Raw genomic sequence first — 56,476 nt, 5'->3', positions numbered from 1 at the left:
AACGGCCTCGCCCACCTGCCCGGCGTCCATGACATGGCCGGTCAGCCGATCGACGGCGGCCGGGGCCATCGCGTCAAGCTCCAGGTGGACACCGACCAGCTCGACGCCGTGCTGCGCTCGCTCAGCGCCTCCGGCCTGCGCAGCCTGACCAGTTCCCCGCCCACCCTGGAAGAACTCTTCCTGCGCCACTACCAGGACGAGCACCCGGCCGAGGTCTCCGGCGCGGGCGTACGCGGCGAGGAGGCGAGCGCGCGATGACCGCCGTCGCCGCCGCGGCCGACCTCGCCCCGGCCCGCGGCTCCCGCCATCTGGCCGGCACCGGCGCCCTGTTGCGCCTCGCGCTGCGCCGGGACCGGGTGATGATCCCGGCCTGGGTGCTGACCCTCGGACTGACCGTCGCCGGCATGGGCTCGTCCTACGAGGCGCTGTACGGCACCGCCGCCCGGCGCGCCGAACTGGCCACGTCGATGAACGCCAATGCCTCGCTGCGCGCCCTGTACGGCCCGGTCTTCAGCGACTCCATCGGCGGTCTGATCGCCTGGCGCATGGCCGGCTTCGGCGCGGTCCTCGCCGGGGTGATGAGCCTGCTGATCGTCGTCCGGCACACCCGCGAGGAGGAGGAGACGGGGCGTCAGGAGCTGCTGTCCGCGGCGATGGTGGGGCGCCGTGCGCCGCTGACGGCGGCCCTGCTCACCGCCCTGATGGCGAACGCCGCGCTCGCCGCCCTGATCGCGGGCGGGATGGCCGCGTCGGGCCGGCCGACCGGTGCGCCGGCTCTCGGGCTCGCCATCGGCGGCGCGGGCATGGTCTTCGCGGGTCTGGCCGCCATCGCCGCCCAGCTCACCGAGAGCGCCCGGCTGGCCAAGGGCCTGACCGGCGCGGTCCTCGGCCTCGCCTTTGCGCTGCGCGCCGCGGGCGACGCCGCCACCACCGGGGCGTCCTCACCGCTCATCTGGAGCTCGCCGGTCGGCTGGGCGGAGAACGTCCGCGCCTACGCCGACGAACGCTGGTGGGTCGTCCTCCTCTTCGCCGGCGCGACGGCCCTGACCGTCGCCGTCGCCTACGCCCTGACCGCCCGTCGCGACATCGGGATGAGCTTTCTGCCGGCCCGCCCCGGCCCGGCCCGCGCGCCCCGCTCGCTGAGCGGCCCGTTCGGCCTGGCCTGGCGCCTTCAACGCACCACCCTGCTGGGCTGGACGCTCGGCTTCGTGTGCGCCGGCGCCCTCTTCGGCGGTATCGCCAAGGGCGCCTCCGACCTGGTCGGGGACAATCAGCAGACGCTGGAGATCTTCAAGAGGATGGGCGGCCAACAGGGCCTGACCGACGCCTTCCTGGCCACGATGGTCGGCATGCTGGGCATGGTCGCCTCGGTCCACGCGGCCGGTTCGGTGCTCCGGCTGCGCAGCGAGGAGACCGGCGACCGCGCCGAACCGGTCCTGGCCGGCGCCGTCGGGCGGCTGCGCTGGGCCTGCGGCCATCTGGCCATCGCCTACCTCGGCACCGTCGTGATCCTCTCCGCCGGCGGGCTGGCCCTGGGCATCGGCTACGGCCTCACCGCCCATGACGTCGCCGGACGGCTCGGCCCGGTGCTCGGCGCCGCGCTCGCCCAGGTCCCCGCCGTCTGGACGCTCACCGGCGTGGCCGTCCTCGTCCACGGCCTGCTCCCGAAGGCCTCCACCGCCGTCTGGGCCGTGGTGGGCGGCTGTCTCGCGATCGGCTGGATCGGCCCGGCCCTGAACATCCCGCAGTGGGCGATGGACCTGTCCCCCTTCAGCCACCTGCCCAAGCTCCCGGGCGGCGAGGCCGTGGCGGCCCCGTTCGTCTGGCTGACGGCGCTCTCGGTCCTCTTGACGGCCGGGGGTCTGGCGGGCCTCCGCCGGCGGGACATCGGCTGACCTCGGGCCACCCCCAAGGCGCGCGCCGCCGGAGCCGTAGCGGACTCCGGCGGCGCACTGCGCTCTCGCGCTCCACAGCCTGTGGACAAAGATGCGTATCGCCCCGGCCGGACTCGTCCCCCGGGCCGGGCGCCGCCCCGAGCAGCCGTCAGCCCCCCGGCGTGACCAGCCGGGCCTCGTACGCGAACACCGCCGCCTGCGTCCGGTCGCGCAGCCCCAGCTTCACCAGGATCCGGCTCACGTGCGTTTTCACCGTGGATTCCGCGACGACCAGACGCTCGGCGATCTCGCCGTTCGACAGCCCCTGGGCGACCAGTACCAGGACCTCCGTCTCGCGTTCCGTCAGATCGCCGATGCGGTCCTGGGTGGGCGCGCGCGGCGTGCCCAGGCGGGAGAACTCGGAGATCAGGCGCTTGGTGACGGTGGGGGCGAGCAGCGCCTCGCCGGAGGCGACGATGCGGACGCCCTCGGCGAGCTGGCCGGCCGAGGCGTCCTTGAGGAGGAAGCCGCTGGCTCCGGAGCGCAGCGCTTGGTAGACGTATTCGTCCAGGTCGAAGGTGGTCAGCACCAGGACCTTGGCGTCCGCGTCGGCGGCCACGATCTCGCGGGTCGCCTCCAGGCCGTTCATCTCCGGCATCCGGATGTCCATCAGGACGACGTCCGGTGTGAGCTCGGCGACCTTCGCCACCGCCTGGCGCCCGTCGACGGCCTCGCCGACGACCTCGATGTCCGGCATGGCGTTGAGCAGGACGGAGAAACCCTCGCGGACCATCACCTGGTCGTCGACGATCAGTACGCGGATCATGCCGTGGTCTCCCCCGCCGTGTTCGTCGCCGTGTGCGCCACGGGAATGAACGCCGCGACCTCGAAGCCGCCGTCCTCGGTGCGGTCGGCCGTCATCTCGCCGCCCAGCATCTGCACCCGCTCGCGCATCCCCAGCACACCATGCCCGGCGCCCGGGGACGGCTTGGCCAGCCGGCTCGGGGCACCGTTGACGATCCGCAGGCCGATCCCGCCCAGGACGTAGGAGATCTCCACCCGGGCGTCGGCGCCCGGCGAGTGCCGCAGGGCGTTGCTCAGCGCCTCCTGCACGATCCGGTAGGCGGACAGCTCGACGCCCTGCGGCAGCGGCCTGGGCGCGCCGGTGATCACGGCCTCGACGGTCAGCCCGGCGCCGCGGACGCTGTCCAGCAGCGAGTCGAGGCTGGCCAGGGTCGGCTGCGGGGCCTCCGGGGCATTCTCGGCGAACGCGTCCGGGTCCTCGGAGCGGACCACGCCCAGGATGCGGCGCAGCTCGGTGAGCGCCGCCACGGCGTTCTCGCGGATCGTGGCGAAGGAGGTGGCCAGCTCGGGCGGGGTGTTCTCGACGCGGTACGGAGCGGCCTCGGCCTGGATGGCGATGACGGACATATGGTGCGCGACAACATCGTGCAGCTCGCGGGCGATGGTGGCGCGCTCCTCCAGGAGCGTGCGCCGGGAACGTTCCTCGGCCGTGGCGGTCTGTGTCTCGACGACCTGCCGGCGCTCCTCGCGCCAGGCCCGCACCGCGGCCGCGGCGGTCAGCACCAGCCCGGAGAAGACCGCCACCGGCGGCAGATCGCCCGCATTGGCGCTGACGACGGACGTCAGCACGGCCGCCACCGCGAAGGTGACCAGCCACATCTCCAGCGCCAGCCGTGCCCGGGTGCGCAGCACCACCAAAGTCATCACGGCGAGGTGGGTGAGATAGGCGATGGGCGAGGAGAGGCCGGACCCGCCCATCGCCAGGACGAACCCGATCATCGACAGCCAGAAGGCGCCCACCGGGCGGAAGAGGGTGACCACCGCCGGGACCGCCAGCAGCACGCAGACGACCACGCTGAACATGCCGTGCAACGGGCCCATCGTGTAACGCTCGGAGAAGGTCCCCAGGAAGACGCAGACGGCGAAGAACCCGACGATGGAGTGCGGCAGCCAGCGCGCCCAGCGCCGTAGCCGCTCCGGCATCCAGGGCACCCATCGGGCCACCTTGGCGTCCTCCAGCGGCGGCATCGGGTGGAAGGCAAAGGCATCGACGAACAGGTCCTGGCGCAGTCGATGCAGCGCGCCATGGGCTATCCGGGCCTCTGAGCCCAGAGTGTTCTGCGTCCGGGACCCCTGGGTCCGCTGGTTCGTCTGGTTCACACACACAACGGTAAGCAAAGCCCGCCTGCCGGGCGTCCGCTCCGGCGCGTATCTTCCCCGTCCCCCGCAGGTACTACGTCGATGCGGACGACGAGCGTGGGTCCACAAGGGCAAGGAGGTCCCGGCAGGCCGCGGCGCCCGGGGTGACCGGGGCGTAGTGGCCGATGCCGGGCAGTTCACGCAGGTCGGTCGCGGTCCGGGAGGCGGCGTAGCGGCGGGAGATCTCCAGCGGGACGTCCGGGTCGGCGGTGCCGTGCAGGATGGTGACGGGGATGTCGGCGGGCGGCTGACGGAGCGGGTCGGCGGCGGCGAGCCGTTGTGTGAAGCCGGGCCCTTCACCGCCGAGGAGCTCGGCGACCGCACCGCCGCTGAGGCCCAGCTCATGGGCGCGGGCGAGATCGGCGACCGGCGAGACCGCGAGGACGCGGGTGACCGGGGTGCCGGGGCGGGCGGCGGCGAGCAGGGCGAGATGGCCGCCCGCGGAGTGCCCGATCAGGACGAGGCCGCGGCCGGCATCGCCGGATGCGGCCGCACCGGCCCGCGAGCCGCCCACGCCCGCCTCGTGCGCCACCGCCTCGACCGCCGCCGCCACGTCCTCGAAGGTCTGCGGCGCGCCCCCGCCCGCCCCCACCCTGCGGTACTCCGCCAGCGCGACCGGCAGCCCCCGCCCGGCCAGCTCGGCGGCGAGCGGCGAAAGATGACGGCGGTCGTACGCGGCGCGCCAGAAGCCGCCGTGCAGCAGCACGACCGGCGGGCCGGAGCCCGCGCCCCACGGCCCGTACAGGTCCACCACCTGGTCCGGATGCGGCCCGTAGGCCACCGTCCGGTCCGGCGCCACCGGGGCGAGCCCCAGCAGCGCCGACTCCTCGTCCGGAGTGCTCACCTGCCGGCCCCGGCCACCGCCGGCTCCTCGGGCAGCGCCCGCAGCACCTCGCCCAGCACCCACGCCGCCCGCTCCGCATCCGCGAAGGAGGTGTAGAGCGGGGTGAATCCGAAGCGCAGCACATCGGGGTGACGGAAGTCGCCGACCACTCCGCGCCGTATCAGTTCGGCCATCACCTCGGCGGCGATGGGGGTACCGCCCCGCTCGACGGAGCCCGCGCGCATCGGGGAGCACGCCAGCGACACCTGGCTGCCGCGCCGGCCGTGGTCCTGCGGCGTGACGGACCGGACCCGGCCCGGCGGCACGTAGGCGGCGACGCAGTCGAGGAAGAAGTCGGTCAGGGCGAGGCTCTTGGTGCGGACGTCCTCGATCGAGACGCCGTCCCAGACGTCCAGCGCCGCCTCCAGGGCGAGCAGCGACAGGATGTCGGGGGTGCCGACCCGGCCGCGGACGATGCCGTCGGCGGGGGCGTAGTCGGGGGTCATCCCGAACGGCTCGGCGTGCGAGTTCCAGCCGGGCAGCGGCGAGTCGAAGCGCTCCTGGAGGCTCTCGCGCACATAGAGGTACGAGGGCGAACCGGGCCCGCCGTTGAGGTACTTGTAGGTGCAGCCGACGGCGAGATCGACGTGGTGCGCGTCCACCCCGACCGGCAGCGCACCGGCGCTGTGGCACAGGTCCCAGACGGCGAGCGCGCCGGCGGAGTGCAGCGCCGTCGTGATGCCGGGCAGGTCGTTGAGCTGCCCGGTGCGGTAGTCGACGTGGTTGACCAGCGCGAGCGCGGTCCGCTCGGTGACCTCGTCGGCGATCCGCGCGGGCTCGACCGGGCGCACCGCGAGACCGGTCATCCGGGCCGCTGACCTGGCGATATAGCCGTCGGTCGGGAAGGTCGTGGCGTCGACGAGGATCTCCGTGCAGCCCTTCCCGGCCATCCGGATGCCGCCGACCACGGCCTTGAAGACGTTGATGCTGGTGGAGTCGCCGACCACGACCCGGCCCGGCGCCGCCCCGATGAGCGGTGCGATCTTGTCGCCGATCCGCTCGGGCGCGGTCCACCAGCCGGATTCGTCCCAGGAGCGGATGCGCAGCTCGCCCCATTCGCGGGTGATGACATCCGCTATCCGGTCGGGCACCGCGCGGGGCAGCGCGCCGAGCGAGTTGCCGTCGAGGTAGACCGTGTCGTCGAGGACGAAGCGGTCACGGACCGTCGCGCCGAGCGGATCGGCGGCGTCCAGCTGACCGGCCCGTGCGGCGTGTTCGCGGGCCTGGGGGGCGGTGTTCTCGGGGGTCTCAGACATGGCTGCGCGCCGTCCACAGCTCGGGGAAGACGTTCTTACGGGCCCGCTTCTCCAGCCAGGCCACCCCCGCGGAGCCGCCGGTGCCCATCTTCGAGCCCATCGCCCGCCGGGTCGCGACCAGATGGTCGTTGCGCCATCGCCAGACCAGCTCGCCGACATCGGTCAACGCCTCGCCGAGACGGACCAGTTCGTCCTCCTGCGAGCCGGCGTAGATCTCGGCCCACACGGCCTCGACGGCCGGGTCGGGCTCGTAGCGCAGTTCCGGATCCCGCCGGAGTACGGCCTCGGGGACGGCGTGGCCGCGGCGCGCGAGCAGCCGCAGCACCTCGTCCCACAGGCTGGGCTCCTGGAGCGCCTTCTCCAGCTCGGCGTACTCGCGCGGCGCGCCGCGGTGCGGCACCAGCATCGATGCGGACTTCTCGCCCAGCAGGAACTCCATCCGCCGGTACATCGCGGACTGGAATCCGGAGCCCTCGCCGAGCGCGGCGCGGTAGCCGTTGAACTGCTCCGGGGTCAGCCGGGCGAGCGGCTTCCAGGCGGCGTTCAGCGCCTCCAGCTCGTAGGTGGAGCGGCGCAGCGCGTCCATCACGACCGGCAGGTCGTCGCGGCGCAGCGCCTCGGCGGCGGTGCCCCACTCGTGGACGATGACCGTGAACCACAGCTCCATGACCTGGGTGGTGACCAGGAAGGCCATCTCGCCGGGGTCGTCGGAGAGCGGGTGCTGCAGATGCGTGAGGACGCCCGCCTGGACGTAGTCCTCGTACGGGGTCGTGGTCGTGCTGCCGATGCTCAGATCGGGGGCGAACGTCGTCTGCGCCGTGGTTTCACGTGAAACAGTGCCGCCGCACAGGACGGGCGGGCCGGACGCTGCCGGAGAAATCGGAGAAGGCTGCGACATGAGGGACTCCTCAGGTGCGAACTACCGGGTAGCGGTCCGCTCCTTCCTTGTCGGCTCGGGAGCCCCGGTCCCCTCGGGCGCGGTACGAACCCCGCCCACCTGAAATCATCGGTGCTGTTCTCCGGCCGCGCAAGGGCCGACCGCGATCATGCGGCCGGCCCCTGGAGATCTCCGTCGGCCGTCGTCAGGACAGCGTGTCGGCCGCGGTCGGCGAAGAGTCGCGCAGGAACGCCGTGCAGCGCTCGTACTCCTCCTGCTCGCCGATCGTCTGCGCGGCGCGGGCGAGGGCGTGCAGCGCGCGCAGGAAGCCGCGGTTGGGCTCGTGCTCGAACGGCACCGGGCCGTGCCCCTTCCAACCGGCCCGGCGCAGCGCGTCCAGGCCGCGGTGGTAGCCGGTGCGGGCGTAGGCGTACGACTCGACGACGCGGCCTCCCTCGAACGCGTCGTCGGCGAGCTGCGCCCAGGCCAGCGAGGAGGTCGGGTACTTCGCGGCGACTTCGGAGGGCGCCGTGCCCGCGGCGAGCAGCTCACGGGGCTCGGGGTCGTCGGGCAGATGGGTCGGGGGCGGTCCCCCGAGGAGGTTCTCGTGAATGGCCATGTCTCAAGTCTGCCTGGTCCCCGGTCCGGCCCGCCCGACGGCTACCGTTCGCCCGGTCCCAGGGGCCGGGTCTCGCCCGGGTCCAGCGGCGGGGCGCTCATTCCGCAGTGGTACTGGCACTCCGGGTGACACCGCTCGGGAGCCTCGGGTTCGGCGCCGCGCAGCACATCGGTCCGTACGGTCAGCCAGGCGATCAGCGCCCCGACCAGCAGGATTCCCGCGCACAGCGGCATGGCGCGCCGGAAGGTGGCCGCGAACTCGTCCGCCGAGCGGTAGGCCTCCGGGGTCACGCCCGCGAGCAGCGGCAGCGCGGCGACCGCCAGCAGTCCCGCGGCCCGTGCCGCCGCGTTGTTGATGCCGCTGGCCAGGCCCGCCCGGTCCACATCCACCGCCGCCAGCACGGTCGAGGTCAGCGGCGCGACCAGCGTCACCATGCCGATGCCCAGCACCACCAGCGCGGGCAGCACATCGGCCGGGTACGACGCATGCTCGCCGACCCGCAGCATCAGCAGCATCCCGGCGGCGCACAGCACCGGCCCGACGGTGAGCGGGATCCGCGGCCCGATGCGCTGGCCGAGCTCCCCGGAGCGGGCCGACAGCAGCAGCATCAGCACGGTCGTGGGCAGCAGCGCCGTACCGGCCTGCAGCGCCGAGTAGCCCGCCACGACCTGGAGCTGGAGCACGGCGAGGAAGAAGAAGCCGCCGAATGCGGCGTAGACGCAGACCGTCACGGCGTTGACGGCGGTGAACTGCCGGATGGCGAAGATCTCCGGTGGCAGCATCGGGTCGGGGCGCCGCCGCTCGACGCGTACGAACACCGCCCCGAGCAGCAGACCGAGCACCCCCGGGATGATCACGCCGGGCGCGGCGCCCTGGCCCGGCGCCGCGATCAGCGCATACGTCACCCCGGCCAGCGCCAGCGCCCCCAGCACCGCGCCCGGGACATCGAACCCGTGCCGCTCGCGGGCATCCCGCTCCCGGGTCTCGGGGACGTGCCGCAGCGCCACCGGCACACAGACCGCGGCCAGCGGCACATTCAGGAAGAACACCCAGCGCCAGCCCGGCCCGTCCACCAGCCAGCCGCCGATGAACGGCCCGACCGCCGCGGCCACCCCGCCCAGCCCCGACCAGGCGCCGACCGCCCGCGCCCGGTCGTCCGGATGGAAGACGGCCTGCATCAGCGCCAGCGAACCCGGCGTGAGCAGCGCCCCGCCCACGCCCTGCAGCGCACGGGCCGCGATCAGCACCCCGGCGTTGGGCGCCAGCCCGCACAGCAGCGAGGCCGCCGCGAACCACACCACGCCGATGACGAAGACCCGCCGCCGCCCGTACAGGTCGCCCAGGGAGCCCCCCAGCAGGATCAGCGAGGCGAGGGTGAGCATGTACGCGGAGACCGTCCACTGCAGGACGCCCAGGTCGGCGTTGAGGTCGCGGCCGATGGTGGGCAGCGCGACATTGACGACCGTGCTGTCGAGCATCGCCATGCCGGATCCCAGCACGGCCGTCGTCAGCACCCATCGGCCCTGCGCCGAGGTCAGCCGGATCCCGCCGGGCACGCTCGGTTCGCTCATACCGTGAGCATGCCCGCCTCGATGCCCGCTTGCCCGGCGGAACGCAGCAGGGCCCCGCATCCGGGAGGATGCGGGGCCCTCGGACCTCGGCGGACAGCGGCCGCCGCGGCCTTACTTGATCTTGGTGCCCGTGGAGCGCAGGTTGGCGCAGGCCTCGGTCACGCGCTTGGCCATACCGGCCTCGGCCAGCTTGCCCCAGCTGCGCGGGTCGTAGGTCTTCTTGTTGCCGACCTCGCCGTCGACCTTCAGCACACCGTCGTAGTTACGGAACATGTGGTCCGCGACCGGACGCGTGAAGGCGTACTGGGTGTCGGTGTCCAGGTTCATCTTGACCACGCCGTTCTCCAGCGCGGTGGCGATCTCCTGCTCGGTGGAGCCGGAGCCGCCGTGGAAGACGAAGTCGAACGGGGCGGTCTTGCCGTACTTGGCGCCGACGCCCTGCTGGAGGTCCTTGAGCAGCTCGGGGCGGAGGACGACATTGCCCGGCTTGTACACGCCGTGGACGTTGCCGAAGGAGGCGGCGAGCAGGTAGCGGCCCTTCTCGCCCAGGCCCAGCGCCTCGGCGGTGCGCAGCGCGTCGTCGACCGTGGTGTAGAGCTCGTCGTTGATCTCGTGGGTGACGCCGTCCTCCTCGCCGCCGGTCGGGGTGATCTCGACCTCGAGGATGATCTTGGCGGCGGTGGCCTTGGCGAGCAGCTCCTGGCCGATGGCCAGGTTGTCCGCGAGGGTCTCGGCCGAGCCGTCCCACATGTGGGACTGGAAGAGCGGGTTCAGGCCCTTGGCGACGCGCTCCGCGGAGACGTCCAGGAGCGGGCGGACATAGCCGTCGAGCTTGTCCTTGGGGCAGTGGTCGGTGTGCAGCGCGACGGTGATGTCGTACTTGGCCGCCACGACGTGCGCGAACTCGGCGAGCGCCACGGCGCCCGTCACCATGTCCTTGTTGTACTGGCCGCCCAGGAACTCCGCACCACCGGTGGAGATCTGGATGATGCCGTCGCTCTCGGCCTCGGCGAAACCACGCAGCGCTGCGTGCAGAGTCTGCGTCGAGGTCACGTTGATGGCCGGGTAGGCGAACTTGCCTGCCTTCGCCCGGTCGAGCATCTCGTTGTAGACCTCAGGAGTTGCGATGGGCATCTGTCCGCTCCTTGTGTATGCGGGTGTGCGTTCTTGGCCCTGACCAGGGGGCGAGGACTTCGCCGGGGCCATCTTCCCAGACTCGGTGGGTAGCTCCACATCGCCCATCCGGCCTTCACGCGAAAGGGCGGCCGGTTTCACGTGAAACCAACCGCCCTCTATGAAAGTCGCAGATCAGAGCCCTTGGAGGGCCGTCTGGACCGCGCTCAGCCGAGGCCGAGGTCGCCGAGCTGGTACCCGGTGATGTACGGCAGGCCCGCCTCGGCGATGGCCGATGCCGCACCCCGGTCCACGATCGTTGCCACCGCAACGACCTCCGCGCCCGCCTCGCGCGCCGCCTCGACGGCGGTCAGCGGCGAGCCGCCGGTGGTGGAGGTGTCCTCGACGACCAGCACCCGGCGGCCCGTGATGTCCGGCCCCTCGATACGGCGCTGCATACCGTGCGCCTTCTGCGCCTTGCGGACGACGAAGGAGTCCAGCCGGCGGCCGCGCGCGGCGGACGCGTGCAGCATCGAGGTCGCGACCGGGTCGGCGCCCAGGGTCAGCCCGCCGACCGCGTCGTAGTCCAGGTCCGCGGTGATGTCCAGCATCAGCTGCCCGACCAGCGGCGCGGCCTCGCCGTCCAGGGTGATCCGGCGCAGGTCGATGTAGTAGTCGGCTTCCTTGCCGGAGGAAAGCGTCACCTTGCCGTGCACCACGGCCTTGTCCTTGATCTGCTGCAGCAGCTCGCCGCGCACGTCGTCACTCATGGCCATGAGCTTAGGACAGCACCCGCCAGCTCCATGTCGTGGAGATCTCCAGCGGATCGATCGGCGTGACCAGGCGGGGCAGCGTATTGAGGCCGTTCGGCGGGCCCGACTGCGGCTCCACGCAGACCGCCGCCTCCTGCTCGTCGTAGATCACGACCCACTCGGCGCGGCTGGTCACCGTCAGCCGGAGCCGCCCCAGCCAGGTCAGCGTGACGTCCACGCCCTGCGGCATCCCGAAGCAGTCGTCCCAGGGCCCCGGCTTCGGCGGGATCCGGCGCCCGGTCGGGAGGTGGTCCGCGCCCCGCTCCTCCTGCCACCCGGCCGCGAAGTCGACGGTGACGTCCTCGCCCCCGTCCCCCAGATTCCGCAGGAACCACGGGTGCCAGCCGGCCTGCGCCGGGAAGGAGTCGCCGATCGTCTCGACGCCCATGGTCAGGGTGAGCGAGGAGCCGTCCTCGGCAAGCTCGACCAGCTGGGTCACCGTTCCCGGGTACGGCCAGGGGGCGGCCGGATCGGCGAGGTCGTAGGTGAAGGCGGCCTCCGTCGCGCTCGCGCGCGCGGTCCGCCAGCGGAGGTTGCGGCCGGTGCCGTGGATGGCGTGCGGCGCGGCGTTGACCGGCATCTGATGCAGCTCACCGCCGTTGCGGAAGCGGCCGTGGTCGATCCGGCCGCACCACGGAACCATCGGGAAACTGCCGTAGTGGTCGCCCTGCCGCAGCAGTTCCAGGCCGCCGACGCGGAGACTGCCGACGCGGCAGCCGTTGTCCGGATGGACGGTCACTTCGGCGTCCCCGGCTACCAGCCGTACGCCGTCCGACCGCGTTCGCGAGGCACTCTGCGTGGTGTTGTCGGTACTCACGGCACGACCCTAGCGGTGGGCCGGTGCGCGCTGGCGATGCCCTCGCCGAGCGGCCCCGCCCCGGCCCCGCGCTCAGCGACGACGGCGCAGCACCCGGCCGACGACCACGGCCGAGGCCAGCACCACCGCCGCGGCGGGCGCCGCCCAGCGCAGCGTCGCCGAGGCCGTGTTCACCTCGGGCGGCGGCACCGGCGCATACCGCCCGCGCGGCGGTGCGTGGTCGACCTCCTCGGCGCTGCGCCCGATCATCGTCCGGCGCGCATGGGCGGCCTCGGCGGGGGTGTCGTCCTCGGCGTCGCCGGCGTAGGCATGGTCGGCGTCGAGCGCGGCATCCACGTCGTCGAGGTCATGGACGTCATCGGGTTCGCGCACCTCCCCCTGGCCCTTTGCCGCACCCCTGTCGTGGGTGCCGTCGACGTCGCTGCCGGGATCGAGCGACGGCGGCGGCACCTCGGTCCCGAAGATCCCCGGCCCGGACGGCTCGCCGGACGGCTCCTCGCGCGGGGCCTCGACCGGCCGCTGCTCCAGATCCGCCGCCAGGTTCTCCGCGAAGCGGTCGAGGAGGCGGCGACCGGCGGTCTCGGCGGACCGGTCGGTGGCCTCGGCGAGCCGGCCGTCGCTGCGCAGCGCGCCCGAGCAGACCAGGGTCGTACCGGGACCGGGCTCGGTCGCCGGGGTCAGCCGCACGGTCAGGGTCAGCGCGACCGCGCCGTCGCCGCGCGACTCCGTGCCCTTCGCCTCGAAGACCAGCGCGTCGTCGTCCGAGGCGGATCTGCCGCCCTCGTCGGCGATCGTCAGCGTGCCGCGATAGGTGATGGTGGAGCTGCCGATACGCAGCCGGAGACGGCCCTCGGGGATACGCGGGGCCGCTTCGGCGTCCAGCTGAACTCCTGGGACGCAGCGCGCCACGCGCTCCGGCTCGGTGAGCGCCTGCCGCACGGTACCGACGGGAAACGGAACGTACATCTCATGCTCCATGGCATGGGAGCCTACCCAGCGCCCCCCGGCCCCGTGCCCGCTGCCGCACAACTTTCTGCGCACCCGCGCCGGGACGGCCCGCGGCCCCGCTCTCGGGGCGTACCCTGCCCCGCCCCCGCTCCTCGTACCGCGGAGGTCCGTCAGAAGCGCCCTACGGCGTGTCCGACAGATGCTGGAGCTGGAGGTGGCGCGAGCATGGCGGTCATGGATGAACTGCTGCGCGACGAGGAAGGCGAGCCGGCGGCGGGAGCCGTGGATACGGCCGGAACCGTCGAGCCCGGGACGATGCTGAACGTGGCCGGCACCGGCGAGGAAGCCCCCGAGAAGCAGGGCGGTGGAGGCGAGGGCGACGGGGGAAAGGCCACCACCGTGCGACTCGGAAGACCTACGGGCGCGGCGGCGGACGGGGCGGGCACCTTCTTCTTCTGCGACAACAACCGGGTACGCAAGGTCACCCCGGACGGGACGATCACCACCCTCGCCGGCCTGGGCACCGGCGAACAGATGGTCCCCCGGGGCCAGGAAGCGAAGAAGTTCAACCTCGTATGCCCGGCCGCGGTGGCGCAGGGCCCGGACGGAAGCCTCTACGTTGCCGACTGGAAGGACGACCGCGTGAACAAGATCGCCGCGGACGGGACCGTCTGGCCGGTCGCCGGCAACGGGCAAAGAGCGAAGGAACAGCGCGGCAAAGCCGAGGGCGACGGCCGCAAGGCCACCGAGGCCCCCCTGCGCTGGCCCACCGACCTGGCCATGGACCGGGCGGGCAACCTGTTCATCGCGGAGGACGTACGAGTCCGCCGGGTCGCACCGGACGGCACGATCGACACAGTGGCCGGCAACGGCACCGAGACCCCCGCGAAAGACGGCTCCAGGGCCACCTTGTCGGGCTTCACCGGCATCCAGGGAATCGCTGTCAACGCGGCCGGGGACCTGTACATCGCGGAGACCAAGACGCACCGGGTGCTCAAGGTCAGCCGAGGTGTTCTCACCATCGTGGCCGGTACGGGGAAGGGCGGGTTCAACGGGGACGGCGGCAAGGCCGTCGAAGCCACGCTGTGGCGCCCGCTCGTCCTGGCCTTCGACCAGTACGGCAACCTGTACATCGGCGAGGTCCAGAACCAGCGGGTGCGCAGGGTCACCCCCGACGGCCGTATCAGCACGGTGGCGGGAAACGGCACCGAAGGCGGCAAGGGGGACGGCGGCCCGGCCACCGGAGCCCAGCTCGGCATCGTCACCGGGCTGACGGTCGACCACAACGGCAACCTGTTCATCGTCGACAGCCTGACGCATCGCGTCCGCATGGTCGTCCAGGCCGCCCGGCCTCCCCGCAAGATCCGCACCGTCAGGACCCTCTCGGGCTTCGACCGCCTCAACAACCAGCACGCCAAGCCAGGGGAGCCCTTCGGGCAGCCACTGCAGGTGGAAGCCCGCGACACCAACGGCGAGTTCGTGCCCGGTGCCCGGATCCGGTTCGAGGTGGACGCCGGCACCGGATCGACGTTCGCCGCCCAGAAGCCCGGCCGCACCGCCGAGGCGGACACCAACGACGACGGCCTCGCCACCGCGCCTGAGCTCCTCGCGGGCCCCACCCCCGGCCAGGCCACCGTCACGATCACCGCTCCCGGTCACAAAGGCCACGCCCCCACCCGCTACACCGCCCACGTCGACCCGCTGGACTGACCGGCCACCCGACCAGGACCGGCCATGACTCCGACGGAACCGCTCAGGCGGCTCCCTCGTCACATGACCCGTCGGACACTGCCTAGTACCGCGGATGCATCAGGGTCGAGGGCAGCACGGAGCGGATCCGGTCGGCGGCCGCCCCGCGCTCGTCGGCCCGCAGCCCCGCGCGGGTGACGGAGGCCAGCGGGGGCGCGTCCGGTGCCAGGTCCAGCCGGGGCGGACGCCGCGCGGCCAGCACAAAGCCCCAGAACCTGGTCCGTCCCGCCGTCGGCCCCTCGGCCTCGTCCCCCGGCCCGAGGGCCGCCGGGGGACCGCCCGGCCCGGCCAGGTCGACGGCGCGGTCCGGGTCACCGGAGAAGTCGACGCGCCGCCCCGGGACGCGGTACGGGACGGTTGCCAGGCCCACCGAGCGCATCGTCGCCTCCACCGTCCAGTACGACCGCGGCCGCTGTGACGGCGCCCCGGCGTGCACCGCCAGCCGTCCGCGGGGGGCCAGCACCCGCGCGGCCAGCCCGTAGAACTCCTGCGAATAGAGCTTGGTGCTGGCGGTGATCCCGGGATCGGGCAGGTCGGCGAGCACGACGTCGTACGGCCTCTTCCGCTCCCGGCTTCTCCCGCACTCCCGGCCCCGGCCGCACCCCCGGCTCCTCCCCTGCGCCCGCAGCCAGTCGAAGGCGTCCGCCGCCACCGTGTGCACCCGGGGATCGCTCAGCGAGTGGTGGTTGAGGTTCGAGAGACCGGGGTCCGTGCGGGCCAGCTGCAGGACGCCGGGGTCGAGTTCGACGACGGTGACCGAGCGGACCGCGCGGTAGCGCAGGATCTCGCGGACCGCCAGGCCGTCGCCGCCGCCGAGGACCAGCACCCGGCCGTGCGGGCCGCCCGCCATCGCCGGGTGCACCAGCGCCTCGTGGTAGCGGAACTCGTTGTCCGCGCTGACCCTCAGGCGGCCGTCCAGATACAGCTCGAGCGGCCGGCCGGAACCTTTCCTCCCCCGCCCCGCACGGGCTCCGTCCCCCGTCCCGCCGGTCATGACCACTTCCTGGATGCCTGTCTGCACCGCGACCCGCACCGTCGCGCCGTACACCGCGCGCCGGGCGGCCCGTTCGAAGGACGAGGCCAGCACCGCGCCCGTGGCCAGCAGCGCGAGCACCAGCACATTGGCCAGCAGCAGCAGCCAGCGCGAGCGCGTGCTCAGGTCGCGGCGGAACAGCCACAGCACCAGCGCGCCGCCCGCCGCCGCATTGACCCCGCCGGTGACCAGCGCGCCGGTCAGCTGGCCCAGCCGGGGCAGCAGCAGAAACGGAAAGGCCAGCCCGCCGACCAGCGCGCCCACATAGTCCGCGGCGAAGAGATCGGCGACCGCGCAGCCCGCGTCCTGGCGGCGCACCCGCTGGATCAGCGTCATCAGCAGCGGCACCTCGGCGCCGATCAGGACCCCGATGGCCAGGGAGAAGCCGACGAGCGCGGAGCGGGACTGGCCGAACCAGGCGAAGCAGGCGTAGAGCGCCATCGCGGAGCCGCCGCCGACCAGAGCCAGGAGCGTCTCGACCGCGCCGAAGCCGGCCGCCGCCCGGCAGCGCAGCCGCTTGGCGAGCAGCGCGCCGATACCCATCGCGAAGACCATGACGGACAGCACGACCGATGCCTGGGTGACGGAATCGCCGACCAAGTACGTGGCCAGCGCGACCAGTTCGAGCTCGTAGACCAGACCGCAGGCGGCGCAGACGAAGACGACGGCGAGGACGAGCAGACGGCCGAGCCCGGACGGCACGGGCAGCAGCGCCGGTTCCGTGGCCCCCGACGGCCCGAGGGCGCTGGGGAGGGCGGGTTCTGGCGGGTCGATCATGAAACGAACGCTACGTGACGGTTCCGTGCCTCTTTGTCACCCACACGAGTGCACTCTCCGTTCCACACGCGATCGCGCCATCCGTCTTGTTGCGCACGGGGGCATGCCGCCGACGTCGCCATGCGCAGGGCATATGTAGGCGTCGCATCCCGGACTCCGGGGCATCGCGCCCACGCCGACGGCACGCGACGAAGAGCGGCACGCCCCCTGTCGGACCCGCGTCTAGACGGCCGCGACCGCCGCCCGTACGCCCACCCGTGTGCGGGTGGCCACCAGCCGGCCCTCCTGCGGGTACGCGTGCCACGTCCGCCAGCGCACCTGGCCGTGCTGGCGCTGCGCCAGCATCGCGGTGAACGCATGCGGCGAGCCCGGGAACGTCCCCGCCAGGCCGTGCGGATGCTCGGCGACCAGTGCGAGCAACTCCTGTGCGCGCCCCGCGAAGGAGCCGCGCGACAGCGTCTCCACATGTGCGGCGAATTCGTACTCCCAGTCGCCCAGCCGTTTGGCGACGCCGAGCGGCAGCGGCGTACTGCTGCCCGGCATACAGGCGACGGTCTCGGAGCATGTGCCGCGCTCCTCCTCCAGAAGCACCTGGTGAGAAGCCCCTAGCAGCCTCAACTGCACCTGAGCGTCGTCGAGTTGGAGATCCAGGACCGCCAGGGCCGGCAGGGGTTCCCTGCCCAGGGCCCAGGCCAGGTCGGAGGCACGGGTATCGGTGTATGCCGTTTTCAGGGTGGTGAGCATGGGTCGGCTCCGCAAGCACGCAGTGGATGGTGGGCCGGCCCGCCCGAGAAGGATCAGGGATGTACGACTGCCTGCCGGCTCGTGCCCACGTGGGATGCGAGAACTGGGGGATTCTCTAGGGAGAGGGAATCATGGATGGCAGGTCGACCACAGCCGTTTTACCCATCTTCGATGGCTTTCCATCCCCTAGAGGGCTCCTCAGTTCAGTTGTTCAACACGCAGGAACCCGGCGGATGTTGACCGTCAGGTCGCGGTCCGCCGGGTGCATATGCGGTCAAGCATGAGCCGTATGCATGTGTGCAGTTCGGGACGGTCCTGCGGCCGTGGAACGGGCCGCCGCACGGACCCGGGGGAACCCCCGCAGGGGCTCCGGTACGGCCGTCGGTCGGCGCCGCACGAAGAGCAGCCGACCGACCGGCCTTCCGCCCCGCCCGGACTCAGGAACCCCCGCCGCCGCAGCCGCCACCGCCACCACCGCCGCCACCGCAGCCGCCGCCACCGCCCCCGCAGGAGGAGCCGCCACCGCAGCCGCCGTGGTGGCCACCGTGATGGCCGCCGCTCGATCCGCAGCTGCTGCCGCCACCGCCACCGGCGGCCCACCAACTGCCGCCGCTCGACCGCGAATAGCCGCCGCGCTTCCGGCCGCCACCGCCCCGCGACGCCAGGGACACCAGCCCGAAGACCACCACCACGATCGCCAGGAAGATCACAAAACCCATCACTGCCTCACACTCCTTTCGTTCCCCCGAAGCAAGGCATCGCTCCGTCCGGCGCCCCGTGCGCCGCTGACCGCCCTCGTCGGCGGTCGCCCTTGTCTGTTGTGCGGGTCTGATGCCCGGGGCCGTTCGACCCCAAAGCACAGTTGAGGAAGTCCAGAGGTTCGGCGGAGGATGGCGCGCATGGACCGACCGCTGCTCAATCGCCGCCTCGCCGAATTCGGCACCACGATCTTCGCCGAGATGTCCGCACTCGCCGTACGGACCGGCTCCATCAACCTGGGCCAGGGCTTTCCCGACACCGACGGCCCGGAGGAGGTCAGAGAGGCGGCGGTCCGCGCGCTGCGCGACGGCCGCGGCAACCAGTACCCGCCCGGCCCCGGCATCCCCGAACTGCGCACCGCCGTCGCCGCGCACCAGCAGCGCTTCTACGGCCACCTCGGCCTGTCCTACGACCCCGACACCGAGGTCCTGGTCACCGCGGGCGCGACGGAGGCCATCGCCGCCTCGCTCCTCGCACTCCTCGAACCCGGCGACGAGGTCATCGCCCTGGAGCCGTACTACGACTCCTACGCCGCCTGCATCGCCATGGCCGGCGGCCGCCGCGTCCCCGTCACCCTGCGCCCGGACCCGTCGACCGCCTCCTACCACCTGGACCTCGACGAACTGCGCGACGCCGTCACCGACGACACCCGCCTGATCCTCCTCAACACCCCCCACAACCCCACCGGCACCGTCCTCACCCACGACGAACTCGCCGCCGTCGCCGCACTGGCCGTCGAGCGCAACCTCCTCGTCATCACCGACGAGGTCTACGAGCACCTGGTCTTCGAGGGCGAGCACACGCCCCTCGCCTCGTTCCCCGGCATGCGCGACCGCACGGTCACCATCTCCTCCGCCGGCAAGACCTTCTCCTTCACCGGCTGGAAGGTCGGCTGGGTGACGGCCGCCCCCGAACTGACCGCCGCGGTCCGCTCGGCGAAGCAGTTCCTCACCTACGTCTCCGCCGGCCCCTTCCAGTACGCCGTCGCCGAGGCCCTCGCCCTCCCCGACAGCTACTACACCGGCCTCCGCGAGGGCCTCCGCGCCAAACGCGACATCCTCGCCACCGGCCTCACCGACGCCGGCTTCCAGGTCTTCCGCCCCTCCGGCACATACTTCATCACCACCGACATCCGCCCCCTCGGCACTGCGCTGTCCGAAGAGGGCGACGGCTTCGCCTTCTGCCGCGCCCTCCCCGAGCGCGCCGGCGTCGTCGCCATCCCCAACGCCGTCTTCTACGACCACAAGGACGAGGGGGCGCCGTACGTACGCTTCGCGTTCTGCAAGCGGGAGGAGATCCTGCGGGAGGCGGTCGGGCGGCTGCAGAAGCTCTGAGGTTTTCTCGGGAGGGCCGCCGGGACGTGACGTTCGGCCGCTACGTGCAGTAGCTCTCGGGCGGGGGCGCTTCCGGGCCCGGGGCCACCGGCGGCTCTTTCCGGTCACCGTAGAAAGGGTCGTAGAGGTTCTGGAGACAGGCGTGGAGGCGGCCTTCCTTCCAGAAGACGCTGGCCTTGGCGGCCCTCACACCCCAGAAGACGGGCCGCTACTGGGGGGCGACCGGCATAGCGTCGAAGTCCTCGAAGAGGTAGGCGTAGACCTGCGCGAGGTACGCCCTCAGCTCCCGCTGATCGGGGAACGGTACGTGGGTCAGGGCGAACCACTGGTCCACCGTCAGCGGCTCGTTCGCCACAAGGTGCATCAGCCCCGCGCGAATCGTGTCCCGGTAGTCGGGCCAGGCCAGGTCGAAGGTCTCCCGCAGCATGCCGAGATCGTCGACGGCCTCCACCCCGAGAATTCCGGCGCAGAAATGCACGAAACGACGGTCAACGTCGGGTACATCCAGGCCCAGGTCGGCCAGCGGGACGGTGACCGGGTCGAATTCCTCGTAGCCGCCCGGGTACGGGTACAGCGTGGTGTTCCACAGGTCGGTTTCGTTCTTCGAATCCTCCTCGCCCCCTGCCTCCGCGGCGGGACGGTATACCCCTTACAGCAGGCCGAGCGTGGAGAAATCTGCGTAGACGTAATTCACTTCGCCGCTCGGGGTGTACGGCTTCCGCGGATGGATCCCGACCGCCGTCGCCTTGCCCAGGCAGTCCTCCCCCTCCCCGTATACGGCCTCGAACGGCAGGATCGGCGCGAGATCGTGATGCTTCAGCGCCGCGGCACGAAGGGCGTCCTCGGCCTGGACCAACGCTTCCTCGGAGTCGAAGCGAGTGGCCCACGGGCCGGTGCGGGGCGGCAGCTCGTCTCGGGTCGGCATGGGGTGAGGACTCCGTCCATAACCGGATGTGGTGGGGCGAGGGATCATCTTCCGGCCGGCCCGACGGCAGCGGCCATGCTGTCCAGCATTTCTCCGCCGCAGGCGCCGCCGGATCCGGGGTCACCGGCGAGCTGGCCGCGGCGGGCAGGAGCGCGTCAGGGGCCGGGGGTGTACGGCTCTTCTTCGCGGCCTCCGTAGAAGTACTCGTAGACCTGGAGCAGGAAGCCGTACAGCTCCCCCTCCGATGAGAAGTAATAGTTGGTGATGTTCGCCCACGTGTCGACGTCGGCCGGCTGTTGTTCCAGGAGGTATTCGAGGCTGGCGCGCAGCCGCTGCGCGTACTCACTGCCGGTTATCGCATCGGGCTTCCATCCGGCGATGCCGTCGATCAGCTCGGGGTGAAAGGCGTTCTTGTAAAACTCCCGAAGCCACGCGTCATCGCGCCACCCAGGAATCCGCCAAGCCGTCCACCGCATCGAAGCCACCGTAACTCTCATCGCGGAATACCTTGCCCCGGAGAGCGATTGCTCTTGAAGGACAGCTCCGGGAACATGGTATGGAGTTTGTGTCCACCATTTCCGTCCGGGCGGAATACGGCTTTGATGTTGGCATCCCTGAAGTCGGATTCCTTGTAATTTATCTCGCCCCCCTTCAAACGACTCGTGGTCGTTGAACGCGGTGGAGTGCGCATCGCACTTGTGCCTGTTCGGCGCGCCTTTGTCCGCGTCGTAGTACAAGTCGGGGGGATTCAGCCGATTCCGCGCATCCGGACCGCGCAGAGGATCGATCTTGCCTTCCGATTGCGCATAGCCATGCCTGGCCCGCACCAGCTCCTCTACCTCTACCTTGTCGCCGTTCTTGTCCCGTACCCAGTTGCCGTCGGCACCCTTCAGCTTCTTCTTCTGGATGGTCGGGGTCCCGAGCCGGTCCTTGAGCTGCTCGTCCGTCACATTCAGATGCCGACCCACGGCGTGACCTTGCTTGTCGATCTCATCGACCCGCTCCTCGACACGGCGGCGGTAGAGATCCCGTAGCGACTTCTTGTCCGGCACGGACTGGCCGGGCCTGAGGTCGATGCCCTCTTCCTTGAGAGATCTGTGGTGCGTCTTGAAGCTGTCCTCGACTGCCTTCTCGGCATCAACCACACGAACGCGGGCCCCGGAGCCAAAAGCTCCGGGGCCCGCGCAGCCGGGAAATCGAGGGGTGAGGCTCAGGCCTCGTCGTCGCCCGGCTTCTCGTTCTGGTCGCCTTCGATCTCGGCTTCGAGGCCGAGCTGCTCGACGAGCCACTTGTCGAATTCGATCGATGCACGCACCCAGCTGACCGTGCTCGACACAAAGTGCTCGAGCGAGACGCCGGTGCCGATCAGCATCGATGCCTCACCGATCAGACGGACCGTGCCGTCGTCATGGGTGTGGGTGTAGGCCTTGGGCCACAGGGTCCGGCGGTTCCAGTCGTCGATCGCCTCCAGCAGCTTCGACTTGTCGTCGATGCCGTGGGCGCGGTCGTAGAACGTGCGGACGGAGAAGATCTCCTGCTCTTCCTCGCCGCGGAACATGAAGTACGTGCGGAACTGCTCCCACGGGGCGGCGAGGTCACCCTCCTCGTCGACTACGTACTTCAGCTCCATCTGGTCGAGAAGCTGCTTGACCAGGTCCTGGTCTGGCACGACGGGACCATCAGGCCCCGACGGCTCGGGTTCGGGCTGGCCCCCGAAATTCGGAATCGAGGACGGGTCGATGCTCACCGTGGAATTCCCTTCGTATGGTCTCTGCCATCCTCCCCCACACCCGCCCCGTCCTGGCAAGTGCAAGCCGGACGGGGCGGGCACCTGGCGGCGGCCGGCGCCCTGACCAGGGGCTCAGCCGGCGGTCCTGGCGGGGGCGACGGAGAGGCCCTCCCCGTCCTCGTCCACATCCACCCGCACCGTGTCCCCGTCCAGCACCTCACCCGCCAGGATGGCGCGCGCGAGCTGGTCGCCGATGGCGGTCTGGACCAGGCGGCGCAGCGGACGGGCGCCGTAGGACAGGTCCGGGACCGGGGCGTCGAGGACCGGCTCCTGGCCCAGCCAGGCGAGCCAGGCCAGGGCGCGGTCGGTGACGTCCAGCGTGAGGCGGCGGCCGGCCAGGCGGCGCTGGAGGTGGTCGATCTGGATCCGGGCGATGCGCTGGAGCTGGTCGGTGCCCAGGGGATGGAAGACCACCAGGTCGTCGAGGCGGTTGAGGAATTCGGGCCGGAAGGAGGTGCGGACCGTGTCCAGGACCATTTCCTTCTTCTGGTCCTCCTTGAGGAGGGGGTCCATCAGGAAGGCCGAGCCGAGGTTGGAGGTCAGGATGAGCAGGGTGTTGCGGAAGTCGACCGTGCGGCCCTGGCCGTCGGTGAGGCGGCCGTCGTCGAGCACCTGGAGGAGGACGTCGAAGACCTCGGTGTGGGCCTTTTCGACCTCGTCCAGCAGGATGACGCTGTACGGGCGGCGGCGGACGGCCTCCGTGAGCTGGCCGCCTTCCTCGTAGCCGACATAGCCGGGCGGGGCGCCGACCAGGCGGGCGACGGAGTGCTTCTCGCCGTACTCCGACATGTCGATCCGGACCATGGCCCGCTCGTCGTCGAAGAGGAAGTCCGCGAGCGCCTTGGCCAGCTCGGTCTTGCCGACACCGGTCGGGCCGAGGAAGAGGAAGGAGCCGGTGGGGCGGTCCGGGTCGGCGATGCCGGCGCGGCTGCGGCGGACCGCGTCGGAGACCGACCGTACGGCCTCGGCCTGGCCGATCAGCCGCTTGCCGATCTCGTCCTCCATGCGCAGCAGCTTCTGGGTCTCGCCCTCCAGAAGACGGCCGGCCGGAATGCCCGTCCAGGAGCCGACCACGTCCGCGATGTCGTCCGGGCCGACCTCCTCCTTGACCATGGGCTCCTTGTCGCCGGAGCCGTCCTTGGACGCCTCCTGCTCCGCCTCGGCCGCGGCGGCCTCCTCCAACTCCCGTTCCAGCGTGGGGATTTCGCCGTACAGCAGCTTGGAGGCGGTGTCGAAGTCGCCGTCCCGCTGGGCGCGCTCCGCCTGCCCGCGCAGCTCGTCCAGCTTCTCCTTCAGCTCACCGACGCGATTGAGTCCCTGCTTCTCCTTCTCCCAGCGGGCGGTCAGCCCCCGCAGCTCCTCCTCCTTGTCGGCGAGGTCCTTGCGGAGCTTCTCCAGGCGCTGGACGGAGCCGGCGTCGGTCTCGTTCTTGAGGGCGAGCTCCTCCATCTTGAGGCGGTCGACGGCGCGCTGGAGTTCGTCGATCTCCACGGGCGAGGAGTCGATCTCCATCCGGAGGCGCGAGGCGGCCTCGTCGACGAGGTCGATGGCCTTGTCGGGGAGGAAGCGGGAGGTGATGTAGCGGTCGGAGAGGGTGGCGGCGGCGACCAGCGCGGAGTCGGCGATCTGGACCTTGTGGTGGGCCTCGTAGCGGCCCTTGAGGCCGCGCAGGATGGCCACGGTGTCCTCGACCGTCGGCTCGGCGACCAGCACCTGCTGGAAGCGCCGCTCCAGCGCCGGGTCCTTCTCGATCCGCTCGCGGTACTCGTCGAGGGTGGTCGCCCCGACCATCCGCAGCTCGCCGCGGGCCAGCATCGGCTTGAGCATGTTGCCCGCGTCCATGGACGAGTCCCCGCCGGCGCCCGCGCCCACGACCGTGTGCAGCTCGTCGATGAAGGTGATGATCTGGCCGTCGCTGGACTTGATCTCGGCGAGGACGGTCTTGAGCCGCTCCTCGAATTCGCCCCGGTACTTGGCGCCGGCGACCATCGCGCCGAGGTCCAGCGCGACCAGCCGCTTGTTGCGCAGCGACTCGGGGACGTCGCCCTTGACGATGCGCTGGGCCAGGCCCTCGACGACGGCGGTCTTGCCGACGCCGGGCTCGCCGATCAGCACCGGGTTGTTCTTCGTACGGCGGGAGAGGACCTGGACGACGCGGCGGATCTCGTGGTCCCGGCCGATGACCGGGTCGAGCTTGCCCTCGCGGGCGGCCGCCGTGAAGTCCGTGCCGAACTTCTCCAGCGCCTTGTACGTGCCCTCCGGGTCGGCGTTGGTCACCCGCTGCCCGCCCCGGCTCGCCTCGAACGCGGCCAGCAGCTTCTTGGCGCCGGCGCCCTGCTGCTCCAGCAGCTCGCCGGTGCGGCCGCCCTTCGCCGCGATACCGATCAGCAGATGCTCGGTGGAGACATAGGCATCGCCGAGATCACGGGCGCGCTGCGTGGCGTCCGCGATGGCGGACAGCAGGTCGCGGTCCGGCTGCGGCGGTGCGACGGTCGAACCCTGCACGCTGGGCAGCCCGGACAGCTGGCGTTCGGCGCCGTTGCGCAGCGCCGCGGCGTCCGCCTCGACGCTCGCCAGCAGGTCCATGATGTTCTCGTTGTCCTGCCCGGCCAGCAGCGCGAGCAGCAGATGCGCGGACGTCATGTCCGCGTGCCCGGCGGTGACCGCCCGCTCATTGGCGGCGGCCAGCGCCTCCCGGCTCTTGTTGGTCAGCTCGGCGTCCACGGCCCGGTGCCCTCCTTGTGTGTCGTTCCGATGCGGTCCGATGGGTCTTGCAGGTACTAACGTGCGATAACTTGAGTCTATTCCACTCAAGGCTGCCTTTGCCGGTCCCCTGGGGGTGAACCCGGCCGCTCCGGCTTCCTCCGACCCCACGCCGTGGGCCACGGCCGTCCCTCTACCCTGACCCCCATGGCCCACGACCTCTCCGCCCTCACCCCCGAGTACCTCGCCTTCTGGGGCGAGTACCTGATGCCGACCCTCACCACGCTGCGTACGAACGGGACCCCGCACGTCGTTCCCGTAGGCGTCACCTACGACGCCGAGCAGCGGATCGCGCGGATCATCACGCGCAAGGACAGCACGAAGGTCAAGAACGTCCTCGCCGCCGGGGCCGAAGGGGCCACCGTCGCCGTCTGCCAGGTCGACCGCGGCCGCTGGGCGACGCTGGAGGGGATCGCCCGGGTGCGTACGGACGCGGAGTCGGTGGCCGACGCGGTCGCCCGGTACGCCGAGCGGTACCGCCGTACGCCGGAGCCCAATCCCGACCGCGTCATGATCGAGATCGCGGTGACCAGGGCGATGGGACGGGCCTGAGCCCCACGCGGCCTTCCCGACGACGCCCGGGCCCCGCGGCCCGGACGTGGCCGAATACGGACGCTCCGCATCCGCCGTTGCGCGCTCACCTGGTACTCAAGAAGCAGAAAACGGCGGGTTCCGAACAGTTCCGCACGCAGACGGACGTTCCCGGCCCTCCTTCGCGCACAAGACGGCAGTTGGAGGCCCGCATGGCACAGGCGTTGTGCACCGGGACGACCGATCCTCGCCCCGCGGCACCGGCCCGTCCGCATCCGCGCGCGGAGCTCTGTCCGCGGTGCGGCGGCCAGCTCGCGATCAACCAGGACGGCTGGAAGATCTGCCACGCCTGCGGCTATGCCTCGCCGCCCGGTACCGCCCCTCCACCCCGGGGCGTCTGCGGGGGTATCGTCGCCCCCACAGTCGCCACGCCCCGGAGGGCACGATGAACTCGGTCCGAGTGACGGCGATCGCCTGCCTGATGCCGCTGTCCGAGCTGGACGAGGATCCGTTTCTGGTCGACGACCGAAGCCAGCACGACATGTGCAAACAGTGGGCGGCAGCCCGTGACTACCACCTGACCTGCCGGCTCAGCCTGCACCAGCTGCGCGCCGACCACAGCGCCCTGTGGAGCGACGTCGAAGAGGGCCTGGTCGATGTGTTCGTGACGCCCAATCGCCGGGCGCTGGAGAACGCCATCGACGGGGCCGACGAATTCAGCGCACGGTGCGCGGCGGCGGGCGTACGCCTGGAGACCGCCGACCTCGACGAGCCGGTCTACACCCTGGCGATGAAGTCACATGTGCACCGCCGGCTGTCGATGCCGACGGCGGGATACAACGGCTGCTGAGCCACGGGGCGCGCACGGAAGACACGCAGGGCAGGGAAGGTACGGAAGGTACGGAAGAAGGGCCGGGGATGGCGTTCCCCGGCCCTTCTTCATGGCGTTACGGCCCTACTCCGACCGCTTCGGCCGCCACACCACCAGCGCGCTGGTCTGCTGCACATCCTGATACGGCACCAGATCGCGGCGGTAGGAGGCGTGCACCGCCGCCTCCCGCTGCTGCATCGCGCTGGCCGCGCCCTCCAGGGCGCCCTGGAGTTCGGCGACCCGCTGCTGGAGGGCCGCGACCTGGTTCTCCAGCTCGATGATGCGCTTGATGCCGGCGAGGTTGATGCCCTCGTCCTGGGACAACTGCTGCACCGTACGGAGCAGTTCGATGTCCCGGGCGGAATAGCGGCGGCCCCGCCCGGCCGTGCGGTCGGGCGAGACCAGGCCCAGCCGGTCGTACTGACGCAGGGTCTGCGGATGCAGGCCGGAGAGCTGAGCCGCGACGGAGATGACGTACACCGGCGACTCTTCGGTCAGTTCATACGGGTTACGACGCTGCCCGCCCCGGCTGTCCATCTCAAGCTCCCTTCGCGGCCTGGAACAGCTCCGCCCGCGGGTCGGATCCCGCGGTCGCCTCGCGATAGTTCTCCAGCGATTCCTTCGCCTTGTCGCTCAGGTCCCCGGGGACCTGCACCTCGATGGTGACCAGCAGGTCACCCCGGGTGCCGTCCTTACGGGCCGCGCCCTTGCCCCGGGCCCGCATGGTGCGTCCGTTGGGGGTGCCGGCCGGCAGCTTCAGCGTGACCGGCGGGCCGCCCAGCGTCGGCACCTTGATCTCACCGCCCAGCGCGGCCTCCGGGAAGGTGACCGGCACCGTGACGGTGAGGTTGTCGCCCTTGCGGCCGAAGACCGGGTGGGCGTCGACATGCACGACGACGTACAGATCGCCCGCCGGGCCGCCCTGCTCACCGGGGCCGCCCTTGCCGCGCAGCCGGATGCGCTGCCCGTCGGAGACGCCCGCGGGGATACGCACCTGCATGGTGCGGGCGCTCGTCGCGCGGCCGCTGCCCTTGCAGACGTCGCAGGCGTCCTGGGCGATCAGGCCCCGGCCCTTGCAGTCGGCGCACGGGTCGGTCAGCGAGAAGCCGCCGCCCGCGCCCCGGCTGACCTGGCCGGTGCCCACGCACGTGGGGCAGACCCGAGGCGTACCGTTTTTGTCGCCGGTGCCCGAACAGGCCTTGCACGGCGCCTGGCTGGACATCCGCAGCGGGACCGTGGCCCCGTCGACGGCCTCGGTGAAGCTCAGCGTCACCTCGGACTCGATGTCCTGACCGCGCCGCGGCTGCGTACGGGTGCCCGCGCCGCCCCGGTTGAACAGGCCGCCGAAGACGTCCCCGAGGCCGCCGCCGAAGCCGCCGCCGCCCTGACTGCCGCCCTGGGAACCCCCGAAGAGGTCGCCCAGGTCGAAGTTGAACGAACCGCCGCCGGCGCCGGGACCGGGCCGGAACCCGCCGTTGCCGAACAGCGCCCGCGCCTCGTCGTACTCCTTGCGGCGCTTGGGGTCACCCAGGACGTCATTGGCCTCGGAGATCTGCTTGAAGCGCTCTTCGGCCTTGTCGTCGCCCTTGTTGGCGTCCGGGTGGTTCTCGCGGGCGAGCTTGCGGTACGCCTTCTTGATCTCCGCTTCGGTGGCGTCCTTCGGGACGCCGAGGACCTTGTAGTAGTCCTTCTCGACGAAGTCCTTGGTACTCATCCCCGACGTCCCTCCTTCCGCGCGGTTTCCTTGTGTGTCCTCACGTCAGCCCTCTTCCGGGCCACCGCTCTCCTCGTCCGAGGCCTTGGCACCCTTGGCGTCGTCCTCGGATCCGGACTTGACGTTCTGCGCACCCGGCTGGGGCTCGGCGACGGCGACCCGCGCGGGGCGGATCGTTCGCTCACCGATGCGATACCCGGGCTGCAGGATCGCCACGCACGTGGTCTCTGTGACATCCGGTGCGTACGAATGCATCAGCGCCTCGTGGATCGTCGGGTCGAAGGGCTCGCCCTCCTTGCCGAACTGCGCGAGGCCCAGCTTGGCGACCACGGTCTCCAGCGATTCGGCCACCGACTTGAAGCCGCCGACCAGTTCGCCGTGCTCGCGGGCGCGACCGATGTCGTCGAGGGTGGGAAGGAGCTCGGTCAGGACGTTCGCCGCGGCGATCTCCTTGACCGTGACCCGGTCCCGTTCCACCCGACGGCGGTAGTTCTGGTACTCCGCCTGGAGCCGCTGGAGGTCCGCCGTACGCTCGTTGAGCGCCGAACGGGCCTGGTCCAGCTGCGCCGTCAGAGCCACGTCCTGGGTGCCTTCGGTGGCGTCCCCGGCCGGGGCCGAGCCCGCCTTGTCGGCGGACTCGGCCTCCTGCGCCGCGTCTTCGGAAGCGGCGTCAGAGGGGACGTCAGGCTTCTCGTCGAAGCCCGGGGTCTCCTCCGTCACGCGGCACCGTCCTTCTTGGGCTTCTCGTCGTCGACGATCTCGGCGTCCACCACGTCGTCGGCGGCGTCGGCCTGGCCCTGCTCGCCGGCCGGGGCACCCTCGGCGCCACCGGCGGCCTGCGCGGCCTGGGCGTCGGCGTACATGGCCTGGCCCAGCTTCTGCGAGACGGCCGCGACCTTCTCGGTGGCGGTGCGGATCTCGGCCGTGTCCTCGCCCTTGAGCTTCTCCTTCAGCTCATTGACGGCTTCCTCGACCTCGGTCTTCACCTCGGCGGGGACCTTGTCCTCGTTGTCCTTGAGGAACTTCTCCGTCTGGTAGACGAGCTGCTCGCCCTGGTTACGGGACTCGGCGGCCTCGCGGCGGCGGTGGTCCTCGTCCGCGTACTGCTCGGCCTCCTGGCGCATCCGGTCGACCTCGTCCTTCGGCAGCGAGGAGCCGCCGGTGACGGTCATCTTCTGCTCCTTGCCCGTGCCCAGGTCCTTCGCGGTCACGTGCATGATGCCGTTGGCGTCGATGTCGAAGGACACCTCGATCTGCGGGACGCCACGCGGGGCCGGCGGCAGACCGGTCAGCTCGAACATCCCGAGCTTCTTGTTGTACGCCGCGATCTCGCGCTCACCCTGGTAGACCTGGATCTGCACGGACGGCTGGTTGTCCTCGGCCGTCGTGAAGATCTCCGACCGCTTGGTCGGGATCGTGGTGTTGCGCTCGATGAGCTTGGTCATGATGCCGCCCTTGGTCTCGATACCGAGGGACAGCGGGGTGACGTCCAGCAGGAGGACGTCCTTGACGTCACCCTTGAGGACACCGGCCTGGAGGGTGGCGCCGCGGGCGACGACCTCGTCCGGGTTGACGCCCTTGTTGGCGTCCTTGCCGCCGGTCAGCTCCTTGACGAGCTCGGCGACGGCCGGCATACGGGTCGAGCCGCCGACCAGGACCACGTGGTCGATCTCGGACAGGTTGATACCCGCGTCCTTGATGACGTTGTGGAACGGGGTCTTGCAGCGCTCCAGGAGGTCCGCGGTCAGCTGCTGGAACTGGGCCCGGGTGAGCTTCTCGTCCAGGTGCAGCGGGCCCTCGGCGGAGGCGGTGATGTAGGGAAGGTTGATCGTCGTCTCGGTGGAGGACGACAGCTCGATCTTCGCCTTCTCAGCGGCCTCACGCAGACGCTGAAGGGCCATCTTGTCCTTGGACAGGTCGACGCCGTGGCCGTTGCTGAACTGCTTGACCAGGTAGTCGACGACGCGCTGGTCCCAGTCGTCACCACCGAGGTGGTTGTCACCGTTGGTGGCCTTCACCTCGACGACGCCGTCGCCGATCTCCAGCAGCGAGACGTCGAAGGTGCCGCCACCGAGGTCGAAGACCAGAATGGTCTGGTCTTCCTTCTCGAGGCCGTAGGCCAGGGCGGCCGCCGTCGGCTCGTTGACGATGCGCAGGACGTTCAGGCCCGCGATCTCGCCGGCCTCCTTGGTGGCCTGACGCTCGGAGTCGTTGAAGTACGCAGGAACGGTGATGACCGCGTCCACGACCTTCTCGCCCAGGTACGACTCGGCGTCGCGCTTGAGCTTCTGCAGGATGAAGGCGCTCATCTGCTGCGGGTTGAAGGCCTTGCCGTCGATGTCGATCTTCCAGTCGGTGCCCATGTGGCGCTTGACCGACCGGATGGTCCTGTCGACGTTGGTGACCGCCTGGCGCTTGGCCACCTCGCCGACCAGCACCTCGCCGTTCTTGGCGAAGGCGACAACGGACGGCGTGGTCCTGGCGCCCTCGGCGTTGGTGATGACGGTGGGCTCACCGCCTTCGAGAACACTGACGACGGAGTTCGTCGTGCCCAGGTCGATGCCGACCGCACGTGCCATTTCGATTCCTCCAGCTGACTTGAGTGGAACAGGCTCAAGAGTGCAACACCCGGGAAATCCTGTCAACAGAGCTGAGTCGAGGGCGCTCAAGTTTTATACGGCCCTTATTCTCACCAGGGCGTTTGTAAGGACGCGAGGACAATGGAGACGGTTGCCCGGGACGCCGGACGACGGCCCGGAGGTCCTGAGGGTTGCCTGCGCGACACAGATCACCGGCCGTGCGGCTTCATGGGGCCCCCGAACCTGGGTAACCTCAGGCCCAGACCCGAAAAGTTACCGCTTAGTAGTTCCGTAACCGTTCTCGCTCATCCGCTCAAGATTCCCGCTCTCGCAGGCCCGAGGAGCCACCCATGCAACTCGCCGCGATCATCGTGTCGCTGGTCCTAATCGCGGTCGGCGTCGCGCTGTTCGGCCGTGCCATCCTGCAGATCTTCCGCTTCATGCGGCTCGGCCAGTCCGTGCCCGCCGGCACCCGGACGCAAGACCCCACACAGCGCACCGTCACGGTGGTCAAGGAATTCCTCGGCCACACCCGCATGAACCGCTGGGGCATCGTCGGCGTGGCGCACTGGTTCGTGGCGGTGGGCTTCTTCTCGCTGCTGCTGACGATCGTCAACGCCATCGGGCAGCTCTTCAAGGCCGACTGGCTCCTGCCGATCATCGGTGAGTGGACGCCGTACAACGTCTTCGTCGAATTCGTCGGCACGATGACGGCGCTGGGCATCCTGACCCTCATCGTCATCCGGCAGCTGAACAGGCCGGACAAGCCGGGCCGCAAGTCCCGCTTCGCGGGCTCCAACATCGGCCAGGCGTACTTCGTCGAGGCCGTGATCCTCATCGTCGGCGTCTGCATCTTCATGCTGCACGCGCTCGAGGGCGCCCAGCACCACGTGGACGGCTACGAGGCCTCGTTCTTCGTCTCGTACCCGGTGGTCTCGTGGCTGGAGGGGATGGACGTCTCCACGCTCCAGAACCTCACGTACTTCTTCGCCGGCCTGAAGATCGCGACCTCCTTCATCTGGATGATCACGGTCGCCCTGAAGACGGACATGGGCGTCGCCTGGCACCGCTTCCTGGCCTTCCCCAACATCTGGTTCAAGCGCGAGGCGTCCGGTGACGTGGCCCTCGGCGCGCTGCAGCCGATGACCAGCGAGGGCAAGGCGATCGACTTCGAGGACCCGGGCGAGGACGACCAGTTCGGCGTCTCGCAGATCGAGCACTTCTCCTGGAAGGGCCTGCTCGACTTCTCCACCTGCACCGAGTGCGGCCGCTGCCAGTCGCAGTGCCCCGCCTGGAACACCGGCAAGCCGCTCTCCCCCAAGCTGCTGATCATGGCGCTGCGCGACCACGCGCACGCCAAGGCCCCCTACCTGCTGGCGGGCGGCGGCAAGGACGCGGAGGGCGAGGAGAAGGCGACGGCCGAGCAGCTCGCCGACGTCCCGGCGGCCGCCCTGGCCGAGGCCGAGCGCCCGCTGATCGGCACCCTCGAAGAGAACGGCGTCATCGACCCGGACGTGCTGTGGTCCTGCACCACCTGCGGCGCCTGCGTCGAGCAGTGCCCGGTGGACATCGAGCACGTCGACCACATCGTCGACATGCGCCGTTACCAGGTCATGATCGAGTCCAGCTTCCCCAGCGAGGCCGGCACGATGCTGAAGAACCTGGAGAAGAAGGGCAACCCCTGGGGCCTGGCCAAGAAGCAGCGCCTCGCCTGGACCAAGGAGGTCGACTTCGAGATCCCGGTCGTCGGCCAGGACGTCGAGGACCTCACCGAGGTCGAGTACCTGTACTGGGTCGGCTGCGCGGGCGCCCTGGAGGACCGGGCGAAGAAGACCACCAAGGCCTTCGCGGAGCTGCTGCACATCGCGGGCGTGAAGTTCGCGATCATGGGCGGCGACGAGAAGTGCACCGGTGACTCGCCCCGCCGCCTCGGCAACGAGTTCCTCTTCCAGCAGCTCGGCGCGGAGAACGTCGCGACGCTGAACGCGGCCTTCGGCGAGGACGACGAGGACGAGTCGACCAAGAAGCCGAAGTCGTCGAAGAAGATCGTCGCGACCTGCCCGCACTGCTTCAACACCATCGCGAACGAGTACCCCCAGCTGGGCGGCGAGTACGAGGTCATCCACCACACGCAGCTGCTCCAGCACCTCATCGACGAGGGCAAGCTCGTCCCCGTCACCCCGGTCGAGGGTCTGATCACGTACCACGACCCCTGCTACCTGGGCCGCCACAACAAGGTCTACACCCCGCCGCGCGAGATCATCGCCAAGGTGCCGGGCCTGCGGAACGAGGAGATGCACCGCCACAAGGAGCGCGGCTTCTGCTGCGGCGCCGGTGGTGCCCGGATGTGGATGGAAGAGCGCATCGGCAAGCGCATCAACAACGAGCGCGTCGACGAGGCCCTGTCGCTGAACCCCGACATCGTCTCGACGGCCTGCCCCTTCTGCCTCGTCATGCTCACCGACTCCGTCAACGGCAAGAAGAACGACGGCAAGGCGAAGGAATCCATCCAGGTCGTCGACGTCGCCCAGCTCCTGCTGGACTCCGTCAGGACCCCGGTCGACCCGTCGGGCGACACGGAGTCGGAGGACGCGCCGGAGCCCGAGCCGGTGAAGTAGCGCCGCTCGCTCTCCGCCCCACGGCCGGTCCCGCTCTCCGCGGGGCCGGCCGTGGGCGTTCCGGGGACGCCGTCCCCGCGGTAAAACCGGAACCCGCGGCGGGCCCCGGCCCTCTTGCCGTGCGTCATGCCTACGCACCACACCGCCCCGCTGCGCACCTGTCTCCTGGCCCTCCCCCTCCTGGCCACCCTCCTGACGGGCTGCGGCGCCCCGCCCCCGCCCGCCGCGGGCCGCCCCGCTCCCCTCCCCTTCGTCGGCGTCCTCACCAGCGACAACGACCACTGGTGCACGGCGAGCGTGGTCGACAGTCCCGGACGGAACCTGCTCGCCACCGCCGCCCACTGCGTCTACTTCCACAAGGAGGACGCGGCGGACGGCTACGAGCCCGGCCCGTTCAAGGGGGACCTCCGCTTCGCCCCGCAGTTCTCCGGGGCCGGGTCCGGCTCCGGGTCCGGCTCCCGGTCCGCCCGCTACCCGTACGGGACCTGGAAGGTCACCGCTCTCCACGTCAACACCCCGTGGAGGGACGACAACGACGACCAGGGCGACTACGCCTTCCTGACCGTCGCCCCCGACAAGCACGGCCGCCGTATCCAGGACGTCGTCGGCGCCGCCGCCCCCGACTGGTCCTCGTCCCCGCGGCGCCGCGTCACCGTCATCGGCTACCCCAACGAGGACCACAACCCCCGCAACCGCCCCGTCTCCTGCACCACCCGCACCCGCCGCGACCCCGACGAGCCGTACATGATCCGCATGGAATGCCCCGGCTTCTGGCCCGGCACCAGCGGCGGCCCCTGGCTCGCGGGCCACCGTGACGCGGCCCGGCCCGGCCGGCTCATCGGCGTCCTGAGCGGCGGCGACAGCGACCGCGAGTCGGTCGCGGTGCTCTTCGACCGACGGGCGCGGGCGCTGTACGAGCGGGCGGTACGGAGCTGAGGCGGGGGCAGGACGGGGCGGGGACGGGGCGGGGCGGGACGGGGGAGGCAACGTCGGGTCGCTTCCCCCGTCCGTTCCTCAGGCGTCCCCCTGCACCCGGGCGTGCTGATGCATGTCGTGCCAGCCGTCCGCGTGCAGATGCGCGCTGCGCCGCATGCCCTCCGCGGCGAAGCCGACCTTGGTGGCCACCCGGCAGGACGCCTCGTTACGGTCCGAGTGCACGAGTTCGAGCCGGTGGAACCCGACCTCGTCCAGCGCCCAGTCGGCCACGGTGGTGAGGGCGCGCGGCGCGACGCCTCTGCCGCGGGCGCTCGCCAGGACCCAGTACGCGCACTCGGCGCGCCCCTGCTGAAGATCCATCCAGCGCAGGGCCATCCGGCCGAGCACCTCGCCGCCGGCGGCCTGCGTGATCACCCAATGGGCCGCGCGCTTTTGCTCCCAGCCCCGGCGGTAGGCCGCGATCCGCTCCCGGGCCTCCGCCGGCGAGGCCACTCGCTGCATGTGCCAGCGCCGGATCAGCGGATCCTCGTATGCGCGCTGCAACACGGGGACGTCGTCATCGGCCCAGGGCCGTAACAGCAACTCACCGTCCTGCGAAGGGATCGAGGGCTGAACGGAAGCGGAGAGGCTCCCGGCGGGGACGACGGGTGTGGTGGTGAAGGTCATGGAGGGCATCATCGCCGTGCCGGTCGTGCGCTGCCGCACCCGGACGACGTCCTGACGGGGGTCCGCACCCCGGCGCGGTTTCGCCCGCCCGGCGCCCACCTGACATCATCGCGCGCATGGCTGAACGCGTGATCGCCGCATGTGACGGTGCCTCGAAGGGAAACCCCGGACCCGCGGGCTGGGCCTGGGTCGTCGGCGATGACGCGGGCACCGCGACCCGCTGGGCGGCCGGCCCGCTGGGGACCGCGACGAACAATGTCGCGGAACTCACGGCGCTGGAACGGCTGTTGACGGACCTCGATCCGGCCGTACCGGTGGAGATCCGGATGGATTCCCAGTATGCGATGAAGGCGGTCACCACGTGGCTGCCCGGCTGGAAGCGCAACGGGTGGAAGACCTCGGCGGGCAAGCCGGTCGCCAACCAGGGCCTCGTGATGCGTATCGACGAGCTGCTCGCCGGGCGCACGGTGGAATTCCGGTACGTGCCCGCCCACCAGGTGGACGGCGACCCGCTCAACGACTTCGCCGACCGCGCCGCCAGCCAGGCCGCCACCGTCCAGGAGCCCGCCGGGAGCGAGCTGGGCTCCCCGGAGCCGCCGCCCTCGCCCGACACCCCCCGCACCGGCGGCACCCGCCGTCGCACCAACGGCTCTTCCGCGAAGGCCGGAGCGTCCGCGGCACGGCGGCGCACCTCGGGGGCCTCGTCACGGACCCTGAAGGCCAAGTTCCCCGGCCGCTGCCGCTGCGGCCGCTCGTATGCGGTGGGCGAGCCCCTCGCGAAGAACGCCGACGGCTGGGGGCACCCGGCGTGCCGCGGCGCGGACGACGCGTAACCCGCCCCACCGGCCCGCCCCTTCCGGTCCCGGCCGTCCCGCCGCTCGTCCCGGTCGGCAGCCACCGCCGTAATCCGGTTGCCCCCGGCCCGCCCCGCCCCAACGATGACCGCATGGACGACGCCCCCACACCTTCCGCCCCACCCCTCCGCATCCGCCCCGCCACCCCCACCGACGCCCCGGTCATCGCCGCCGTCCATCAGGCGTCCCGCCGCGCCGCCATGCCGTACCTCCCGCCCCAGCGGCACACCGACGCCGAAGTCACCCGCTGGATCCGCGAGATCGTGCTGCCCCAGTGCCACACCCTGGTCGCGGCCCGCGGCCCGGAGCTGCTCGGCTACGCCGCCGTGCAGGGCGACCTCCTCGACCACCTCTACCTCCGCCCGGACGTCCGCCGTACCGGCATCGGCAGCCTCCTCCTCGCCGCAGCCCAACGGCTGAGCCCCGGCGGACTGACCCTCCACGTCTTCCAGCTCAACACCGACGCCCGCGCCTTCTACGCCCACCACGGCTTCACGGTCGTCGCCACCGGCGACGGCAGCGACACCATGGAAAACCTCCCCGACCTGACCCTGCGATGGACGCCCGCCCCGCCCTCTCCTCCGGGTTCTCCCTGACGCTTCCCCTAAGGGATGTCACAGCTCAGCAGCAAACCCCACCCACTCTCCGTGCTCGGCCACCCGATCCCCGGGGACCAGGTACTTTCGAAGGCGTGGCTGGATTCAGGATGGGTCGCGGACGGGATCCCCGTTCCGCACAGGACGGGCAGCAGCAGGCGCAGCAGGGGCAGCAGGCTCCGTACGGGCAGCAAGGGCCGTACGGGCAGCAGCCCCCGCCTCCGCACGGGCAGTGGCAGGCCCCGCAGCAGTACGGCGGCGGCCCCCAGGGCGGACCCCAGGGCGGACACGGCGAGCCCGAGTACTTCGGCGACGGCGGCTACGACCCCCGGCAGGCGGCGCACGCGCCGTACTCCCAGGACAACAACCCCGGCAGCACCCGCCAGTTCAGCATCGGCGAGGCCCCGGACGCGCACGGCTCGGACGGCTACGGCCCTTACCCCGACCAGTACGACAACGGCCCCGGTCACGGCTCCGACGGCCAGTACGGGGACGGCGGCACCTACCGCGCCGGCCAGACGACGGCGCCGCCGGCCGGCCCCCGGCTGCACTGGAAGCAGCTGCTGTCCGGCATCGTGCTGCGTCCCGCGCCCACGTTCTGGCAGATGCGCGACCACACGGTGTGGGGCCCGGCGCTGACCGTCACGTTGATCTACGGTCTGCTCGCGGTCTTCGGCTTCGACAAGGCCCGCGAGGATGTGCTCAACGCCACCCTCTCCAACATCATCCCCTGGGTGGGGATCACCGCCGTGATGTTCGTCATCGGCAGCCTGATCCTGGGCACGGTCACGCACACCATGGCCCGCCAGCTCGGCGGCGACGGCGCCTGGGCGCCGACCATCGGCCTGACCATGCTGATCATGACGATTTCGGACGCTCCTCGGCTGCTTTTCGCCATGTTCCTCGGCGGCGACAGCCCCCTCGTCCAGGTCCTGGGCTGGCTGACCTGGCTCGCGACCGGCTTCCTGCTCACCTCCATGGTCAGCAAGTCGCACGACCTGCCCTGGCCCAAGGCGCTCGGCTCCGCCGCCATCCAGCTCGTCGCGCTGCTGGCGCTGGTGAAGCTCGGCACGCTGTAACCCGTTCCTCCCGGCCTTACGCACGCCGAAGGGCCCGCTACGACGATCCGTAGCGGGCCCTTCGCATGCCCGGACCGTCAGGCGAACCGCTGCCCGGCCGACCCGTCGCACGCCTGCAACCGCAGCGGCTCCTTCGCCCCGCCCAGCGTCAGGCACAGCGAGGCCGCCGCGGCGGGCCGGATCTCCCCGCCATCGGCCCGTACGAACTGCTGATGGGCCGCTCCCGAGCAGTTCCACAGCACCAGCGCCGCCCCCGCGTCGTACCGCCCGCCGGGGACGTCCAGGCACCGGTCCTGCGTCAGCCCCACATGCACCGACTTCTGGCCGGGGTCGTACCACCAGTTCTGGTTCCGCTGCCCGTTGCAGTCCCAGCCACCGACCGCCGTCCCGTTACGACTCGACGCGCCGGCGGCATCCACACAGCTCCCCGTACCGGCATTCTTCAGCGGCCGGTACGCGTCGTCCCAGGCCCCGGCGTACAGCTTCGGCTGCCCGGTGCTCGCCGGATCCGCGCAGGACGCCTCCCGCAGCCCCGACGCCGCGTACAGCTGCGTCAGACACGACGCGAACGCACCGTGCCCGCGCACATTGGGGTGGAACGACTGCCGCACCGAATTCGAGTCCGGCGGGAAGGGGTTGGAGATATTGATGTACAGCCCACGGGCCCAGGCGTCCTCCATGCACACCTCGTGCCCGTGGAAGAGCCGTGAGGCATCGAGATAGACCGCCCCGGTCTCCCGCGCGGCCTTCCTGGTCCCCGCCTCGAATGCGGGTACCGCGGCATTACGCCCCCACCCCGCATCCGACGTATATCCCGTACAGCCGCCCGGCAGCTTCCCGGGGAATTTCGGATTGTCCTCCACATCCGGGCCGATGGGACTCGGATACGACATCACCACGAGCTTGTAGTCGCCGTCCGCGTATCCCGCGTCCCGCATGACGGTCCGCAGATCGTTCACCGTCTGCTCGACCTTCGGCACCAACCCGTCGACCCGCGCCTGCCATCCCGGCTGGTATTTCGGTTCACAGGTCCCCTGCAGCAGGAACCAGCGCTCGACGCAATCCGTCATCACCGGCCCGAACTGCAGATCATCGTTGGCCCCGGCGACCAGCAGCACCATCTTCAGCCGCGTATTGCGCGCCTTGATCGCCAGGCTGTCGCTCTGCACCAGCTCGTCCGGATACTGCTTGCTCCCGCCGATCCGGATATTCCCGCTGTACGCCCCCGAACAGGCGACGTTGTAGGTCACATCCGCCGCGATGCCCGTCCGGTGAATCGCGGAATCCGGCGAGCGGTGACACCAATTGCCGGGCCCGTCGGTCCCCGGCTCGTACGTCCCGACGCCCTCGCCCGAGATCTCGCTGTCGCCCAGCGAGATCAACGAGGTCTTCCGCTCCCCGACCGGCCGTTCCGCCGGGTCGCCGTACAGCTTGGTGGCCTCCTCGGCCCGGATCTTCTCCAATTCGGGCGGCAACGGCTTCCCGGCCACGGTGGCCGAATGGACCACCGGACCGGCGGTGGCCGCCGTGGCCCCACCGGTACCGCCCACCACCAGGCCCACCGCGCCGACCGCCGCCCATAGGGCCAGCCACCTGGGCCTGCTCACCCATCGCGCCCGTCTCACCCGTCCCGGCGTGCTCGCCGACCCCGGCGAACCCGACCATCCCGCACGCACCATTGGGCCTCCCCACCGGTCTGCTGTTACCGCCGGTTTCTACTCGGAGGTAGTCACCGGTGGAACACCCGGAACGGTATTGGCCGAAAGCCGCGCAGCCGGACGCGGTGGCGGGCGACCCGCCTGTCAACTCCCTGACAAAGCAACGGAGTCGGCTATCACTCAGACGTCAAGAACCTGATTCTTCGGCCGCACCACCGCCGGCTCCGCACTCCACGCGCCATGGCCCCACGCCCCGCCCCCCACTCCCCGGAGCAAGTGAACGGGATGAGGTCGGGATGAGGTAGCACCGTCCGATCCGACCGACCTCAAGCCGATCACCGGCGCCTCCCCCTCCCCCGATAACCGCCCCGATAACCGCCCTGATTTCTGCCCGGGTTTCGAATAATCCGGCAGCACGTAAAATCCGACGTGGCGGGAGCGACGACATATCCCTCACCCGAAGAACGGGCGCGAACCGAACGTGGGCGCCATAGTGGAGATCGGACGGCTCGGATAGCGGACCTTTGGGCGAGGCAATTCTGCCTACATCGCCATCGGTCGATCTACCTCTTGTTTTCCCGAAGCCGAAGATTGACCCTTGACTTATGTTCTGCGTGGGGTCGCTGATATCCAATTGCGCTCATTATTCAGAGGTGCGGCTCCAGATCAGGGGGGCGGAACCAGTACGCCTCAGCTGCTGCCGGTCCCGCCCCCCTACATCAGTGTCATGCCCTGCTCACGGCCGGCTTCTCACGATCGCACGCGGGCGAAATCGCAAGCACTGCAGCGAAAGGGGAATGCCATGAGAGGGAAACTCGCGCTGAGCTCGGCCGCGATAGTTGCGCTGGCCGGAGGTATTTCAGCTATCGGTGCCATGCCGTCCTCCGCCGCCGCCCCGGAACAGAGTTGCCGGGTCTCCGGAAATACAGTGACGGGCCAGAATTTTGCACCCAATGCGTCCTTCAGTGTTTCTCCCGGTGGGGCGGCTGCGCGTTCATCTGCTGACGGACGCATCGGACCGACCGCTGTTTCGGGCGCAGGCCCGTTCTCCGTAGGCCCCGTGTCCTGCGCCGGGGGCACGGCATCGACAGGAAGCGGAGCCGCCACCGCCGTAGCTGCCGGAACGAGCGCCGCACAAGCGGCGAAGAGCCAAGGCGCCTCCGCGCAGGCGGCGAAGGCGCAGGGCGTAGCGGCAACACAAGCCAAGGCAACAAGCCTCGGCCTGTCGCCGACGGTGATCAACCAAACCACTAATCAAACGAACGCCACTCTGAACCAGACGACCGCCACTCTGAATCAGAATGTCAATTCGCCCGGTTCGAGCATCAACACCACGGGCAAGTCGACCGGTTCCACCCCTGACAAGACCCCCACCACCCCAGGCACCCCCGGGACGACCCCCACCACCCCAGGGACAACGCCCACCACCCCGGGCACGACACCAACCACCCCCGGCACCACACCCACCACCCCCGGGACGACCCCCACCACTCCCGGCACCACACCTACGACCCCCGGGACGACCTCCACCACTCCCGGCACCACACCCGCTGGTTCCACCACAGGCACATCCGCCGCCTCCACGACGGGCACCGCGGCTGCTACCACCACCGGCACACCGCCCGCCACCACAGACACATCGACGGGCAAGTAGTTCGCTCGTCCCGCCGGCCGCCGGCTGCGCGCGTCACTGGTGGAGACCTTCCGCAGGACCCGACGGCGTCCCGGACGGCCGGCACCCTCGCGGCGGCCGGAGACAAGGCGCTTGCCGCTCTCCGCGCGGCGACGGCACAACTCCCTGAGTGTGGCGGTCGCGCGGAGACCTGGTCAGCGGGGCGACGGCACCGTACCCATCGGTCCGCACCGGCGTCCGCAGGCAGCTGATCCCTCCATGGCCACGCGCCTCATCGACAGGAGGGCAGCGGCAGGGTTCTACAAAGCGTCGCGCGACGGCGTGATCGGTGTGCCGGACTTCCGGCAGGGAGGCAGCACGGACCACGGGAAGTTGATCCACTCGTCCGTGCGCTTCCACACGTACTCGCACTTCACCAGCGAGTGCGACTTCTCATAGATCACCGCGCTACGGACCTCCGCCACCGTCCCCTGGCAGAAGTCGTGCACCAGCTTCAGCGTCTTTCCGGTGTCCGCGACATCGTCGGCGATCAGCACCTTCTTCTGCGAGAAGTCGATCGCGTTCGGCACCGGCGCCAGCATGACCGGCATCTCCAGGGTGGTCCCCACCCCGGTGTAGAACTCCACATTCACCAGGTGGATGTTCTTGCAGTCCAGTGCGTACGCCAGACCGCCCGCGACAAACACCCCGCCGCGCGCGATGGAGAGCACGATGTCGGGCTCGTACCCGTCGTCCGCGATCGTCTGCGCCAGCTCCCGGATCGCCCCGCCGAACCGCTCGTAGGTCAGGTTCTCCCGCACGTCACTCATGTATCTCTCTCAGACCTTCTGTCGTCTCTCGCGGCCGCGGCTCAGACCTGCGTCCGGTGAAAGTTCATGAACGACCGGGACGGCGTCGGGCCGCGCTGCCCCTGGTAGCGCGAGCCGTACCGCTCGCTGCCGTACGGGTGCTCGGTCGGCGAGGTCAGCCGGAACATGCACAGCTGCCCGATCTTCATGCCCGGCCACAGCTTGATCGGCAGCGTCGCGACATTGCTCAGCTCGAGGGTCACATGCCCGCTGAACCCCGGGTCGATGAACCCGGCGGTCGAATGCGTCAGCAGCCCCAACCGGCCGAGGCTGGACTTCCCCTCCAGCCGCGACGCGAGATCGTCCGGCAGCGTGATGACCTCGTACGTCGAGGCCAGCACGAACTCGCCCGGGTGCAGGATGAACGCCTCGTCCCCCTCCGGAACGACCTCCCGGGTCAGGTCGGCCTGCTCGACGGCGGGGTCGATGTGCGGGTAGCGGTGGTTCTCGAACACCCGGAAGTAACGGTCGAGGCGCACATCGATACTGGACGGCTGCACCATCGACTCGTCATAGGGGTCGATGCGCACCCGACCAGCGTCGATCTCGGCCCGGATGTCCTTGTCTGAGAGAAGCACGCAGACGAGGATACGCGCCCGCACCGCCCCCGCCGCACGGCGAGGGCCCGGCCCCCCGAGGGGGCCGGGCCCTTCCCACTTCTCTCCCGTACTGCTCGCGCTGCGTCTGCTCCGCCCGCTACCGCTTGGCGTACTCCACGGGCACCGACTGACGCAGCCGAGCGCAGCGCGGGCAACGCAGCAACCGCCCGGGACCGAGCCGGTCGGTGGTCTGCATGGGGAACGAAGCGGTGCTGAACACGTGGCCCTCGGCACAACGTACGACGGTGCGCTCCATCAAGTCCCTCTCCCAACTGCGTGGACAACAAAAGCCACATTAGGGGATGAACTGGGCGGCCTCACACGCGGCACTCCGGGCTCCAACGGTACGCCCCAACTCCCGCGCCACACAGCCGCATCCCACCCCCGCGACCGTGTCCCACGCCACCCTCCGGCGAACCCACCGGCACCGTTCCCGCGCCCCGAAAACGCCAAATGCACCGACGGTCGGCGATGGGGTAGAGTGTGCGACGATGCTTCGCTCTTCATCCGAGCGAGTCACGCGGGTGTAGTTTAATGGTAGAACATGAGCTTCCCAAGCTCAGAGCGCGGGTTCGATTCCCGTCACCCGCTCCATAGTTGAGGCCCAGGTCAGCGACCTGGGCCTTTTTCGTTGACTGAATCCCTCAGAGCCGCGTGCCATCCGCGTGCCGCAAGTGCCGCAACGGCACGTCAGATTGGCCCCTCCCCAGCCGCCGACGTCTCGGGGGTCGCGAAAATCCGGTCCAGGTGGTGATGGAGTACCGCGACGGCCGACTCCGGACTCCGCTGGCCCACGAGGATGCTGGTGCCCATGGTCGCCGTCATTGCGAGCAGACTGATCGCCTCCGTGCGCGCGTCGGCGCCGGGATCGGCCAGGCGGGACGCCTGGGCCTCTTCGAGCAGTCCGGTCAGGACGTTCTCCGCGGCGTCGGGGTTGTCGATGAAGGGCTGGGCGGCCAGCGCGTCGTCGGTCACGGACAGGATCGAGTAGGAGCTGTAGAGGAGGTGGAAGGTGCGGCTCTCCTCGTCGGTCGGGAGAGAGGCCAGCAGCAGCGCCTCGATGGTCGCGCGCGGGCCCGGGTTCGGGCCGATGGCGCGGAGGCGGGCGCCCATCCGTGCGGTGAAGCGGCTGGTCAGGAGCTGGAGCCCGTAGAAGAGCAGCTTCGCCTTGGTCTCGAAGTAGTACTGCACGAGCCGGAGTGACACGCCGGCCTCTGCGGCCACATCGCGCATGCCGACGGCGTGCAGCCCTCGACGCCCCGCGACCTGGATGAGCGCCTCGGCGATCTGGGTGCGCCGTTCCTCGTGGTCCACGTGCTTTGGCATGTGCCGGTGTCTCCGCCCCTCGGTGTCGGGTTCGCGGTCCGGCTCAACCCGGACCTCCTTTATGGTACCGCCGTATCACCATCGTGATACGGTCGTATTACGAAGAACGGATCTCCCCGGAGGTGCCCCCGTGCCCGAGAACACGACCCGTGTGCGCCGCGATGTCGGCCGCTACGTGAACGACGAGCTGCGCGACCGCTACTTCGGCGCCTGCGACGCCGTCTACGCGATGGGTGCGCCCGCCCGCTCCGAGACGGACGTCGAGACCAGCTTCGGCACCACGCACGTCTACCGGTACGGCCCCACGGATCCGGCAGCCGAGTCCCGTACGCCTGTGGTCCTGATTCACGGCGCGGGCTACTGCTCGGCGATGTGGTACCCCAACACCCCCGCGCTCAGCGCCGAACGGCCCGTCTACGCGCTCGACACCCCCGGCGACGCCGGGCGCAGCATCCACCGCGAGCCCATGTGGCAGCCGGAGCGCGCAGCCCAGTGGCTCGACGAGACGCTCGACGCCCTCGGCCTCGACCGGGTCCACCTGGTCGGCTCCTCGTACGGCGGCTGGCTGGTGCTCAACATGACCCACCGCCGGCCCGGACGGCTCGCGTCGGTCACCGCCCTCGACCCCGGCGGCCTGGAGAAGGTGGGCCTGCGCTTCTTCGCCTGGGTCTTCGTCGGTCTCTTCGCCAGCTTCGCCCCCAAGGCGCTGCGCCCGCGCCTCGCCTCCTGGCTGGAGCAACCGGTCCTCGTCGTTCCCGAGTTGCGGAGGTGGATCCAGGCGGGCGCCCGCGCCTTCCGGATCCGCCGCCCCGCGCCGCTGCCGCTGACCGAGGACGCGCTGCGCTCCATCCGGACCCCGCTCTACCTCGTCATGGGCAAGCGCAGCCTGCTGGTACACCCGCAGCGGCAGTTGGAGAGGGTGCCGCGGCTGATCCCCGGAGCCCGCGCCGAGATCATCGCCGCGACGGGCCACGGCCCGCAGATCGACCACCCCGACGTGATCAACGCCCGGATGTTGAGCTTCATGGAGGACATCGACTCCCTCGACCCGGCCGCGGCCGACGGCGTGGTCGACGCGTAGGACCTGCGGCTGGGGACACCGGCACCGGCGTGGCGGCTGCAAAGCCATTGGCTCCTTGAAGGCCCCCCATTTTCACAGGTCAGATGCCATACGAATGCCCAACGCACCATGGCTTCCCAAGCTCAGAGCGCGGGTTCGATTCCCGTCACCCGCTCCATAGTGAAGGCCCAGGTCGGAGGCCTGGGCCTTGTTTGTTGTCCAGATCTCTTAGGGGGCAGCCGGCCCTATCTGACGACGGAGGCGCAGATTTCGCGAACAGTGAGACGCATCTTCTGCGACGCGGGTCACCTGCGCCTGAGGGGTCGTGAGATTGCGGATGCACAACTGGTCCTGGGTGACGGGATGCATGCCGGAAGCTGTCTCAGCTGGTCGGGTTCCGTCGTGTCGAACTGCGGCCACGCCTGGGTGGCGGTCCTGGCGGAGGCGGACCGGGGCAGGCCCCAGGGTTCCGGACCGGGTCGGCTCAGTCCGTGTCCGCCAGGACGGAACGCAGTGCTTGCGTGATCGCCGCGTCGTCCGCGCCGAGCGTCCGGGCCTCATCCCGGAATCGCCGGGCCAGCGAGGCGAGTTCCTCGGGAGAAGGGCGCTTGGCCGAGGGGGGTGGGGGCGCCACCCGGGTGCCCGCACCACGCCGGGTGCGGATCAGGCCGGCGGCCTCCAGCTCCCGGTAGGCACGGGCGACCGTGCCGGCAGCCAGTCCCAGATCGGATGCCAACTGCCGGATGGTCGGCAGCCGTTCGCCCTCCGGTAGTCGTCCCGAGGCGATCAGGGTCGCGAGCTGGGCACGGATCTGCTCGTAGGGAGGGACGGGAGTGGCGGTGTCCACCCGCACGGCCGGGCCGGTCACCACCGGGGCGCCTTCGGCACGACGAGGGTGTACAGGCACCAGATCGCGGTGCCCAGGGAGACCAGAGAGAGGGGAAGCAGGACCCAGGCGGCCATGCTCCCGAGTGTGCCGTCGCAGCTCAGCCCGCGCAGCGACCCGGCGGCACTCCACGCGGTGCCGGCCAGGGGAGCGGCGACCAGCAGGCCCCACGCTGCGGTGATGGCCTGCGCTCGGTCCCGGCGCGCCTGGTCATCTCCGGGGCGGCGGGTGAGGTGCCGCAGGGCATAGGTGCAGGCGCCGGTGCCGAGGGCCAGGGAGGCGAGGGCCGGACCTGCGTAGAAGGACCCGGGCCAGGGGCCATGGGACTCGGTCACGCCGGAGCAGGCCATCTTGAGCACGCGTCCCGCCCGGCCCATGTCGTCGGGGGAGCCGATCGCGGTCGCGGTGGCGAGGAGCGCGATGAGCAGGGCCGCCTCGATGAGCAGCAGCACCGTCAGCCGGGGCGGGACGTAGTCGCGGATCCGGCGCGGGGCGAGTGCGGCGGTGCGGACGGTGCCGTGAGGGCGGGCCGTGATGTATGCGCCGAGCAGTACACCAGCCGCGGCGCAGAGGCCGAACGCGGGTAGGGCGATCAGGGCTCCGGCCCCGAGCCCGCCGGACTTGTCGATCAGGTAGAGGGAGAGGAGGACGCCTGCAGTCAGGCCGCCGAAGTGTGCGTAGCGGTCGGCGCGGGATGCAGGCGGAACGGTGTCGAGCATGAGGGGACCCCCCGATGTGTGCACTTGTATCAAGCCATAGATACAAACTGTGGGTACAAGATGGCCCACCGGGGATCTTGTGTCAAATACTCAGTACAAGAAGGTCGGGCAGTGGGGCGATCCGCCCCGGACACGGAAGACGTCGTCCCTACGAGCGACAGCCCGCCTCCAACGCGCCGGCGAACCAGATCACTTGAGACGGGGACCAGACCGTCGGAGACGGGACGCCTGCGCTCCGGAGGGCGAACGCGCTCCGCTGTCCCTCGCAGAAACTTGGCTCCCCCCGTACCCGTCTTCTGCGCGACAGGCGATGAAAGGGGCAATGGGTACCTTCGACGGCAAGGGGCAGTGGGACCGCGGATGATGGGACCAACAGAGGTGACGACAGTGGTCTCGGGCGTGCTGTACCTGGCCACGGTGACAGCACGGGCCACACGAGCACGTGATCAACAACGAACGATCCGCGCGGTGACCGAGCTGCTCGTGCAAAGCGGCCGGAGCACGTCAGCGCACCAACGGACCGGTGCAGGGGAGTGGTCCGTGGACATCAGGGCGCACAGTCAGCGCACCTCGCGCTCGGACCTTGGCTCCACGAGTGGCATCACCGTCCGGTGAGCCACACGCAGCACAGCAGCGACGGCCAGGTAGCTCAAGAGGTGAACCAGCGAGACATGATGCGGGCGTTCTACCTCGCTCAGCATCCACGCCTCTGGCGATTCGTGGTACGCCGCGTACCCGATCACGGTGATGCAGAGGACGTCTGTCAGGAAATCTGGCGCATGTTCTTTGTGCGCTACGACCACTATGTCACTTTCTATGAGAAACCAGAGATTGCCCTCTACCGCAGCGCACGCTGTCGGATCGCGGACTACTGGCGCCGAAGAGGGACAGCAGAATTGACAGACCCGCACGATGTGGATGCACTCGCCGGTGCCGTGACATTGGATTCACTGGGGATTACCGAGAGGCGTATTGACCTCCAGCGGGCACTGTCGTGGTTACCCGCCAGGCAGCGTGAGGCGATGGGGCTGCACTACCTCGACCAGTTGTCGGTTGCGGAAACCGCTTCGCTCATGGGGGTCAGCGCCGACGGGGTGAAGAAGCTGGTTCAACGAGCGCTGGCCACCCTGCGCACAACGCGATCCCTGGAGACCTACCAGCCCCCCGTAGGAGGTGGAACGCGATGACCCACTACAACAACCACGGCCTCGGAGACATTGAGGCCGACTCGCCGGCCGGTGGCTTCGAGGAGGTCATGCATGGGCTCGATGCGATGACGCCGGAACAACGCGCAGCCTTGGAGCTCCAGGCAGAGCAGGCGGAGCTCGGTCATGATGCATACGCCCTGGGAATGGAGTATCGGGGGCAGGGGCGACTGCGCCAAGCGGAACGCTGGCTGCGCACAGCCGTGCGATACCAAGTAAGCGGCGCACAACTCATGCTCGACGAAATCTCCGATGCATTGCCCACTGCGGGCTCCGGCACAACGACGCTGGAGCGGCCGTGCCGATTGGCCGCCGCGATCTCGCCCACACCGGATGCCCCGGCCGTTCAGCGGCCTGCACCGGACGGACTTGATATCCAGCAATCCCACCTCAAGGCTGGGCCGACCGTGCAGCGCATTCTGCTTGGCGCCCAACTGCGTCGTCTGCGCGAGGCAGCCGAACTATCCTCCCAGCAGGCCACAAAGGCCATTTGCCGATCCGGTGCGTACCTGGCGCGGCTGGAATGCGGACGGCGTGCCCCGAATGAGGCGGATCTGCTTGCGCTTCTGAAGCTTTACGGCGTCACCGACCCGCACACCCTCAACCAGTTCGTCGAACTGGCCAGGGGCTGCAATGAGGTTGGATGGTGGCACAGCTACTCCGACGTGATGCCGGACTGGTTCCAAGCACACCTGGACCTGGAGCAGGCCGCCTCAACGATCCGTACCTTCGAGACGCAATTCATTCCCGGCCTACTGCAGACGCCGGCCTACGCCACAGCGGTCACTCGCCTGGGGGACCCGACTGCCTCGGCGAAAGAGGTCGAAAAGCGTGTGACCCTGCGCCTGCGCCGACAGCAGATCCTGCACGGACCCAATCCTCCGCATCTCTGGGCGGTCGTCGATGAGGGCGCACTCCAGCGACCCCCTTGTGGTGCTGAGGTGATGCGTGAGCAGCTCCGACACATCAGAACAATGGTGAAACGTCCGAACATTGCGATGCAGATCCTGCCCTTTGCTCAGAGCTCTGGGACCGGCCATCCCGTAACCATCTTCCGCTTCGAGGAATCGGACTGCCCAGATATCGCCCATTTCGAACAACTATCCGGCGGCGTCTTCGTGAACAGGCGAGAAGAAGTCGATTCCCAGCGCCGCCTCTTCAGCCAACTTTCGGTCCAAGCCACGTCCCCCTCCTCAACCGTCGACCTGCTCGACCGTCTCATCGAAGAACGCAGTGCGGCATGCACCCCCTGGGCAGCCACCGTCCCCAATGACGTTGGCCATACCATCGGCGGGCCGTCAGATTCCCTCGCCCGGACCCACTCGTCACATGAGCTTGAACTGAAGTCTGGAGCGAAGGCGGTGGAAGCCCTCGACGAACTCCTCGCCAAAGCCGGCTGACAAAGCCGGCTGACAAGTGCGGCTGCCGACGCATTCAGACCGGGAATGCGTGGACAGCCTTGTGTCCTTTCACATATCAGCCGAGAGGCCAGGGCAGGAACGACATCGCGTCATTCCTGCCCCTGGCAATCAGGCTTCCCGCACCACCCGTTGCCGGGCGGCCGCCTTGTCGCCGCGGCAGCCGCTCCGGCTGTGGCCCGGGGGCCCGGTCATCAGGCCAGTCGGCGCTTTCCGTAGGCCTTACCGAGCCGTACCACGACGACCAGCATCGCGACCAGCAGGGCGGAGCTGAGTACCGGGACCAGGTCGACCGGCAGGGTGTAGGCCATCACCACGCGTGCCGCGGAGTCCAGGAGGAACGCCGCGGACCACGCGCCGGTCATCACGCGCATGGTTCGTCGGAAGCCGGGTGACCCTTCCCACCTGGCTTCCCACTCGCGGGCGGTGGCATCGGGGAGCAGTTTGACGGTCGCCATGTACACGAACGGGCGCCGGGTGGGAACGGAGCCTGCCATCCACAGCCCCAGGATCGCGGTGAAGTAGCTCTCCCTGGCCAGGAGAAGCCGCGGATCACCGGTGAGCAGGGTTACCGCGGCGCTGCACGCCGTGAGGCTCAGCGTGAACAATGTCGTTCCGCTGACCCTGCGTTCAGTCGCCAGCCGCCGTATCAGCTGGACGACCGGCACCACACTGCTCACTACGAGCGCCAACCACTGGTTCACCCCCGCCAGGCGTAGGCCGTAGTAGAGGCCGAGCGGGACCGCCACATCCCCGAGGAACGTCCGGACCATTTCCCGGCTGGGAGTGCGTCGTCGGCCGACTGCCGATTCGCCCGCCCGCGAAGCCGCCTCTTCACCGGTCGGCACCGGGCTCTTCTCGGCGATGCTCACCGACGTCTGCATGTTCATGGTCTCGTTCCTCCTCAGGCGAAACCCATTCTTCGCGCGATGGCGAGGCGCCGGCAGGTCCGACTGTCACCGGTCCGGCAGTACAAATGTCATGCGTGCACGTCACTTGAGGAGGAACGCGCCGCGATCGGCCCTGTGCACACGCCCCCGATGACCGGGCCCGGCTTGCTCCTCCGGGTCCGCCTCCGTTGTCAGTGGTGCTGACCCCCAGGCCGCCCACGGCTCGGCTTCACCCGCTTGCGCGCGATGCGTTCGCGGGACGTGAGTGTGGCGTTTCCGGAACGTCAGTGGCCCCGGGAAAAGTGGTGTCCACACCGCGGGAACGGCCAAAGAAGACTCCCGCACGAAAGCAGGGGGAACCCGATCATGCGTACTTCCCGGATTCGTACCGCCGCCCTGGCCGCCGTCACCGCCGCGCTGGCGCTGGGCCTGACCGCCTGCGGCGGCGCCGACGGCGACTCGAAGGCGGCGGGCGGCGACAACGCCGCCGGTACCGCGCAGAGCCGGTCCGCGTCCAACGGCGGCGGCCAGGACGGTGCGGAGCAGGCCAACGGCGGCGGCGACGCCAAGGAGGGTGCGCGCTCGACGACCGCCTCGGGCGGGACGGAGGCGGCCGCGGGCAAGGGCACGACGGCCGGCGCCCAGCAGTGCCGCGGCGACGAGATGCTGCTCACCGCGGTGCACCGATTCGCCGGGCAGCAGGGCGACCATCTGCTGGTCACCGCGTCGAACAAGGGCACCAAGCCGTGCTGGGTCACCTCGTACCCGGCCGTGAAGCTCGGCGACGTCGACAGCGCCGCACTGCCGCACTCGAAGAAGGACAACCCCGGCGGCGACAAGCGCATCACGCTCCAGCCCGGCGGCAAGGCATACAGCGCGGTGAACCTCTTCGACTACGGCTCGAAGAACCACACGGCGCAGTCGTTCGCCCTCGCGCTGCGCGGCGCGGACGGTCACGACGGCCCCTCCTACTCCGTCGCCCTCCAAGGCGAGAAGCCGCAGTTCAGCTGGAACGAGGCCGACGTGCTGAACTGGAACACCCAGAAGCCGTACGACTTCTGACGGCCCATCGGCCCGCCGACCCGCAGGTCAACTGGCTGATGGAGCGGGAAGCCCAGGCCCGTCTCTCCGACGACGGCTGGCCGGTCCCGGCGCTAAGGGCTGTCCCTTAGGCGCTCGACGTGAGGAACGCGCCCGACAAGGCCGGGAACAGCAGATCCAGCGCCTCTCCCGTAGCGTGCGGCCCTGTCCCCCGTACAGGGCCGCACACCGTGTGAAGGCGCTTGCTCATCGGCCGGATAACCAGGCCGCTACCGGTGGATGCGCCACCGAGCCGCCCCCGTCCCCGTACCGGGGCAGGAGGGCGTGCGCACAGCCAGTGTTGTTCCGGGTCGGGGCGTTGGCCATAGCACCCGGTCCACATGTCAGTTAGCAATCCGTGGACTCGCCGAGGCTGCCTGCCTTCTGCCGGTACTCACTCGGCGGAAGCCCGTGAGCGTTCCGGAAGGCTCTGCTGAAGTCTCCTGCACGGGGGAAGCCCCAGCGTTCGGCAATGCAATGAACGGGAACGCATCGCATTGCCGGGTCGGCGAGTTCACGGCGCGCACCCTCCAGTCGACGCCGGCGGATCCAGGCGGCAACGGTGGCCTCCTCTTCTTCGAAGAGACGGTGCAGATAGCTGGTGGACAGGTGGTGTGCGGCCGCGACGGTAGTGGGGGTGAGCTGCGGATCGTGCAGCTGCTGCTCGATGTAGTTCTTGATGCGCAGCACAAGGGTGCGCTTACGGGTATCGGGCGGGACGAGGGATTCGTCCTCGGCGGCGTGCGCGAACAGTGCGGCGACCAGGTCGACGGCGACCTGGCCCAGCCTCGGACCGTCTTCGGGCCGGTACGAGGCGGCGTCCCTGGCCACTTGGAGGCAGAACTGGGACAGCAGCGCGCCGATGCCCGGCTGGGCCGGCACCCGTCGTGGCAGCGTGTGGCCGGCCATCTTCCGCGACAGCGGTATGGCTGCCTTGGGGAGCTCCAGGCCCACAATGCTCACGGGGTCTTTGCCGGTGCGGATCTCCCAGGGCATCGCGGAATCGTTGAAATGCAGGTCAGCGGGCCGGTAGATGGCCTCTTGATCGTCCCACGTGCCCACGCCGGTCCCGGTGATGACCAGGGAGACGTGGTACAGCTCCGGGTCGGACCGCCGGATCAGTTTCGGAGTGCGCTGAATGACCAATTGCTGGAAGGTCGCCGGCCACAGCGACACGCCTCCCAGACTCAGCACACGCTGCTGGGCGCGGAAGTCATCGGCGTACTCGCTTCTCATCCGCACCGGGGCATGCGTCTGGCCCACGCATTCTTCCCAGTAGGCCAACCGATCCGCCACCGGCACATCGTCACTCCGGACAACCGTCTCGTGCAGCACGCGCCCTTCTCTCCCCGGCCAACAGTCGCGCAGGATCCAGCAGGAACAATAGGCGGCCGCAGAAGGGCCGCCATGAGCGGCAACACAGCATGCCGCCCGCTCCGCCGGCACCGGGATCACGCGGGCGCCTGGCGGTCACCGGCTTCCAACGGCGGTGCCGTACCTGGCGAACCGAGCGGTCCGGTCTGCGTCCGGCTCGGACGGGATCGCGCGGCACCTCGGGGCGGAGCGAGCCACCGCGCTCGCCGCACCGGGCTTCCGTTCTGCGCGTGGCAGCGGATGGCGCTGACGCGCAGTCGGGTGCCCTCCCGGAGGTCCTCGCCGCGGGCCTGCCCGCGCGCTCGCGGTCGACGTCCGGCGGCACGGCGCACGGTCTGGTTCGCCACCGTGCTGAGCAAGCACGGTGCGGTGCCGATGGAGGCGGGCCACGTCGAGCAGCGCAAGGCCGTACGCGACACCCGCCAATGCGTCTGGCTACGCCTGACCCCGCACGGGCGCGCGGCGTACCGGGCAGACCTCGCCGCCTTGCGCGCCGTTGTCGGGCCCGTGACCGACTGACACAGCGCGGAGCGCCCCCGTGCGCCCGGCAAGCCGGTCGGACAACCAGGGGCGTTGGGGCGCCCCACGGGGCAGTCGGTGAAAAGTCGTGGGACCTGCAGGGGTGGCTTTTGCATTCGATCCCGATAACGAATTCAGGGGGTGGGCGTGGTGGGACGTGGCGCAGGCAGGGGACCGGCAGGTGCGCGTATGGGCCGATAGCCGGGGGGAGTCGTTCTTCGCTTGTGACGCATTGCGCCGGCTTCTGCACACGGCCGGCGCGGACGAGGTCTCAGGGCCTTTTCCGGCAGACGCGTCGGAGTGGGTGCGAGAAATCGCTGGGGAGTGAGGATGAGAGCAGCCGCCGACCGTGAGTGTCGGCGGCGCCACGGCCGCCGGGAAGCGGGGCGGTGCTGCCCGCTGGTGCGGCAGCGGCTGTTAGTGAGGCGTTATCGGTGCGCTAGTGATCCCCGTGAGAGTCATATGCATCAAAGGCGTCGGCTGAGGGATCGTTGCGGTCTTCGGCTTCCCGGCCCGCCCATTGAGCAGGGGGTGCACACGATGCAGGAGATGACGTCGGACGACGACGGTCGCGCCGGGACGGCCGCGACGTCAGGGCGATGTTGCAGATGAGCGCCGTCTGCGCTTTTGGGCACGCGGCGACCTCGGGGACGGGCAGGCTCGGCCGGGCCGGAGGGCGCGAAGGCCGCCGAGGGCTTCCAGGCCAGTTCCGCCGCTTCGGAGCGTAATTCGCCCGCGACCCTCCGTTGAAAATTCTTCTTTTTGGGGACGAAACGGAACCTCGACATCCGCCTTCCCCTCTCTCCAGGCGTCCCACTTCTCTGGGCGCCCCACTTACCAGAACTTCGAACGAATGCGACGGGGACCGTTATGCGTGAATTCAGCCGCCGGGGAATATTCGGACTTGGGATAGGCGCGGCGGCCGCGCTCTCCGTCGCCGGCTGCTCGTCCTCCGGGTCGTCGGCATCCGACAAGGTCGGAACCAGGCCCGGCCGGAAGACGCAGGCCAAGCCGATAGGCGACGGCTCGACCGCGTACACCGGAAAGCAGCCCAACCAGCCGCCCGCGCCGGAGAAGCTGAAGCCCGGCCAGAAGCCGCCGCAGTTCGTCGTCTTCTCCTGGGACGGGGCAGGCGAGGTGGGCAACGGCCTTTTCCCCCGGTTCCGCAAGCTCGCCAAGGACCACAACGCCTCGATGACCTTCTTCCTTTCCGGGCTGTATCTGCTGCCCGAGTCGAAGAAGCGCATGTACCGGCCGCCGAACAACCGCGTCGGCGCCTCCGACATCGGCTATCTCTCCGATGACCACGTCAAGGCGACGCTGAAGAACGTGCGCGAGGCGTGGCTGGAAGGCCACGAGATAGGCACCCACTTCAACGGCCACTTCTGCGGCACCGGCGCGGGCTCGGTCGCGCACTGGACCCCCGCCCAGTGGGACGACGAGATCGAGCAGGCCATGTCGTTCGTCACCAAGTGGCGGACCAACACCGGCTTCACCGACCTCGACCCGCTGCCCTTCGACTACAGCAAGGAGCTGGTCGGCGGCCGTACGCCGTGCCTGCTCGGCCAGGACAACCTGCTGCCCACCGCGCGGCGGCGCGGCTGGCGGTACGACGCCAGCTCGCCCGGCGGCCTCCAGGTCTGGCCCGACAAGAAGCAGGGCCTGTGGAACTTCCCGCTCCAGCAGATGCCGTTCCCCGGCCACTCCTTCGAGGTCCTCTCGATGGACTACAACATCATGGCCAACCAGTCGAAGAACTCCACCAAGGCGCCGCCGGCCAACTACCCGGGATGGCGGCAGCAGGCCACCGACGCCTATATCTCCGGATTCAAGCGGGCCTACGAGACCAACCGCGCGCCGTTCTTCATCGGCAACCACTTCGAGCAGTGGAACGGCGGCATCTACATGGACGCCGTCGAGGAGACGATCAAGCACATCGCCGACGACAAGCACAAGGACGTCCGGATGGTCTCCTTCCGCCAGCTCTGCGACTGGCTGGACGCCCAGGACCCGCAGGTCCTCGCCGACCTGCGCCGGCTCGGGGTGGGGCAGCAGTTCACCGGACGCGGCTGACGTCGCTCCCGGCGGCGAACGGGCGGTCCTGGGGCCGGTCGTCGGTCGCCGACCGTCAGGCCAGGTCCAGCAACTGCTCGTAGAAACCGCCGAATCCGTTCGCCTCGTCCACCAGGTGGACCTCCAGGATCCAGTGGCAGCGCCATCCCGCCCGGTCGGTGCGACGGATGGGGTGGCCGTTGTCCGGCACGATGTACGACTCCCGCTCGGCGCCGTCGATCGACTCGTGCGGGAACTCCCCGACGAGGTGGCCCGCGTGCCAACCGCCCAGGGTCCAGCCGGCCTCGGTCGCCAGCCGCTCCACCTCGGCGTACAGCTGCTTGCCCGTGATGTCGGGGTCGGCCTGGAAGGCCCGCCTGCCCCCGGCGAAGACGGTCGCCAAGTCCTCCCGCAGCCGGTGCTTTGCCGGGTCGTCGCCGAAGACGAAGGTGCGGCCGAAGTCCGCTTCGTACTCCTCGAAGATCGGGCCGAAGTCGACGAAGGCGATGTCGCTCTCCGCGATGACCCGGTCCGGCGGATTCTCCCGGTACGGGAACAGGGTGTGCGGACCCGAGCGGACGATCCGCTTGTGCCAGTGCTTCGTCGTCCCGAACATCTCGTTCGCCAGATCCCGGATCCGGTCGCTGACCTCCCGCTCACCGGCCCCGGGCGCCACCAGGCGGCGCGCTTCGACCTCGGCGAACAGGGCCGCTGCCTTGCGTTGCGCCTCCACCAGACCCAGGACGCGCAGCTCCTCGTCCATGCGATCAGGTACGCCCATGGTGGTGCTCCTCTTCCCCTTGCGGTGTCGCGCGCACGATGACGAGCGAGCCTTCGTAGAACGGCCGGCGGCGCAGATGGCCGAAGCGTGCGTCCCACCGGCCGGAATCCAGGTCGTCACGCAGGCGCGTGGTGAACCGCTCGCGCACGCGGTCGTCGACGAAACTCCAGGCCGAGCATGCCTGCCGCGCCGCCGGGTCCAACAGCATCTCGGGGCGCCCGTAGTACGCCTCGTTGAAGCCGTCCGTACAGTCCAACGGGATCGGCACGGACTGCACGCTGCCGACCGCGCCGAGCGAGGCGGCCATCTTCTCGATCGACGGGTACCGACGGGCCTCGGTGTCGAGGACCTCGGGCGCGTACTCGTACAGCCAGAAGTCCCGTACCAGCCCCGGATCACAGGTCAGCACCACCACCGGGCCCCGGGCCACCCGCCGCATCTCGCGCAGACCCGCCTCGACATCGCTCCACTGATGGACGCTGAACAGCGTCATCGCCCCGTCGAACTCCCCGTCCCCGAACGGCAGGCTCTCCGCCACCGCGTTCACCGCCCGGGGCAGGCTCGCCGCGCGCTGCGCACGCATCGCCTCGGACGGCTCCACGGCCGTCACGGCCGGAGCCGCCGACTCGTAGGACCCGGAGCCGGCACCGACGTTGAGCACCGTGCGGGCACCGCCCAGGGCGTCCGCGACGAACCGGGCGATGCGGGGATCGGGACGGCGGTGGCTCAAGTAGCGGGAGCCGATGCGTGCGTAGTCGACGTCACCTGCGCTGCCGTCCAGGCTGCGTACATCCATGGATCCGTACCTCGCCTTGTGAGCAGGAATCGGGAAGGTCGCCCCGCCTGTCGGCAACCACATCCCTCCCATACTGCAACTGCGATGCTGATTCGTACATCACCTGGCAAATGCTTGGGGCAATCCCCCAAATAGCTCCTACATGTGACCTGGAGGCCACTCCAAGGCCGGACCTCACGCGAGCACGGCAGCGAGACCGACTCGGGCCGGGATCCCCGTTCGGTACACGCCCTAAGGGCTGTCCCGTAATGCCTGGTGGATCAGCGCACGGCGTCAGATGCGGTGCATCGCAAGGCGGAGGGACGTCCGGATACTGGGCGTA

Annotated in this window: 52 protein-coding genes and 1 tRNA gene (1 of these 53 cut by a window edge); 18 read left to right on the top strand and 35 right to left on the bottom strand. The window is 70.1% G+C overall.

From position 1 onward, the window contains the following. A protein-coding gene (locus ACIGWZ_RS37785) for an ATP-binding cassette domain-containing protein (protein ID WP_400072302.1) crosses the window boundary here: on the top strand, window positions 1-258 show its final stretch. The gene continues 717 nt to the left of window position 1, outside the view; only the last 258 of its 975 coding nucleotides appear in the window; the start codon falls outside the window, past its left edge; its stop codon occupies window positions 256-258. Then, window positions 255-1,895 (top strand): ABC transporter permease, encoded by a 1,641-nt coding sequence (locus tag ACIGWZ_RS37780; RefSeq protein ID WP_400072300.1) that lies wholly within the window; start codon window positions 255-257, stop codon window positions 1,893-1,895. Before ACIGWZ_RS37785 ends, ACIGWZ_RS37780 begins: the two co-directional genes overlap by 4 nt. A 148-nt stretch (window positions 1,896-2,043) precedes the next feature. Here ACIGWZ_RS37780 and ACIGWZ_RS37775 read toward each other — a convergent pair whose 3' ends face one another. The 11 genes from ACIGWZ_RS37775 to ACIGWZ_RS37725 form a co-directional block, all read right to left on the bottom strand. Beyond that, window positions 2,044-2,700 (bottom strand): response regulator, encoded by a 657-nt coding sequence (locus tag ACIGWZ_RS37775; protein ID WP_400072298.1) that lies wholly within the window; start codon window positions 2,698-2,700, stop codon window positions 2,044-2,046. Further along, entirely contained in the window at window positions 2,697-4,064 is a 1,368-nt protein-coding gene (locus ACIGWZ_RS37770) for a sensor histidine kinase (RefSeq protein WP_400072296.1), read from the bottom strand. The genes ACIGWZ_RS37775 and ACIGWZ_RS37770 overlap by 4 nt, the downstream gene beginning before the upstream one ends. A gap of 67 nt (window positions 4,065-4,131) precedes the next feature. Beyond that, window positions 4,132-4,941 (bottom strand): alpha/beta hydrolase family protein, encoded by an 810-nt coding sequence (locus ACIGWZ_RS37765; protein ID WP_400072294.1) that lies wholly within the window; start codon window positions 4,939-4,941, stop codon window positions 4,132-4,134. Further along, complete coding sequence (gene kynU / locus ACIGWZ_RS37760) at window positions 4,938-6,236, bottom strand: kynureninase (protein WP_400072292.1); 1,299 nt, start codon at window positions 6,234-6,236, stop codon at window positions 4,938-4,940. Before kynU ends, ACIGWZ_RS37765 begins: the two co-directional genes overlap by 4 nt. Next, complete coding sequence (locus ACIGWZ_RS37755; RefSeq protein ID WP_400072290.1) at window positions 6,229-7,134, bottom strand: tryptophan 2,3-dioxygenase family protein; 906 nt, start codon at window positions 7,132-7,134, stop codon at window positions 6,229-6,231. Before ACIGWZ_RS37755 ends, kynU begins: the two co-directional genes overlap by 8 nt. A 184-nt stretch (window positions 7,135-7,318) precedes the next feature. Continuing rightward, window positions 7,319-7,732: a DUF3151 domain-containing protein gene (locus ACIGWZ_RS37750; RefSeq protein WP_400072289.1), complete on the bottom strand. Its 414-nt coding sequence runs from the start codon at window positions 7,730-7,732 to the stop codon at window positions 7,319-7,321. 41 nt (window positions 7,733-7,773) lie between these two features. Further along, a complete protein-coding gene (locus ACIGWZ_RS37745) occupies window positions 7,774-9,303 on the bottom strand; it encodes an MFS transporter (protein ID WP_400072287.1) in 1,530 nt (509 codons plus the stop codon). Between the two features lie 111 nt (window positions 9,304-9,414). Next, window positions 9,415-10,437 (bottom strand): class II fructose-bisphosphate aldolase, encoded by a 1,023-nt coding sequence (fbaA, locus tag ACIGWZ_RS37740; protein ID WP_400072285.1) that lies wholly within the window; start codon window positions 10,435-10,437, stop codon window positions 9,415-9,417. A gap of 206 nt (window positions 10,438-10,643) precedes the next feature. Beyond that, window positions 10,644-11,186 (bottom strand): orotate phosphoribosyltransferase, encoded by a 543-nt coding sequence (gene pyrE, locus ACIGWZ_RS37735; protein ID WP_400072282.1) that lies wholly within the window; start codon window positions 11,184-11,186, stop codon window positions 10,644-10,646. 10 nt (window positions 11,187-11,196) lie between these two features. After that, window positions 11,197-12,045 carry an aldose 1-epimerase gene (locus tag ACIGWZ_RS37730; RefSeq protein WP_400072280.1) on the bottom strand — a complete coding sequence of 283 codons (849 nt, stop codon included), beginning with the start codon at window positions 12,043-12,045 and terminating at the stop codon, window positions 11,197-11,199. A gap of 72 nt (window positions 12,046-12,117) precedes the next feature. Then, window positions 12,118-13,023, bottom strand: coding sequence for an SRPBCC domain-containing protein (locus ACIGWZ_RS37725; RefSeq protein WP_400072278.1), 906 nt, complete (start codon window positions 13,021-13,023; stop codon window positions 12,118-12,120). Window positions 13,024-13,218: 195 nt separating this feature from the next. On the opposite strand from ACIGWZ_RS37725, the gene ACIGWZ_RS37720 reads away from it, so the two are divergent. Next, entirely contained in the window at window positions 13,219-14,703 is a 1,485-nt protein-coding gene (locus ACIGWZ_RS37720; RefSeq protein ID WP_400072276.1) for a hypothetical protein, read from the top strand. A gap of 82 nt (window positions 14,704-14,785) precedes the next feature. Here the strand turns inward: ACIGWZ_RS37720 and ACIGWZ_RS37715 are convergent, their stop codons facing one another. The 3 genes from ACIGWZ_RS37715 to ACIGWZ_RS37705 all read right to left on the bottom strand — a co-directional run bounded on the left by ACIGWZ_RS37715 (window position 14,786) and on the right by ACIGWZ_RS37705 (window position 18,015). After that, window positions 14,786-16,552 carry a polyamine aminopropyltransferase gene (locus ACIGWZ_RS37715; protein ID WP_400072274.1) on the bottom strand — a complete coding sequence of 589 codons (1,767 nt, stop codon included), beginning with the start codon at window positions 16,550-16,552 and terminating at the stop codon, window positions 14,786-14,788. A 222-nt stretch (window positions 16,553-16,774) separates the two neighbouring features. Continuing rightward, window positions 16,775-17,296, bottom strand: a complete 522-nt coding sequence (locus ACIGWZ_RS37710; protein WP_400072272.1) for a DUF2617 family protein — start codon at window positions 17,294-17,296, stop codon at window positions 16,775-16,777. Window positions 17,297-17,733: 437 nt separating this feature from the next. Beyond that, the gene (locus ACIGWZ_RS37705) at window positions 17,734-18,015 is read right to left on the bottom strand and encodes a hypothetical protein (RefSeq protein ID WP_400072270.1); all 282 of its coding nucleotides are present in this window, start codon (window positions 18,013-18,015) and stop codon (window positions 17,734-17,736) included. Between the two features lie 180 nt (window positions 18,016-18,195). Here ACIGWZ_RS37705 and ACIGWZ_RS37700 point away from each other — a divergent pair, with 180 nt between their 5' ends. Next, a complete protein-coding gene (locus ACIGWZ_RS37700) occupies window positions 18,196-19,389 on the top strand; it encodes a pyridoxal phosphate-dependent aminotransferase (protein ID WP_400072268.1) in 1,194 nt (397 codons plus the stop codon). A 208-nt stretch (window positions 19,390-19,597) separates the two neighbouring features. Here ACIGWZ_RS37700 and ACIGWZ_RS37695 read toward each other — a convergent pair whose 3' ends face one another. From ACIGWZ_RS37695 to clpB, 5 genes are all read right to left on the bottom strand, one after another. Next, the gene (locus ACIGWZ_RS37695; protein WP_400072266.1) at window positions 19,598-19,867 is read right to left on the bottom strand and encodes a hypothetical protein; all 270 of its coding nucleotides are present in this window, start codon (window positions 19,865-19,867) and stop codon (window positions 19,598-19,600) included. Between the two features lie 171 nt (window positions 19,868-20,038). Continuing rightward, window positions 20,039-20,314, bottom strand: a complete 276-nt coding sequence (locus tag ACIGWZ_RS37690) for a hypothetical protein (RefSeq protein ID WP_400072264.1) — start codon at window positions 20,312-20,314, stop codon at window positions 20,039-20,041. A gap of 155 nt (window positions 20,315-20,469) precedes the next feature. Further along, window positions 20,470-21,459 carry a hypothetical protein gene (locus ACIGWZ_RS37685; protein WP_400072262.1) on the bottom strand — a complete coding sequence of 330 codons (990 nt, stop codon included), beginning with the start codon at window positions 21,457-21,459 and terminating at the stop codon, window positions 20,470-20,472. A 65-nt stretch (window positions 21,460-21,524) separates the two neighbouring features. Next, window positions 21,525-22,061, bottom strand: coding sequence for a YbjN domain-containing protein (locus ACIGWZ_RS37680; protein ID WP_400072260.1), 537 nt, complete (start codon window positions 22,059-22,061; stop codon window positions 21,525-21,527). Between the two features lie 114 nt (window positions 22,062-22,175). Beyond that, complete coding sequence (gene clpB, locus ACIGWZ_RS37675; protein WP_400072258.1) at window positions 22,176-24,827, bottom strand: ATP-dependent chaperone ClpB; 2,652 nt, start codon at window positions 24,825-24,827, stop codon at window positions 22,176-22,178. Window positions 24,828-25,013: 186 nt separating this feature from the next. On the opposite strand from clpB, the gene ACIGWZ_RS37670 reads away from it, so the two are divergent. Continuing rightward, the gene (locus tag ACIGWZ_RS37670; RefSeq protein WP_400072256.1) at window positions 25,014-25,418 is read left to right on the top strand and encodes a pyridoxamine 5'-phosphate oxidase family protein; all 405 of its coding nucleotides are present in this window, start codon (window positions 25,014-25,016) and stop codon (window positions 25,416-25,418) included. 424 nt (window positions 25,419-25,842) lie between these two features. Continuing rightward, window positions 25,843-26,247: a hypothetical protein gene (locus ACIGWZ_RS37665; protein WP_400072254.1), complete on the top strand. Its 405-nt coding sequence runs from the start codon at window positions 25,843-25,845 to the stop codon at window positions 26,245-26,247. Between the two features lie 105 nt (window positions 26,248-26,352). Here the strand turns inward: ACIGWZ_RS37665 and ACIGWZ_RS37660 are convergent, their stop codons facing one another. The 4 genes from ACIGWZ_RS37660 to dnaK are packed head-to-tail and all read right to left on the bottom strand — an operon-like array spanning window position 26,353 to window position 30,561. Further along, complete coding sequence (locus ACIGWZ_RS37660) at window positions 26,353-26,805, bottom strand: heat shock protein transcriptional repressor HspR (RefSeq protein WP_006604632.1); 453 nt, start codon at window positions 26,803-26,805, stop codon at window positions 26,353-26,355. Window position 26,806: 1 nt separating this feature from the next. Next, window positions 26,807-27,982 carry a molecular chaperone DnaJ gene (dnaJ, locus tag ACIGWZ_RS37655; RefSeq protein WP_400072252.1) on the bottom strand — a complete coding sequence of 392 codons (1,176 nt, stop codon included), beginning with the start codon at window positions 27,980-27,982 and terminating at the stop codon, window positions 26,807-26,809. A gap of 45 nt (window positions 27,983-28,027) precedes the next feature. Further along, the gene (grpE, locus tag ACIGWZ_RS37650) at window positions 28,028-28,702 is read right to left on the bottom strand and encodes a nucleotide exchange factor GrpE (protein WP_400072251.1); all 675 of its coding nucleotides are present in this window, start codon (window positions 28,700-28,702) and stop codon (window positions 28,028-28,030) included. Next, complete coding sequence (gene dnaK / locus ACIGWZ_RS37645; protein ID WP_400072250.1) at window positions 28,699-30,561, bottom strand: molecular chaperone DnaK; 1,863 nt, start codon at window positions 30,559-30,561, stop codon at window positions 28,699-28,701. Before dnaK ends, grpE begins: the two co-directional genes overlap by 4 nt. A gap of 350 nt (window positions 30,562-30,911) precedes the next feature. On the opposite strand from dnaK, the gene ACIGWZ_RS37640 reads away from it, so the two are divergent. Together ACIGWZ_RS37640 and ACIGWZ_RS37635 are read left to right on the top strand one after the other, a co-directional pair. Continuing rightward, window positions 30,912-33,179 carry a (Fe-S)-binding protein gene (locus ACIGWZ_RS37640; RefSeq protein ID WP_400072249.1) on the top strand — a complete coding sequence of 756 codons (2,268 nt, stop codon included), beginning with the start codon at window positions 30,912-30,914 and terminating at the stop codon, window positions 33,177-33,179. Between the two features lie 126 nt (window positions 33,180-33,305). Continuing rightward, window positions 33,306-34,115, top strand: a complete 810-nt coding sequence (locus ACIGWZ_RS37635) for a trypsin-like serine peptidase (protein ID WP_400072248.1) — start codon at window positions 33,306-33,308, stop codon at window positions 34,113-34,115. Window positions 34,116-34,193: 78 nt separating this feature from the next. Here ACIGWZ_RS37635 and ACIGWZ_RS37630 read toward each other — a convergent pair whose 3' ends face one another. Continuing rightward, the gene (locus tag ACIGWZ_RS37630) at window positions 34,194-34,781 is read right to left on the bottom strand and encodes a GNAT family N-acetyltransferase (protein ID WP_400072247.1); all 588 of its coding nucleotides are present in this window, start codon (window positions 34,779-34,781) and stop codon (window positions 34,194-34,196) included. Window positions 34,782-34,885: 104 nt separating this feature from the next. Between ACIGWZ_RS37630 and ACIGWZ_RS37625 the strand changes: the two genes are divergently transcribed. The 3 genes from ACIGWZ_RS37625 (at window position 34,886) to ACIGWZ_RS37615 (ending at window position 37,310) form a co-directional block, all read left to right on the top strand. Continuing rightward, window positions 34,886-35,614: a ribonuclease H gene (locus tag ACIGWZ_RS37625; RefSeq protein ID WP_400072405.1), complete on the top strand. Its 729-nt coding sequence runs from the start codon at window positions 34,886-34,888 to the stop codon at window positions 35,612-35,614. Between the two features lie 113 nt (window positions 35,615-35,727). Next, entirely contained in the window at window positions 35,728-36,231 is a 504-nt protein-coding gene (locus tag ACIGWZ_RS37620; RefSeq protein WP_400072246.1) for a GNAT family N-acetyltransferase, read from the top strand. A 110-nt stretch (window positions 36,232-36,341) separates the two neighbouring features. Next, complete coding sequence (locus tag ACIGWZ_RS37615; RefSeq protein WP_400072403.1) at window positions 36,342-37,310, top strand: Yip1 family protein; 969 nt, start codon at window positions 36,342-36,344, stop codon at window positions 37,308-37,310. A 77-nt stretch (window positions 37,311-37,387) separates the two neighbouring features. On the opposite strand, the gene ACIGWZ_RS37610 is transcribed toward ACIGWZ_RS37615, so the two are convergent. The 4 genes from ACIGWZ_RS37610 to dcd form a co-directional block, all read right to left on the bottom strand. Further along, complete coding sequence (locus ACIGWZ_RS37610; RefSeq protein WP_400072245.1) at window positions 37,388-38,989, bottom strand: ricin-type beta-trefoil lectin domain protein; 1,602 nt, start codon at window positions 38,987-38,989, stop codon at window positions 37,388-37,390. 1,275 nt (window positions 38,990-40,264) lie between these two features. Beyond that, window positions 40,265-40,618, bottom strand: coding sequence for a hypothetical protein (locus ACIGWZ_RS37605; protein WP_400072244.1), 354 nt, complete (start codon window positions 40,616-40,618; stop codon window positions 40,265-40,267). A 282-nt stretch (window positions 40,619-40,900) separates the two neighbouring features. Further along, a complete protein-coding gene (locus tag ACIGWZ_RS37600) occupies window positions 40,901-41,410 on the bottom strand; it encodes a phosphoribosyltransferase (RefSeq protein ID WP_400072243.1) in 510 nt (169 codons plus the stop codon). Between the two features lie 41 nt (window positions 41,411-41,451). After that, window positions 41,452-42,027, bottom strand: coding sequence for a dCTP deaminase (gene dcd / locus ACIGWZ_RS37595; protein WP_400072241.1), 576 nt, complete (start codon window positions 42,025-42,027; stop codon window positions 41,452-41,454). Between the two features lie 541 nt (window positions 42,028-42,568). Between dcd and ACIGWZ_RS37590 the strand changes: the two genes are divergently transcribed. Then, window positions 42,569-42,642, top strand: a tRNA-Gly gene (locus ACIGWZ_RS37590). Between the two features lie 96 nt (window positions 42,643-42,738). Here the strand turns inward: ACIGWZ_RS37590 and ACIGWZ_RS37585 are convergent. Further along, window positions 42,739-43,374 carry a TetR/AcrR family transcriptional regulator gene (locus ACIGWZ_RS37585; RefSeq protein ID WP_393721121.1) on the bottom strand — a complete coding sequence of 212 codons (636 nt, stop codon included), beginning with the start codon at window positions 43,372-43,374 and terminating at the stop codon, window positions 42,739-42,741. Window positions 43,375-43,504: 130 nt separating this feature from the next. Here ACIGWZ_RS37585 and ACIGWZ_RS37580 point away from each other — a divergent pair, with 130 nt between their 5' ends. After that, a complete protein-coding gene (locus tag ACIGWZ_RS37580; protein WP_393721120.1) occupies window positions 43,505-44,455 on the top strand; it encodes an alpha/beta fold hydrolase in 951 nt (316 codons plus the stop codon). 463 nt (window positions 44,456-44,918) lie between these two features. Here ACIGWZ_RS37580 and ACIGWZ_RS37575 read toward each other — a convergent pair whose 3' ends face one another. Together ACIGWZ_RS37575 and ACIGWZ_RS37570 are read right to left on the bottom strand one after the other, a co-directional pair. Further along, window positions 44,919-45,302, bottom strand: a complete 384-nt coding sequence (locus ACIGWZ_RS37575; protein ID WP_400072240.1) for a GntR family transcriptional regulator — start codon at window positions 45,300-45,302, stop codon at window positions 44,919-44,921. Continuing rightward, window positions 45,299-46,039: a hypothetical protein gene (locus tag ACIGWZ_RS37570; protein ID WP_400072238.1), complete on the bottom strand. Its 741-nt coding sequence runs from the start codon at window positions 46,037-46,039 to the stop codon at window positions 45,299-45,301. The genes ACIGWZ_RS37575 and ACIGWZ_RS37570 overlap by 4 nt, the downstream gene beginning before the upstream one ends. 611 nt (window positions 46,040-46,650) lie before the next feature. Between ACIGWZ_RS37570 and ACIGWZ_RS37565 the strand changes: the two genes are divergently transcribed. After that, window positions 46,651-47,226, top strand: coding sequence for an RNA polymerase sigma factor (locus ACIGWZ_RS37565; RefSeq protein ID WP_400072236.1), 576 nt, complete (start codon window positions 46,651-46,653; stop codon window positions 47,224-47,226). Continuing rightward, window positions 47,223-48,644 carry a helix-turn-helix domain-containing protein gene (locus ACIGWZ_RS37560; RefSeq protein ID WP_400072234.1) on the top strand — a complete coding sequence of 474 codons (1,422 nt, stop codon included), beginning with the start codon at window positions 47,223-47,225 and terminating at the stop codon, window positions 48,642-48,644. Before ACIGWZ_RS37565 ends, ACIGWZ_RS37560 begins: the two co-directional genes overlap by 4 nt. Window positions 48,645-48,856: 212 nt before the next feature. On the opposite strand, the gene ACIGWZ_RS37555 is transcribed toward ACIGWZ_RS37560, so the two are convergent. After that, on the bottom strand, window positions 48,857-49,552 hold the full coding sequence (locus ACIGWZ_RS37555; protein ID WP_400072232.1) for a VC0807 family protein: 696 nt from the start codon (window positions 49,550-49,552) through the stop codon (window positions 48,857-48,859). Window positions 49,553-49,918: 366 nt separating this feature from the next. Between ACIGWZ_RS37555 and ACIGWZ_RS37550 the strand changes: the two genes are divergently transcribed. Then, window positions 49,919-50,614, top strand: coding sequence for a DUF4232 domain-containing protein (locus tag ACIGWZ_RS37550; protein WP_400072230.1), 696 nt, complete (start codon window positions 49,919-49,921; stop codon window positions 50,612-50,614). A gap of 366 nt (window positions 50,615-50,980) precedes the next feature. Here ACIGWZ_RS37550 and ACIGWZ_RS37545 read toward each other — a convergent pair whose 3' ends face one another. After that, window positions 50,981-51,967 (bottom strand): helix-turn-helix domain-containing protein, encoded by a 987-nt coding sequence (locus ACIGWZ_RS37545; protein ID WP_400072228.1) that lies wholly within the window; start codon window positions 51,965-51,967, stop codon window positions 50,981-50,983. Window positions 51,968-52,354: 387 nt separating this feature from the next. Here ACIGWZ_RS37545 and ACIGWZ_RS37540 point away from each other — a divergent pair, with 387 nt between their 5' ends. Then, window positions 52,355-52,525, top strand: coding sequence for a transcriptional regulator (locus tag ACIGWZ_RS37540; RefSeq protein ID WP_400072226.1), 171 nt, complete (start codon window positions 52,355-52,357; stop codon window positions 52,523-52,525). Window positions 52,526-53,395: 870 nt separating this feature from the next. Continuing rightward, window positions 53,396-54,598, top strand: a complete 1,203-nt coding sequence (locus ACIGWZ_RS37535) for a hypothetical protein (protein WP_400072224.1) — start codon at window positions 53,396-53,398, stop codon at window positions 54,596-54,598. 55 nt (window positions 54,599-54,653) lie between these two features. On the opposite strand, the gene ACIGWZ_RS37530 is transcribed toward ACIGWZ_RS37535, so the two are convergent. Then, window positions 54,654-55,358 carry a M24 family metallopeptidase gene (locus tag ACIGWZ_RS37530; protein ID WP_400072222.1) on the bottom strand — a complete coding sequence of 235 codons (705 nt, stop codon included), beginning with the start codon at window positions 55,356-55,358 and terminating at the stop codon, window positions 54,654-54,656. After that, a complete protein-coding gene (locus ACIGWZ_RS37525) occupies window positions 55,345-56,154 on the bottom strand; it encodes a class I SAM-dependent methyltransferase (protein ID WP_400072220.1) in 810 nt (269 codons plus the stop codon). Before ACIGWZ_RS37525 ends, ACIGWZ_RS37530 begins: the two co-directional genes overlap by 14 nt. Window positions 56,155-56,476 lie beyond the last annotated feature (322 nt).

The sequence above is a fragment of the Streptomyces sp. NPDC053427 genome, assembly GCF_044544985.1.
Taxonomy (GTDB): Bacteria; Actinomycetota; Actinomycetes; order Streptomycetales; family Streptomycetaceae; genus Streptomyces.
The sequence above is the reverse complement of the archived record's forward strand: the minus strand, read 5'-3'. Positions and strand labels throughout refer to the sequence as shown.

Bases quoted from the DNA above. Each gene is read 5' to 3' on its own strand.
- ACIGWZ_RS37780 (WP_400072300.1), top strand. From the start codon at position 255: ATGACCGCCGTCGCCGCCGCGGCCGACCTCGCCCCGGCCCGCGGCTCC.
- ACIGWZ_RS37775 (WP_400072298.1), bottom strand. From the start codon at position 2,700: ATGATCCGCGTACTGATCGTCGACGACCAGGTGATGGTCCGCGAGGGT.
- kynU (WP_400072292.1), bottom strand. From the start codon at position 6,236: ATGTCTGAGACCCCCGAGAACACCGCCCCCCAGGCCCGCGAACACGCC.
- ACIGWZ_RS37755 (WP_400072290.1), bottom strand. From the start codon at position 7,134: ATGTCGCAGCCTTCTCCGATTTCTCCGGCAGCGTCCGGCCCGCCCGTC.
- ACIGWZ_RS37750 (WP_400072289.1), bottom strand. From the start codon at position 7,732: ATGGCCATTCACGAGAACCTCCTCGGGGGACCGCCCCCGACCCATCTG.
- ACIGWZ_RS37745 (WP_400072287.1), bottom strand. From the start codon at position 9,303: ATGAGCGAACCGAGCGTGCCCGGCGGGATCCGGCTGACCTCGGCGCAG.
- fbaA (WP_400072285.1), bottom strand. From the start codon at position 10,437: ATGCCCATCGCAACTCCTGAGGTCTACAACGAGATGCTCGACCGGGCG.
- pyrE (WP_400072282.1), bottom strand. From the start codon at position 11,186: ATGAGTGACGACGTGCGCGGCGAGCTGCTGCAGCAGATCAAGGACAAG.
- ACIGWZ_RS37725 (WP_400072278.1), bottom strand. From the start codon at position 13,023: ATGGAGCATGAGATGTACGTTCCGTTTCCCGTCGGTACCGTGCGGCAG.
- ACIGWZ_RS37720 (WP_400072276.1), top strand. From the start codon at position 13,219: ATGGCGGTCATGGATGAACTGCTGCGCGACGAGGAAGGCGAGCCGGCG.
- ACIGWZ_RS37715 (WP_400072274.1), bottom strand. From the start codon at position 16,552: ATGATCGACCCGCCAGAACCCGCCCTCCCCAGCGCCCTCGGGCCGTCG.
- ACIGWZ_RS37710 (WP_400072272.1), bottom strand. From the start codon at position 17,296: ATGCTCACCACCCTGAAAACGGCATACACCGATACCCGTGCCTCCGAC.
- ACIGWZ_RS37705 (WP_400072270.1), bottom strand. From the start codon at position 18,015: ATGGGTTTTGTGATCTTCCTGGCGATCGTGGTGGTGGTCTTCGGGCTG.
- ACIGWZ_RS37700 (WP_400072268.1), top strand. From the start codon at position 18,196: ATGGACCGACCGCTGCTCAATCGCCGCCTCGCCGAATTCGGCACCACG.
- ACIGWZ_RS37690 (WP_400072264.1), bottom strand. From the start codon at position 20,314: ATGCCGACCCGAGACGAGCTGCCGCCCCGCACCGGCCCGTGGGCCACT.
- ACIGWZ_RS37670 (WP_400072256.1), top strand. From the start codon at position 25,014: ATGGCCCACGACCTCTCCGCCCTCACCCCCGAGTACCTCGCCTTCTGG.
- ACIGWZ_RS37665 (WP_400072254.1), top strand. From the start codon at position 25,843: ATGAACTCGGTCCGAGTGACGGCGATCGCCTGCCTGATGCCGCTGTCC.
- ACIGWZ_RS37660 (WP_006604632.1), bottom strand. From the start codon at position 26,805: ATGGACAGCCGGGGCGGGCAGCGTCGTAACCCGTATGAACTGACCGAA.
- dnaJ (WP_400072252.1), bottom strand. From the start codon at position 27,982: ATGAGTACCAAGGACTTCGTCGAGAAGGACTACTACAAGGTCCTCGGC.
- dnaK (WP_400072250.1), bottom strand. From the start codon at position 30,561: ATGGCACGTGCGGTCGGCATCGACCTGGGCACGACGAACTCCGTCGTC.
- ACIGWZ_RS37640 (WP_400072249.1), top strand. From the start codon at position 30,912: ATGCAACTCGCCGCGATCATCGTGTCGCTGGTCCTAATCGCGGTCGGC.
- ACIGWZ_RS37635 (WP_400072248.1), top strand. From the start codon at position 33,306: ATGCCTACGCACCACACCGCCCCGCTGCGCACCTGTCTCCTGGCCCTC.
- ACIGWZ_RS37630 (WP_400072247.1), bottom strand. From the start codon at position 34,781: ATGACCTTCACCACCACACCCGTCGTCCCCGCCGGGAGCCTCTCCGCT.
- ACIGWZ_RS37620 (WP_400072246.1), top strand. From the start codon at position 35,728: ATGGACGACGCCCCCACACCTTCCGCCCCACCCCTCCGCATCCGCCCC.
- ACIGWZ_RS37615 (WP_400072403.1), top strand. From the start codon at position 36,342: ATGGGTCGCGGACGGGATCCCCGTTCCGCACAGGACGGGCAGCAGCAG.
- ACIGWZ_RS37610 (WP_400072245.1), bottom strand. From the start codon at position 38,989: ATGGTGCGTGCGGGATGGTCGGGTTCGCCGGGGTCGGCGAGCACGCCG.
- ACIGWZ_RS37600 (WP_400072243.1), bottom strand. From the start codon at position 41,410: ATGAGTGACGTGCGGGAGAACCTGACCTACGAGCGGTTCGGCGGGGCG.
- ACIGWZ_RS37585 (WP_393721121.1), bottom strand. From the start codon at position 43,374: ATGCCAAAGCACGTGGACCACGAGGAACGGCGCACCCAGATCGCCGAG.
- ACIGWZ_RS37570 (WP_400072238.1), bottom strand. From the start codon at position 46,039: ATGCTCGACACCGTTCCGCCTGCATCCCGCGCCGACCGCTACGCACAC.
- ACIGWZ_RS37560 (WP_400072234.1), top strand. From the start codon at position 47,223: ATGACCCACTACAACAACCACGGCCTCGGAGACATTGAGGCCGACTCG.
- ACIGWZ_RS37555 (WP_400072232.1), bottom strand. From the start codon at position 49,552: ATGAACATGCAGACGTCGGTGAGCATCGCCGAGAAGAGCCCGGTGCCG.
- ACIGWZ_RS37550 (WP_400072230.1), top strand. From the start codon at position 49,919: ATGCGTACTTCCCGGATTCGTACCGCCGCCCTGGCCGCCGTCACCGCC.
- ACIGWZ_RS37535 (WP_400072224.1), top strand. From the start codon at position 53,396: ATGCGTGAATTCAGCCGCCGGGGAATATTCGGACTTGGGATAGGCGCG.
- ACIGWZ_RS37530 (WP_400072222.1), bottom strand. From the start codon at position 55,358: ATGGGCGTACCTGATCGCATGGACGAGGAGCTGCGCGTCCTGGGTCTG.
- ACIGWZ_RS37525 (WP_400072220.1), bottom strand. From the start codon at position 56,154: ATGGATGTACGCAGCCTGGACGGCAGCGCAGGTGACGTCGACTACGCA.